The 56,836-nt window shown below is 71.3% G+C and carries 54 protein-coding genes, 1 pseudogene and 2 riboswitches (2 of these 57 only partly in view); of the genes and pseudogenes, 36 read left to right on the top strand and 19 right to left on the bottom strand.

Translation table 11 applies throughout. The features are described from left to right. Nucleotides 1–498, bottom strand: the beginning of a protein-coding gene (locus tag PZB75_RS06200) for a cysteine desulfurase/sulfurtransferase TusA family protein (protein ID WP_275534278.1). The gene continues 885 nt to the left of window position 1, outside the view; the window shows 498 of its 1,383 coding nt (coding positions 1–498); it begins with the start codon at nt 496–498; its stop codon lies beyond the left edge, outside the window. Between the two features lie 270 nt (nt 499–768). Here PZB75_RS06200 and coxB point away from each other — a divergent pair, with 270 nt between their 5' ends. From coxB to PZB75_RS06180, 4 genes are all read left to right on the top strand, one after another. Beyond that, the gene (gene coxB, locus PZB75_RS06195) at nt 769–1,731 is read left to right on the top strand and encodes a cytochrome c oxidase subunit II (RefSeq protein WP_275534277.1); all 963 of its coding nucleotides are present in this window, start codon (nt 769–771) and stop codon (nt 1,729–1,731) included. Next, nucleotides 1,728–3,461: a cytochrome c oxidase subunit I gene (gene ctaD / locus PZB75_RS06190; RefSeq protein ID WP_275534276.1), complete on the top strand. Its 1,734-nt coding sequence runs from the start codon at nt 1,728–1,730 to the stop codon at nt 3,459–3,461. The genes coxB and ctaD overlap by 4 nt, the downstream gene beginning before the upstream one ends. Next, nucleotides 3,458–3,856, top strand: coding sequence for a cytochrome c oxidase subunit 4 (locus PZB75_RS06185; protein WP_275534275.1), 399 nt, complete (start codon nt 3,458–3,460; stop codon nt 3,854–3,856). The genes ctaD and PZB75_RS06185 overlap by 4 nt, the downstream gene beginning before the upstream one ends. Nucleotides 3,857–4,002: 146 nt before the next feature. Continuing rightward, nucleotides 4,003–5,256 carry an Ig-like domain-containing protein gene (locus PZB75_RS06180; RefSeq protein WP_275534274.1) on the top strand — a complete coding sequence of 418 codons (1,254 nt, stop codon included), beginning with the start codon at nt 4,003–4,005 and terminating at the stop codon, nt 5,254–5,256. Between the two features lie 81 nt (nt 5,257–5,337). Here PZB75_RS06180 and PZB75_RS06175 read toward each other — a convergent pair whose 3' ends face one another. Next, the gene (locus PZB75_RS06175; protein ID WP_275534273.1) at nt 5,338–5,739 is read right to left on the bottom strand and encodes a hypothetical protein; all 402 of its coding nucleotides are present in this window, start codon (nt 5,737–5,739) and stop codon (nt 5,338–5,340) included. 187 nt (nt 5,740–5,926) lie between these two features. Between PZB75_RS06175 and PZB75_RS06170 the strand changes: the two genes are divergently transcribed. The 6 genes from PZB75_RS06170 (at nt 5,927) to PZB75_RS06145 (ending at nt 13,055) form a co-directional block, all read left to right on the top strand. After that, on the top strand, nt 5,927–6,547 hold the full coding sequence (locus PZB75_RS06170) for a heme-copper oxidase subunit III (protein WP_275534272.1): 621 nt from the start codon (nt 5,927–5,929) through the stop codon (nt 6,545–6,547). Between the two features lie 62 nt (nt 6,548–6,609). After that, entirely contained in the window at nt 6,610–7,419 is an 810-nt protein-coding gene (locus tag PZB75_RS06165) for a c-type cytochrome (protein WP_275534271.1), read from the top strand. Then, nucleotides 7,416–8,468 (top strand): Rieske 2Fe-2S domain-containing protein, encoded by a 1,053-nt coding sequence (locus PZB75_RS06160; protein ID WP_275534270.1) that lies wholly within the window; start codon nt 7,416–7,418, stop codon nt 8,466–8,468. Before PZB75_RS06165 ends, PZB75_RS06160 begins: the two co-directional genes overlap by 4 nt. Continuing rightward, entirely contained in the window at nt 8,465–10,114 is a 1,650-nt protein-coding gene (locus tag PZB75_RS06155) for a cytochrome bc complex cytochrome b subunit (protein ID WP_275534269.1), read from the top strand. Before PZB75_RS06160 ends, PZB75_RS06155 begins: the two co-directional genes overlap by 4 nt. 125 nt (nt 10,115–10,239) lie before the next feature. Then, entirely contained in the window at nt 10,240–11,304 is a 1,065-nt protein-coding gene (gene trpD / locus PZB75_RS06150; RefSeq protein WP_275534268.1) for an anthranilate phosphoribosyltransferase, read from the top strand. Nucleotides 11,305–11,391: 87 nt separating this feature from the next. Continuing rightward, nucleotides 11,392–11,509: riboswitch (SAM riboswitch) on the top strand. Between the two features lie 166 nt (nt 11,510–11,675). Then, nucleotides 11,676–13,055 carry an aminotransferase class V-fold PLP-dependent enzyme gene (locus tag PZB75_RS06145; RefSeq protein WP_275534267.1) on the top strand — a complete coding sequence of 460 codons (1,380 nt, stop codon included), beginning with the start codon at nt 11,676–11,678 and terminating at the stop codon, nt 13,053–13,055. Between the two features lie 134 nt (nt 13,056–13,189). On the opposite strand, the gene PZB75_RS06140 is transcribed toward PZB75_RS06145, so the two are convergent. Together PZB75_RS06140 and PZB75_RS06135 are read right to left on the bottom strand one after the other, a co-directional pair. Further along, nucleotides 13,190–13,471: an Lrp/AsnC ligand binding domain-containing protein gene (locus PZB75_RS06140; RefSeq protein ID WP_275534266.1), complete on the bottom strand. Its 282-nt coding sequence runs from the start codon at nt 13,469–13,471 to the stop codon at nt 13,190–13,192. Further along, the gene (locus PZB75_RS06135; RefSeq protein ID WP_275534265.1) at nt 13,468–14,205 is read right to left on the bottom strand and encodes a rhomboid family intramembrane serine protease; all 738 of its coding nucleotides are present in this window, start codon (nt 14,203–14,205) and stop codon (nt 13,468–13,470) included. Before PZB75_RS06135 ends, PZB75_RS06140 begins: the two co-directional genes overlap by 4 nt. Before the next feature lie 177 nt (nt 14,206–14,382). Between PZB75_RS06135 and PZB75_RS06130 the strand changes: the two genes are divergently transcribed. The 4 genes from PZB75_RS06130 to PZB75_RS06115 all read left to right on the top strand — a co-directional run bounded on the left by PZB75_RS06130 (nt 14,383) and on the right by PZB75_RS06115 (nt 18,836). Further along, nucleotides 14,383–14,625 (top strand): hypothetical protein, encoded by a 243-nt coding sequence (locus PZB75_RS06130; protein WP_275534264.1) that lies wholly within the window; start codon nt 14,383–14,385, stop codon nt 14,623–14,625. Nucleotides 14,626–14,667: 42 nt separating this feature from the next. Continuing rightward, nucleotides 14,668–16,029, top strand: a complete 1,362-nt coding sequence (locus tag PZB75_RS06125; RefSeq protein WP_275538611.1) for an NYN domain-containing protein — start codon at nt 14,668–14,670, stop codon at nt 16,027–16,029. A 280-nt stretch (nt 16,030–16,309) separates the two neighbouring features. After that, a complete protein-coding gene (locus PZB75_RS06120) occupies nt 16,310–17,335 on the top strand; it encodes an NlpC/P60 family protein (RefSeq protein ID WP_275534263.1) in 1,026 nt (341 codons plus the stop codon). A gap of 307 nt (nt 17,336–17,642) precedes the next feature. Then, entirely contained in the window at nt 17,643–18,836 is a 1,194-nt protein-coding gene (locus tag PZB75_RS06115; protein WP_275538610.1) for a hypothetical protein, read from the top strand. Here PZB75_RS06115 and PZB75_RS06110 read toward each other — a convergent pair. Beyond that, nucleotides 18,790–20,217 carry a glycosyltransferase family 87 protein gene (locus PZB75_RS06110; RefSeq protein WP_275534262.1) on the bottom strand — a complete coding sequence of 476 codons (1,428 nt, stop codon included), beginning with the start codon at nt 20,215–20,217 and terminating at the stop codon, nt 18,790–18,792. The genes PZB75_RS06115 and PZB75_RS06110 overlap by 47 nt on opposite strands. A 139-nt stretch (nt 20,218–20,356) precedes the next feature. Between PZB75_RS06110 and PZB75_RS06105 the strand changes: the two genes are divergently transcribed. Continuing rightward, the gene (locus PZB75_RS06105) at nt 20,357–21,499 is read left to right on the top strand and encodes a glycosyltransferase family 4 protein (RefSeq protein ID WP_275534261.1); all 1,143 of its coding nucleotides are present in this window, start codon (nt 20,357–20,359) and stop codon (nt 21,497–21,499) included. Nucleotides 21,500–21,639: 140 nt separating this feature from the next. Here the strand turns inward: PZB75_RS06105 and PZB75_RS06100 are convergent, their stop codons facing one another. Then, entirely contained in the window at nt 21,640–23,436 is a 1,797-nt protein-coding gene (locus PZB75_RS06100; RefSeq protein ID WP_275534260.1) for an AMP-dependent synthetase/ligase, read from the bottom strand. Nucleotides 23,437–23,837: 401 nt separating this feature from the next. Here PZB75_RS06100 and PZB75_RS06095 point away from each other — a divergent pair, with 401 nt between their 5' ends. The 6 genes and pseudogenes from PZB75_RS06095 to PZB75_RS06070 all read left to right on the top strand — a co-directional run bounded on the left by PZB75_RS06095 (nt 23,838) and on the right by PZB75_RS06070 (nt 29,272). Further along, nucleotides 23,838–24,644, top strand: a complete 807-nt coding sequence (locus PZB75_RS06095; RefSeq protein WP_275534259.1) for a metallophosphoesterase — start codon at nt 23,838–23,840, stop codon at nt 24,642–24,644. A 111-nt stretch (nt 24,645–24,755) separates the two neighbouring features. Further along, nucleotides 24,756–25,205, top strand: a complete 450-nt coding sequence (locus PZB75_RS06090) for an SRPBCC family protein (RefSeq protein ID WP_275534258.1) — start codon at nt 24,756–24,758, stop codon at nt 25,203–25,205. Between the two features lie 5 nt (nt 25,206–25,210). After that, nucleotides 25,211–26,524 carry an ArsA-related P-loop ATPase gene (locus PZB75_RS06085; protein ID WP_275534257.1) on the top strand — a complete coding sequence of 438 codons (1,314 nt, stop codon included), beginning with the start codon at nt 25,211–25,213 and terminating at the stop codon, nt 26,522–26,524. A gap of 87 nt (nt 26,525–26,611) precedes the next feature. Beyond that, a pseudogene (locus PZB75_RS06080) lies at nt 26,612–27,043 on the top strand (DUF5304 domain-containing protein); the annotation flags it as partial. 442 nt (nt 27,044–27,485) lie between these two features. Then, nucleotides 27,486–28,427: an ROK family glucokinase gene (locus PZB75_RS06075; RefSeq protein WP_275534256.1), complete on the top strand. Its 942-nt coding sequence runs from the start codon at nt 27,486–27,488 to the stop codon at nt 28,425–28,427. Between the two features lie 89 nt (nt 28,428–28,516). Next, nucleotides 28,517–29,272, top strand: a complete 756-nt coding sequence (locus PZB75_RS06070; protein ID WP_275534255.1) for an endonuclease/exonuclease/phosphatase family protein — start codon at nt 28,517–28,519, stop codon at nt 29,270–29,272. Nucleotides 29,273–29,404: 132 nt separating this feature from the next. Here PZB75_RS06070 and PZB75_RS06065 read toward each other — a convergent pair whose 3' ends face one another. Beyond that, nucleotides 29,405–30,064 carry a hypothetical protein gene (locus PZB75_RS06065; protein ID WP_275534254.1) on the bottom strand — a complete coding sequence of 220 codons (660 nt, stop codon included), beginning with the start codon at nt 30,062–30,064 and terminating at the stop codon, nt 29,405–29,407. Then, nucleotides 30,057–30,836: an alpha/beta fold hydrolase gene (locus PZB75_RS06060; protein WP_275534253.1), complete on the bottom strand. Its 780-nt coding sequence runs from the start codon at nt 30,834–30,836 to the stop codon at nt 30,057–30,059. The genes PZB75_RS06065 and PZB75_RS06060 overlap by 8 nt, the downstream gene beginning before the upstream one ends. Between PZB75_RS06060 and PZB75_RS06055 the strand changes: the two genes are divergently transcribed. From PZB75_RS06055 to PZB75_RS06030, 6 genes are all read left to right on the top strand, one after another. After that, a complete protein-coding gene (locus tag PZB75_RS06055) occupies nt 30,768–30,959 on the top strand; it encodes a hypothetical protein (RefSeq protein WP_275538926.1) in 192 nt (63 codons plus the stop codon). The genes PZB75_RS06060 and PZB75_RS06055 overlap by 69 nt on opposite strands. A gap of 166 nt (nt 30,960–31,125) precedes the next feature. Then, on the top strand, nt 31,126–31,968 hold the full coding sequence (locus PZB75_RS06050; RefSeq protein WP_275534252.1) for a 1-acyl-sn-glycerol-3-phosphate acyltransferase: 843 nt from the start codon (nt 31,126–31,128) through the stop codon (nt 31,966–31,968). A gap of 109 nt (nt 31,969–32,077) precedes the next feature. Further along, nucleotides 32,078–33,301 (top strand): DUF5931 domain-containing protein, encoded by a 1,224-nt coding sequence (locus tag PZB75_RS06045; RefSeq protein WP_275534251.1) that lies wholly within the window; start codon nt 32,078–32,080, stop codon nt 33,299–33,301. Between the two features lie 230 nt (nt 33,302–33,531). Beyond that, on the top strand, nt 33,532–34,176 hold the full coding sequence (locus tag PZB75_RS06040; protein ID WP_275538609.1) for a response regulator transcription factor: 645 nt from the start codon (nt 33,532–33,534) through the stop codon (nt 34,174–34,176). A gap of 144 nt (nt 34,177–34,320) precedes the next feature. Then, nucleotides 34,321–35,349, top strand: a complete 1,029-nt coding sequence (locus tag PZB75_RS06035; RefSeq protein WP_275534250.1) for a 6-phosphofructokinase — start codon at nt 34,321–34,323, stop codon at nt 35,347–35,349. 82 nt (nt 35,350–35,431) lie between these two features. Continuing rightward, a complete protein-coding gene (locus PZB75_RS06030; RefSeq protein ID WP_275534249.1) occupies nt 35,432–36,436 on the top strand; it encodes a 2-hydroxyacid dehydrogenase in 1,005 nt (334 codons plus the stop codon). A 66-nt stretch (nt 36,437–36,502) separates the two neighbouring features. On the opposite strand, the gene PZB75_RS06025 is transcribed toward PZB75_RS06030, so the two are convergent. Further along, the gene (locus tag PZB75_RS06025; RefSeq protein ID WP_275534248.1) at nt 36,503–38,404 is read right to left on the bottom strand and encodes an anthranilate synthase family protein; all 1,902 of its coding nucleotides are present in this window, start codon (nt 38,402–38,404) and stop codon (nt 36,503–36,505) included. A gap of 255 nt (nt 38,405–38,659) precedes the next feature. Between PZB75_RS06025 and PZB75_RS06020 the strand changes: the two genes are divergently transcribed. Continuing rightward, nucleotides 38,660–40,006: a 3-deoxy-7-phosphoheptulonate synthase class II gene (locus tag PZB75_RS06020; protein ID WP_275538608.1), complete on the top strand. Its 1,347-nt coding sequence runs from the start codon at nt 38,660–38,662 to the stop codon at nt 40,004–40,006. 148 nt (nt 40,007–40,154) lie between these two features. Beyond that, nucleotides 40,155–40,439, top strand: coding sequence for a (2Fe-2S)-binding protein (locus PZB75_RS06015; protein WP_275534247.1), 285 nt, complete (start codon nt 40,155–40,157; stop codon nt 40,437–40,439). Between the two features lie 125 nt (nt 40,440–40,564). Here the strand turns inward: PZB75_RS06015 and bfr are convergent, their stop codons facing one another. Further along, nucleotides 40,565–41,044 (bottom strand): bacterioferritin, encoded by a 480-nt coding sequence (bfr, locus tag PZB75_RS06010; protein ID WP_275534246.1) that lies wholly within the window; start codon nt 41,042–41,044, stop codon nt 40,565–40,567. Between the two features lie 154 nt (nt 41,045–41,198). Here bfr and PZB75_RS06005 point away from each other — a divergent pair, with 154 nt between their 5' ends. Continuing rightward, a complete protein-coding gene (locus tag PZB75_RS06005; protein WP_275534245.1) occupies nt 41,199–41,831 on the top strand; it encodes a sulfite oxidase-like oxidoreductase in 633 nt (210 codons plus the stop codon). Nucleotides 41,832–41,908: 77 nt separating this feature from the next. Here the strand turns inward: PZB75_RS06005 and PZB75_RS06000 are convergent, their stop codons facing one another. The 5 genes from PZB75_RS06000 to thiO form a co-directional block, all read right to left on the bottom strand. Further along, nucleotides 41,909–42,775: a deoxyribonuclease IV gene (locus PZB75_RS06000; RefSeq protein ID WP_275538607.1), complete on the bottom strand. Its 867-nt coding sequence runs from the start codon at nt 42,773–42,775 to the stop codon at nt 41,909–41,911. A gap of 5 nt (nt 42,776–42,780) precedes the next feature. Then, nucleotides 42,781–44,706: a Stk1 family PASTA domain-containing Ser/Thr kinase gene (gene pknB, locus PZB75_RS05995; RefSeq protein WP_275534244.1), complete on the bottom strand. Its 1,926-nt coding sequence runs from the start codon at nt 44,704–44,706 to the stop codon at nt 42,781–42,783. 206 nt (nt 44,707–44,912) lie between these two features. Continuing rightward, on the bottom strand, nt 44,913–45,722 hold the full coding sequence (locus PZB75_RS05990) for a thiazole synthase (RefSeq protein ID WP_275534243.1): 810 nt from the start codon (nt 45,720–45,722) through the stop codon (nt 44,913–44,915). Nucleotides 45,723–45,724: 2 nt separating this feature from the next. Next, complete coding sequence (gene thiS, locus PZB75_RS05985; RefSeq protein ID WP_275534242.1) at nt 45,725–45,931, bottom strand: sulfur carrier protein ThiS; 207 nt, start codon at nt 45,929–45,931, stop codon at nt 45,725–45,727. Beyond that, nucleotides 45,928–47,208 carry a glycine oxidase ThiO gene (thiO, locus tag PZB75_RS05980; RefSeq protein ID WP_275534241.1) on the bottom strand — a complete coding sequence of 427 codons (1,281 nt, stop codon included), beginning with the start codon at nt 47,206–47,208 and terminating at the stop codon, nt 45,928–45,930. Before thiO ends, thiS begins: the two co-directional genes overlap by 4 nt. Further along, nucleotides 47,206–47,318, bottom strand: a riboswitch (TPP riboswitch). Its footprint overlaps the gene before it by 3 nt. Nucleotides 47,319–47,369: 51 nt before the next feature. On the opposite strand from thiO, the gene PZB75_RS05975 reads away from it, so the two are divergent. The 6 genes from PZB75_RS05975 (at nt 47,370) to PZB75_RS05950 (ending at nt 52,669) form a co-directional block, all read left to right on the top strand. Continuing rightward, complete coding sequence (locus tag PZB75_RS05975) at nt 47,370–47,711, top strand: hypothetical protein (protein WP_275534240.1); 342 nt, start codon at nt 47,370–47,372, stop codon at nt 47,709–47,711. A gap of 28 nt (nt 47,712–47,739) precedes the next feature. Further along, the gene (locus tag PZB75_RS05970) at nt 47,740–49,005 is read left to right on the top strand and encodes an FAD-dependent oxidoreductase (protein WP_275534239.1); all 1,266 of its coding nucleotides are present in this window, start codon (nt 47,740–47,742) and stop codon (nt 49,003–49,005) included. Nucleotides 49,006–49,309: 304 nt separating this feature from the next. Continuing rightward, nucleotides 49,310–49,675, top strand: coding sequence for an Rv2175c family DNA-binding protein (locus tag PZB75_RS05965; protein ID WP_275534238.1), 366 nt, complete (start codon nt 49,310–49,312; stop codon nt 49,673–49,675). Nucleotides 49,676–49,750: 75 nt separating this feature from the next. After that, on the top strand, nt 49,751–50,407 hold the full coding sequence (gene thiE, locus PZB75_RS05960; RefSeq protein WP_275534237.1) for a thiamine phosphate synthase: 657 nt from the start codon (nt 49,751–49,753) through the stop codon (nt 50,405–50,407). A 311-nt stretch (nt 50,408–50,718) separates the two neighbouring features. Next, the gene (metF, locus tag PZB75_RS05955; RefSeq protein ID WP_275534236.1) at nt 50,719–51,636 is read left to right on the top strand and encodes a methylenetetrahydrofolate reductase [NAD(P)H]; all 918 of its coding nucleotides are present in this window, start codon (nt 50,719–50,721) and stop codon (nt 51,634–51,636) included. A 52-nt stretch (nt 51,637–51,688) separates the two neighbouring features. After that, nucleotides 51,689–52,669: a hypothetical protein gene (locus PZB75_RS05950; RefSeq protein WP_275534235.1), complete on the top strand. Its 981-nt coding sequence runs from the start codon at nt 51,689–51,691 to the stop codon at nt 52,667–52,669. Between the two features lie 39 nt (nt 52,670–52,708). Here PZB75_RS05950 and PZB75_RS05945 read toward each other — a convergent pair whose 3' ends face one another. From PZB75_RS05945 to PZB75_RS05930, 4 genes are all read right to left on the bottom strand, one after another. Continuing rightward, on the bottom strand, nt 52,709–54,229 hold the full coding sequence (locus PZB75_RS05945; RefSeq protein WP_275534234.1) for an NAD(P)/FAD-dependent oxidoreductase: 1,521 nt from the start codon (nt 54,227–54,229) through the stop codon (nt 52,709–52,711). Nucleotides 54,230–54,260: 31 nt separating this feature from the next. Further along, nucleotides 54,261–54,878 (bottom strand): DUF4126 domain-containing protein, encoded by a 618-nt coding sequence (locus PZB75_RS05940; RefSeq protein WP_275534233.1) that lies wholly within the window; start codon nt 54,876–54,878, stop codon nt 54,261–54,263. Nucleotides 54,879–55,311: 433 nt separating this feature from the next. Beyond that, nucleotides 55,312–55,929, bottom strand: coding sequence for a TetR/AcrR family transcriptional regulator (locus tag PZB75_RS05935; RefSeq protein ID WP_275534232.1), 618 nt, complete (start codon nt 55,927–55,929; stop codon nt 55,312–55,314). A 29-nt stretch (nt 55,930–55,958) separates the two neighbouring features. Next, nucleotides 55,959–56,836, bottom strand: the 3' portion of a protein-coding gene (locus PZB75_RS05930) for a YhgE/Pip domain-containing protein (protein ID WP_275534231.1). Its footprint extends 1,210 nt past the window's final position; only the last 878 of its 2,088 coding nucleotides appear in the window; the start codon falls outside the window, past its right edge; its stop codon occupies nt 55,959–55,961.

Genomic DNA, 56,836 nt, shown 5'->3' with positions numbered 1-56,836 from the left:
CGCGCGGCAGACCTCCGCTACCTCGGCCACCGGCTGTTCCGTGCCCACCTCGTGGTTGGCGGACTGGAGGCAGGCCAGCGCGGTGTCCTCGCGCAGCGCGTCTGTGTACCCCTCCGCCGTCACCGCGCCGGTCCGGCCGACCGCCACCTCGGAACGCGAGCCGCCGCGCGCCTCATGGGCCGCGACCGAGTGGAGTACGGACGAGTGTTCGACAGTCGAGGCCACCACATGGCCCCCGACACGCCGACGCGCCGCGAGGGCTCCGGAAATTCCGGAGTGCACCGCGGCGGTCCCCGACGAGGTGAACGCCAGCTCGTCGGGACGGCATCCGACCGCCTCGGCGGCCGCCTCCCGGGCCGCGTCGAGCAGCAGCCCGGCCCGCCGCCCCTCCCGGTAGAGCCGGGCCGGATCGGCCCAGCCCTCGTCCAACGAGGCAAGCAGCGCCTGACGGGCGACCGGATGCAGGGGAGCGGAGGAGGCGGCGTCGAAGTAGGGCACACGGTCACGCTAGCCCGCGGGCCTCCGCCGGTCCGCGCGGGCCGCCGGTCCGGCCGGAAGAGGAGGCGTCAGATGGCTCCAGCACACCCGGATTCCACCTCTTCGGTGGGTCGGGCGGCGCGTTGGGCACCCTCCCCGCGCGACCCCAAATAGCGTCCAGTAGGGTTTGGTCCGCATAAACATCCAAACCCCTGCCCGCGTCAGGGCCGGCGACCGACGTGTGAGACGGCCGCACCTACCGCGCGGGCGAGACTCTCGGGAAGGCGCTACGTGAGTCCCAACGGCTCCGACCGCTCGTCGCGGCGCCCGATGCGGCGGAAGCTGCCGCAGGTGCTGACTGCGGGCCTTATTCTTGCGACCGCCACCGGTTGCTCGTACAAGGACTTTCCCCGCCTTGGTATGCCCACACCGGTAACGGAAGAGGCTCCTCGCATCCTCTCCCTCTGGCAGGGCTCGTGGGCGGCAGCGCTCGCCACGGGCGTGCTGGTCTGGGGACTGATCATCTGGAGCGTCATCTTCCACCGGCGTAGCCGGACCAAGGTGGAGGTACCTCCGCAGACCCGGTACAACATGCCCATCGAGGCGTTGTACACCGTGGTCCCCCTCATCATCGTCTCGGTGCTCTTCTACTTCACCGCCCGCGACGAGTCGAAGCTCCTCGAACTCTCCCCGAAGACCACCCACACCATCAACGTGGTGGGCTTCCAGTGGAGCTGGGGCTTCAACTACATCGAGGACGTGGACGGGGACCCCGCCACCGGGTCCGAGAACTCCAAGGAGATCGGGGCCATCCCGGACAGGCTCCAGAAGGACTTCCCCAAGGGAGCCGAAGGTGTGTACGACATCGGTGTCCCCGGCACCCGTAACCCGCAGAACGGCAACCCGGGCCCGACCCTGTGGCTGCCGAAGGGCGAGAGGGTTCGTTTCGTCCTGACCTCGCGTGACGTCATCCACTCCTTCTGGGTGGTGCCGTTCCTCATGAAGCAGGACGTCATTCCGGGCCACACCAACTCCTTCGAGGTGACTCCGAGCATGGAGGGCACCTACATGGGCAAGTGCGCCGAGCTCTGCGGCGTCGACCACTCCCGGATGCTCTTCAACGTCAAGATCGTCTCCCCGGAGCGCTACCAGGCGCACCTCAAGGAGCTGGCGAAGAAGGGCCAGACGGGCTATGTGCCGGCCGGTATCGCGCAGACGGACCCGGCCAGGAATGCGGAGACGAACAAACTGTGAGCATCCTCAACGAACCTCAGGGTGCCGCGGCAGCAGACGACTCGTACGAGGACCAGCTGCCGGTCCGGCGCAAGCAGCCGGGAAGCGTCGTCATCAAGTGGTTGACCACCACTGACCACAAGACGATCGGCACGATGTACCTGGTCACGTCGTTCGCGTTCTTCTGCATCGGCGGTCTGATGGCGCTCTTCATGCGCGCCGAGCTCGCCAGGCCCGGCACGCAGATCATGTCGAACGAGCAGTTCAACCAGGCGTTCACGATGCACGGCACGATCATGCTGCTGATGTTCGCGACGCCGTTGTTCGCCGGGTTCGCGAACTGGATCATGCCGCTCCAGATCGGCGCGCCCGACGTGGCGTTCCCTCGGCTGAACATGTTCGCGTACTGGCTGTACCTCTTCGGCTCGCTGATCGCGGTGGCCGGGTTCATCACCCCGCAGGGCGCCGCCGACTTCGGCTGGTTCGCCTACTCCCCGCTGTCGGACGCGGTCCGTTCGCCGGGCGTCGGCGCGGACATGTGGATCATGGGTCTGGCCTTCTCCGGCTTCGGTACGATCCTCGGTTCGGTCAACTTCATCACCACGATCATCTGCATGCGCGCACCCGGAATGACGATGTTCCGCATGCCGATCTTCGTGTGGAACGTCCTGCTGACCGGTGTGCTGGTCCTGCTCGCCTTCCCGGTGCTCGCCGCTGCGCTCTTCGCGCTGGAGGCGGATCGGAAATTCGGGGCACATATCTTCGACGCCTCCAACGGCGGCGCACTGCTCTGGCAACACCTCTTCTGGTTCTTCGGCCATCCAGAGGTGTACATCATCGCCCTGCCCTTCTTCGGGATCATTTCCGAAGTGATCCCGGTGTTCAGCCGCAAGCCGATGTTCGGCTACATCGGCCTGGTGGCCGCGACCATCTCCATCGCCGGTCTCTCGGTGACGGTGTGGGCGCACCACATGTACGTCACCGGCGGGGTGCTGCTGCCGTTCTTCTCGTTCATGACGTTCCTCATCGCGGTGCCCACCGGGGTGAAGTTCTTCAACTGGATCGGCACGATGTGGAAGGGCTCGTTGTCCTTCGAGACACCGATGCTCTGGGCCGTCGGCTTCCTGATCACCTTCACCTTCGGTGGTCTGACCGGTGTCATCCTGGCCTCGCCGCCGATGGACTTCCACGTCTCGGACTCGTACTTCGTGGTCGCGCACTTCCACTACGTCGTCTTCGGCACCGTGGTCTTCGCGATGTTCTCCGGCTTCCACTTCTGGTGGCCGAAGTTCACCGGCAAGATGCTGGACGAACGCCTGGGCAAGATCACCTTCTGGACGCTGTTCATCGGTTTCCACGGCACGTTCCTGGTCCAGCACTGGCTCGGCGCCGAGGGAATGCCGCGTCGGTACGCGGACTACCTGGCCGCCGACGGATTCACCGCGCTGAACACGATCTCGACGATCTCCTCGTTCCTGCTCGGACTGTCGATCCTGCCGTTCTTCTACAACGTGTGGAAGACCGCCAAGTACGGCAAGAAGATCGAGGTCGACGACCCGTGGGGCTACGGCCGTTCGCTCGAATGGGCGACGTCCTGCCCGCCGCCCCGGCACAACTTCATCACCCTGCCGCGCATCCGCTCCGAATCCCCGGCGTTCGATCTGCACCACCCGGAGATCACCGCGCTCGAACAGTTGGGACACGCCGAGGACGAGAAGGCGCTCGTCGGCGGCAAGGAGGTCGGCAAGTGAAGCTCCAGGGAAAGATGTTCCTCTGGCTGAGCGTCTTCCTGCTCGCCGTCGCCGTCACCTACGGCGTCTGGTCGAAGGAGCCGGTCGGCACCACCGCCCTCACCCTCGCCTTCGGCCTGAGTGTCATGATCGGCTTCTACCTGGCCTTCACGGCCCGGCGGATCGACGTCATGGCCCAGGACAACAAGGAGGCCGACGTCGCGGACGAGGCCGGCGAGGTGGGGTTCTTCTCCCCGCACAGCTGGCAGCCGCTCTCACTGGCCCTCGGTGGCGCCTTCGCCTTCATGGGCGTGGCCTTCGGCTGGTGGCTGCTGTACTTCTCGGCCCCGCTCCTGCTGATCGGGCTGTTCGGCTGGGTCTTCGAGTACTACCGCGGTGAGAACCGCACCCAGTGACAGCACGGTCCATATGACCCGGCGGCACCTCGGCGAGGGGCCCGGACATCTCCGACACGAGATGTCCGGGCCCCTCACGCCGCTCCCGGCCCTCGTTTGCAGTCGTTGAACGCGCTGGATCGGATGAATCTTCTTAGCGTGGGTTCATGAACCACACGCCGCGCACCCGAAACGCAGTGAGCTGCACCCTGCTCGTCGTGACTCTGGTCGCGGCAGCCACCGCCTGCGGAGGCCCCGACGGCCATCCGCTCGCCGCCCAGCCGTACGACGCCGCCGACCAGATCACCTTCAACGGTTCGGTGGACAAGGGAAGGGCCGACGCCGACAAACCCCTCGAAGTCACCGCGGAGAGCGGCGAGGGGCGCATCACGGACGTGACGGCCATGGACACCGAGGGCCGACACCTGGCGGGCGAACTCACCGCGGACGGGATGCGCTGGCACTCCACGGCCCCGCTCGCGGCCGGCACCCGCTACACCGTCGCGGTCAGCACCGAGGACAGCGACGGCGCCCCGGGCCGGCGCACCGTCTCCTTCGAGACCGGCACGTCGAAGAAGCTGCTGAAGATCGCCTTCGGCCCGCAGGCCGGCACCTACGGCGTCGGGCAGCCCGTCACGGCCGAACTCAGTGTCCCGGTCACCGATCCGGCCGCCCGGGCCACCATCGAACGCGGACTGAAGGTGCGCTCGACGCCCGCCGCCACCGGTTCCTGGTACTGGGTCGACGACAAGACCCTGCACTACCGCCCCCAGGAGTACTGGCCCGCCAAGGCCACCATCGAGGTCCGCAGCAACCTGACGGGCATAAAACTGACCGACAGCCTCTACGGGGCCCCCGCGAAGCCGCTGAGACTGACCACCGGCGACCGCATAGAAGCCGTCACCGACGCGGCCGACCACACCATGACGGTCAAACGGAACGGGGAAGTGATCAACACCATGCCGGTGACCACCGGCAAGCCCGGGTTCTCCACCCGTAACGGCGTCAAGGTGGTCCTCGGCAAGGAGCGGTACGTACGGATGCGCGGCGAGAGCATCGGCATCGCCGCCGGTTCGGCCGACTCGTACGACCTGCCGGTCTACTTCGCCACCCGTGTCACCTGGAGCGGCGAGTACGTCCACGCCGCCCCCTGGTCCACCGGCTCGCAGGGCAGCGCCAACGTCAGCCACGGCTGCACGGGCATGAGCACCAGCGACGCCGAATGGTTCTTCGACACCGTGCGCGAGGGCGACATCGTCGAGGTCGTCGGGAGCGAGGGCGACACGATGACCCCCTTCGACAACGGCTACGGGGACTGGAACCTGTCGTGGGACAAGTGGCAGCAGGGCAGCGCCCTGCTGAACAACACCACCGACGGCGCCCGCACCGTCCAGGCGGCGCGACTGCGCCCCGGGGTCTGACCGGCCCCGGGAGCGCGCCGCCGCTCACCGGGACCACGAGCGGGAGGACCGGCCGAGCCGCACGGAGGGCTCAGGACGCCGTCACGCCTCCACGGAGAGCCTGGCACGCAGCAGGGCGGCCAGGGTGTCCGCGAACTCCACCGGCTCGACAGGGAGCGTCACAGCGGCGTCCGCACGGCTCCAGGTGGCGAGCCAGGCGTCCTGGGGGCGTCCCATGAGGAGCAACACGGGCGGGCAGCGAAAAACTTCGTCCTTGATCTGACGGCAGACACCCATACCGCCGATCGGGGCCGTCTCGCCGTCCAGCACGCAGACGTCGATCCCCCCGTTGTCGAGGGCCGTGAGGACGGCCGGCAGGGTGGCGCACTCCAGGAACCTCACAGGGGGCACGTCCGCCGCGGGCCTGCGCCCGGCAGCCAGCCTCACCTGCTCACGGGTGTTGGCGTCGTCGCTGTAGACCAGGACCGTGGCGGTCGGCTGCATTGTTCCTCCGTGACATCTGTGTCTTCGGGGCTTTCAGGGCATGAACCGATGGGCGGATCGTACTCCGCCCGACAGCCTGTCAGTACCGGTAAGGACACCGATTCGATGGGCCGTTCGGGGAGGACACACCCCGCTGACACACCGAACAGCACCCCCCGGAGTGAGGGCGGGATAAGCGACCGACATAATGTCGGTCGTGGCGACAGCAACGACAGTAGAAACCGGGCACGCGCACCCGTCGGTCAATCGACCGAACCTCACCAGCGTCGGAACCATCATCTGGTTGAGTTCCGAGCTGATGTTCTTCGCGGCCCTCTTCGCGATGTACTTCACCCTGCGATCGGTGACGGGACCCGAGCACTGGAAGGAAATGGCGTCCAGCCTGAACCTTCCGTTCTCGGCCACGAACACCACGATCCTGGTGCTCTCTTCCCTCACCTGCCAGCTCGGCGTCTTCGCCGCGGAGCGGGGCGACGTGAAGAAGCTCCGTACCTGGTTCGTGATCACCTTCGTGATGGGTGCGATCTTCATCGGAGGCCAGGTCTTCGAGTACACCGAGCTGGTGAAGAAGGACGGCCTCTCGCTGTCCTCCGACCCCTACGGCTCGGCGTTCTACCTGACCACAGGCTTCCACGGTCTGCATGTGACAGGCGGTCTCATCGCCTTCCTGCTCGTCCTGGGCAGGACATACGCGGCCAAGAGATTCACCCACGAACAGGCCACCGCAGCCATCGTCGTGTCCTACTACTGGCACTTCGTCGATGTCGTGTGGATCGGCCTCTTCGCCACGATCTACCTGATCAAGTAACCGGGCTCGCACCCGACACCCATCCAGCATCGACGCAGAAGATCCTGACACCGGGGTAATCCGTGAAAAAGCTCTCCGCACGACGACGCCATCCTCTGGCGGCCGTCGTCGTACTACTCCTCGCGCTGGCGGCCACTGGGGGGCTGTACGCCGCGTTTGCGCCTGCGGGTAAGGCGCAGGCCGACGACACCGCCCAGTCCCTCGCCATCGAGGAGGGCAAGAAGCTCTACTCCGTCGGTTGCGCCAGCTGCCACGGAACCGGCGGTCAGGGCACCACCGACGGGCCACTCCTGGTCGGCGTGGGCTCGGCCGCCGTCGACTTCCAGGTCGGTACGGGCCGCATGCCCGCGCAGCAGCCGGGCGCCCAGGTACCGAAGAAGAAGGTCATCTACACGCAGCCCGAGATCGACCAGCTCGCGGCGTACGTCGCGTCGCTCGGCGCCGGTCCGATCACGCCGACCGACAAGCAGGTCAGCCCCGAGGGCGCGGACATCGCCAAGGGCGGTGAGCTGTTCCGCACCAACTGCGCCCAGTGCCACAACTTCACCGGCAAGGGCGGCGCGCTGACGCACGGCAAGTACGCCCCGAGCCTGGAAGGCGTCTCCCCGAAGCACCTCTACGAGGCCATGCAGACCGGCCCGCAGAGCATGCCCTCCTTCCCCGACACGACGATGCCGGAGAAGGAGAAGAAGGACATCATCGCGTACGTCCAGACGGTGAACGGTTCGGACACCGCGAGCCCCGGGGGCCTGTCCCTGGGCGGCCTCGGTCCCGTCAGCGAGGGTCTTTTCGGCTGGATCTTCGGGCTGGGTGGACTGATCGCAGTTGCCGTCTGGGTCGCGGCCCACACCGCTAAGGCCAAGAAGTCATGAGTAGCCAAGAGAATCCAGAAGAGAACCTGCCCGCTGAGCAGGACCCCGCGCACGGCGCGGTAGAGGGCGCGGGCGATCCGTTCGCCGACCCGGGGCTGCCGGCCCACCAGCCGCGCATCCAGGACATCGACGAACGGGCCGCGAAGCGGTCCGAGCGCACGGTCGCGCTCCTGTTCACGCTGTCCATGCTGGCGACGGTCGGCTTCATCGCCTCCTACGTCATCTTCCCGGTCGACAAGATCGTGTTCATCTGGCCGTTCGGCCACGTGAGCGCGCTCAACTTCTCGCTCGGGCTGACCCTGGGCGTGGCGCTCTTCGCGATCGGCGCCGGAGCCGTCCACTGGGCGCGCACCCTGATGTCCGACGTGGAAGTGGCCGACGAGCGGCACCCGATCGCGGCCGAGCCCGAGGTCAGGTCCAAGGTCCTCGCCGACTTCAAGGCCGGCGCCGAGGAGTCCGCCTTCGGCCGCCGCAAGCTGATCCGGAACACCATGTTCGGCGCGCTGGCCCTGGTGCCGCTCTCCGGTGTGGTGCTGCTGCGCGACCTCGGTCCGCTGCCGGAGAAGAAGCTCCGCTCCACCCTGTGGGCGAAGGGCAAGCAGCTCGTCAACATGAACACGATGCAGCCGCTGCGCCCCGAGGACGTCGCCGTCGGTTCGCTGACCTTCGCCATGCCCGAGGGCCTGGAGGAGGACGCGCACGACTTCCAGACGCAGATCGCCAAGGCCGCACTGATGATCGTCCGCATCGAGCCGGAGAACATCAAGGACAAGCGTGAGCGCGAGTGGGCCCACGAGGGAATCGTGGCCTTCTCGAAGATCTGCACCCACGTCGGCTGCCCGATCAGCCTGTACGAGCAGCAGACGCACCACGTGCTCTGCCCGTGCCACCAGTCCACCTTCGACCTCTCCGACGGCGCCCGCGTCATCTTCGGTCCGGCCGGCCACGCCCTTCCGCAGCTGCGGATCGGTGTGAACAGCGAGGGCAACCTCGAGGCGCTCGGGGACTTCGAAGAGCCCGTCGGTCCTGCCTTCTGGGAGCGCGGATGAGTACTGCGACATCGAACACGCCCGCCGCGGACGCGGCGGACAACCGCAAGGCACCCGCCGGTGAGCGGGTTGCCGACTGGGCGGACGGGCGGCTCGGGATCTACTCCCTGGCCAAGTCCAACATGCGCAAGATCTTCCCGGACCACTGGTCCTTCATGCTGGGCGAGATCTGCCTCTACAGCTTCATCATCATCATCCTCACGGGTGTGTATCTGACGCTGTTCTTCCACCCCAGCATGAACGAGGTCGTGTACCACGGCCCGTACGAGCCCATGCAGGGCATCCGGATGTCCGAGGCGTACGCGTCGACGCTGAACATCAGCTTCGACGTCCGCGGTGGTCTGCTGGTCCGGCAGATCCACCACTGGGCCGCGGTCATCTTCCTCGCCGGCATGTTCGTGCACATGATGCGCGTCTTCTTCACCGGCGCGTTCCGCAAGCCGCGTGAGATCAACTGGCTGTTCGGCTTCCTGCTGTTCGTCCTCGGCATGTTCACCGGTTTCACCGGCTACTCGCTCCCGGACGACCTGCTCTCGGGCACCGGTGTCCGCTTCACCCAGGGCGCGATCCTGTCGGTGCCGATCGTCGGCACCTACATCTCGATGTTCCTGTTCGGCGGGGAGTTCCCGGGCGGCGACTTCATCGCCCGGTTCTACTCGATCCACATCCTGCTGCTGCCGGGCATCATGCTCGGGCTGCTGGTGGCGCACCTGATCCTGGTCTTCTACCACAAGCACACGCAGTTCGCGGGCCCCGGCCGTACGAACAAGAACGTCGTCGGCATGCCGCTGCTCCCGGTGTACATGGCCAAGGCCGGCGGCTTCTTCTTCCTGGTCTTCGGCTTCATCGCGATCATCGCGGCGATCGCCTCGATCAACCCGATCTGGGGGATCGGCCCCTACCGGCCGGACCAGGTGTCGACGGGCGCCCAGCCGGACTGGTACATGGGCTTCGCCGAGGGCTTCGTCCGTGTGATGCCGGGCTGGGAGATCAACCTCTGGGGCCACACGCTGGTCCTGGGCGTGTTCATCCCGCTGGTGATCTTCGGTGTGGTGCTGGGAGCGCTCGCGCTCTGGCCGTTCATCGAGTCCTGGATCACCGGGGACAAGCGCGAGCACCACATCCTGGACCGTCCGCGCAACGCTCCGACCCGCACCTCGCTCGGTGTGGCCTGGGTGACGATCTACTTCGTCATGCTGATCGGTGGCGGCAACGACATCTGGGCGACCCACTTCCATCTGTCGATCAACGCGATCACCTGGTTCGTCCGGGTCGCCTTCTTCGTCGGACCGGTGCTCGCCTTCGTCGCCACCCGGCGGATCTGCCTCGGTCTTCAGCGTCGCGACCGGGAGAAGGTGCTGCACGGACGTGAGTCCGGCATCATCAAGCGCCTGCCGCACGGTGAGTTCGTCGAGATCCACGAGCCGCTCAGCCCGGGGCAGCTGCACACGCTCACCGCGCACGAGCAGTACACGCCCGAGGAGATCGGCGCGATCGTCGACGAGAACGGTGTCGAGCGCAAGGCGTCGTCGGTCCGCAAGCTCCGGGTCAGGCTCAGCAAGAGCCTGTACGGCGAGGACGCGCAGATCCCCAAGCCCACCACCGAGGAGTACAAGGAGATCACCAGCGGCCACGGTCACCACTGATCGCTTGAACTGAACGCCACAGCCGGAGCCCCGTCCATTCGCTGGACGGGGCTCTTCGCTGTCCCGGACGCTGGATAGGGTGGGGGCCGATCCTTCTATCGGCTGTGGACCCCCAGGAGCGGACCATGAACGTTGTGACCCCGGTCGGCGGCGACAGCGTGGCGGCCCGGTCCTGGCCCGGCGTGCTGAACCCCCTGCTGCGCGGCGAGGACCTGAGCGCGGACGACACCGCGTGGGCGATGAACCGCATCATGAGCGGCGAGGCGACGGACGCGCAGATCGCCGGCTTCGCCGTCGCGCTGCGCGCCAAGGGAGAGACCGTCGGCGAGGTCTCGGGACTCGTCAGGGCGATGTACGAGCACGCCCACACCATCGAAGTGCCGGGCCGGACGGTCGACATCGTCGGTACCGGCGGCGACCTGGCCAAGACGGTCAACATCTCCACGATGTCCGCGATCGTCGTCGCGGGCACCGGCGCCAAGGTCGTCAAGCACGGCAACCGCGCCTCGTCGTCGGCGAGCGGTGCCTCCGACGTCCTGGAGAAGCTCGGCGTCAACCTCGAACTGACGCCGCGGCGCGTCGTCGAGGTCGCCGAGGAGGCCGGCATCACCTTCTGCTTCGCGGTGAAGTTCCACCCCGCCCTGAGACACGCGGCCAAGGCCCGCAGGGAGCTGGGCGCGCAGACCACCTTCAACATCCTGGGACCGCTCACCAACCCGGCCCGGGTGCGGTCCCAGGCCATCGGGGTGGCCGATCTGCGGATGGCGCCCATCGTCGCGGGCGTCCTCGCCGAGCGCGGCAACTCCGCGCTGGTCTTCCGGGGCGACGACGGTCTCGACGAGCTGACCACCACCGCCACCTCCCGGGTCTGGACCGTCCGGGACGGCGCGGTGCGCGAGGAGCCGTTCGACCCGCGTGACGTCGGTCTGGCACTGGTACCGGTGGAGTCGCTGCGCGGCGCCGACGCCTCGTACAACGCCGATGTGGCCCGTCGGGTGCTGGCGGGCGAGAAGGGCCCGGTGCGGGACGCGGTGCTGCTCAACACGGCGGCGGCGCTGGTGGCGCTGGACCCGGCCGGGGGCACCCTGAACGAACAGCTCGCCGCCGGGATCGCGCGGGCCGCCGACTCCATCGACACCGGGGCGGCCGAACGGACGCTGGAGCGGTGGGTGGCGGCCAGCAACGCCTGACCGGCACCGGCTTGATCTCGACGAGGCGCGGTTCGAATCCTGGACCGCGCCTTGCGCATGTCCCCATGTGTGGCAAGATGCTGCGCAGGTCATGAGTGACAGCGACTACGGCCCCGGCCCGCTGTCCGGCAACCCTCCGTCCGTGGCGGGGTGCCCCGGGTGAAGACCAGGCCGCAGGCAGCGAGGTCTGCGGCAAGCGCGGACCCCTCGAAGCCTTGGGGTCCTGGTCCTCAGGGAGCCTCTTGTGAGCACGCGAATGCGCTAGGGCCATCGGCCCTCCTCCGCGCACTTTTCTTCCTTTCTCTCTTCCTCCCGCGCTGCCGCGTATCCGCCGGCGCGAGGAATTCGCCTGCCTGTTACGGGAGTTCGCCATGTCTGTCCCCACCGTTGCCGCCGACCGGTCCATTTGCGCCCCGCTGCCCGTTCTGGGACGTGATGTCACCGTTCCGCTCGTCACCGGGGGCGAGGCCGGTTACGCCGCACTCGACTACGCGGCCAGCGCGCCGGCCCTCCAGCGGGTGTGGGACGACATCGCCGCGTACGCCCCGTACTACGGCAGTGTCCACCGGGGTGCCGGATACCTCTCCCAGCTGTCCACCGACCTCTTCGAGAACAGCCGCCGAACGGTCGCCGACTTCCTCGGCTGCCGGCCGGAGGGCGACCAGGTGGTCTTCACCCGGTCGACCACCGACTCGCTCAATCTGCTCGCCGCGGTACTGCCCGCCGGCTGCGAGGTCTTCGTCTTCGAGACCGAGCACCACGCGTCCCTGCTGCCCTGGCGCGATGCCCGCGTGACCTACCTCGACGCCCCCCGTACCCCGGCCCAGGCCGTCGAGACGCTGGAGCGGGCACTCGCCGGCCGCGACCCCTACGGGCCCGCGCTGGTCTGCGTCACCGGCGCCTCCAACGTCACCGGTGAGCTGTGGCCGGTGCGGGAACTGGCCGCCGCGGCCCACGCGCACGGCGCCCGGATCGTGCTGGACGCCGCGCAGCTCGCGCCGCACCACCCGGTGGACATCGCGGAACTGGACGTCGACTGGATCGCCTTCTCCGGACACAAGCTGTACGCGCCGTTCGGTTCCGGAGTGCTCGCGGGCCGCGCCGACTGGCTGAGGGACGCCGAGCCGTACCTCGCGGGCGGCGGAGCCTCGCGCCAGGTCGCCCGGCGCGCCGACGGCGGGGTGGACGTCGAGTGGCACACCACCGCCGCCCGCCACGAGGCCGGTTCGCCCAATGTCATCGGCGTCTACGCCATCGCCTCCGCCTGCCAGGCCCTCACCGAGGCCGGCTTCGAGGGGCTGGTCGCCCGTGAGCAGGCGCTCATCGCCGAGGTCCGCGCGGGCCTCGCGGAGGTCCCCGAGGTCAGGGTGCTCTCGCTGTTCGGCGACGACGCCCCCCGGGTCGGCGTCATCTCCTTCGTCGTCGAGGGATGGAACAGCTCGCACTTCGCCGCCGCGCTCTCCGCGGAGTACGGCATCGGGGTGCGCGACGGTCTGTTCTGCGCGCACCCGCTGGTCCGCACCCTGCTCGGCAGCGACGCCCAGGACCCGGGCGAGTGCGGAGCGCCGGAGGGGGAGCCGGGGGAGCGGTCGCTGAACGCGATCCGGGTGAGCTTCGGCGCCGGCACGCCCGAGGAGCACGTGCGGCGCTTCGTCCGCGCGGTGCGGGAGCTGGTGCGTGACGGTGCCCAGTGGAAGTACCGCACCGAGGGCGGCCGCTGCGTCCCCGACCGGGGAACCGCGCAGCTCTGACCCTGCGGCCGGGGATGACGAACCGGCCGGGGCGGGCGGCGACCCGCTCCCGGCCGGGCGTCACCGACAGCCGGTGCACGGCGGTCCGGTGTACGGACAGTCCGGTGTACGGCGGTCCGTTGTACCGACAGTCGTCAGGCGTCGAGCCCGATGGCGAACGCCGCTTCCAGGTCGTGCTGGGAGTACGTACGGAACGCGACATGCGTGTCCGTGGCCTCGACCCCCGGTACCTTGCTGATCCGGCCGGGGATGATGTCCGCCAGATCGTCGTGCGCGGACACGCGGACGATGGCGATCAGGTCGTACGTACCGGTGACCGAGAAGACTTCGCTGACACTGTCCAGCGCGGCGATCGATTCGGCGATCTCGGGAATCCGGTCCACGCTGGTCTTGATGAGCACGATCGCGGTGATCACGGCTGGCTTTCTCCCTCGGTGGCCGTGGCTGGAGTCCTCACTCTAGCCCCACGCCGGAAACGCCCCCACGCGTAGAGGAAGCCGAGGCCGAAGCCCACCACGTGCGCGAGATAGGCCACCCCGGGACCGCTGCCCGCGCCCCGCGCCGCCAGCCACTGGAGAGCGAACCAGAAGACGAGCACGATCCAGGCGGGAAAGCGCAGCGGCAGGAAGAAGAGGAACGGGAAGAGACTGGTCACCCGGGCCCTGGGGAACAGACAGAGGAACGCGCCGAGCACCGCGGAGATCGCACCGGACGCGCCCACCAGGGTCTGGTCGGAACCGGCGTGCGCCGCCGCGTAGGCGACCAGTGCGAGACAGCCGCTGCCGAGGTAGAAGAGGGCGAACTCGACGTGCCCCATGCGCTCCTCGGTCATCGCCCCGAAGACGTACAGAAAGAGCATGTTGCCGAGCAGGTGCAGCCAGCTCCCGTGCACGAAGAGGGCGGTCAGCGGGGTGAGCGCCGCATGGACCGATCCGTCCCACAGCTCGCCGGGGATCACGCCCCAGCGCTCGAAGTACGCGGTCTGCTCGGCGAGGAGGGCTTCGGTCCGTCCGGAGGAGTTGAAGCCGGAGAGCGGGCTGATCAGGAAGACCAGGCCGCACAGCCCGATCAGGCCGTCGGTGACGGGGGGCCCGCCGGTGGACACCGCGCGTCGCAGTCTGCTGGCCACGCCCCGTCGCCGCTCGGTCATGTCCCAGAGCATGACGCACGGTGGGAGACCCGGACAGAGCGCCTCGCCGTGTTCATGGGTATGCGCGAGGCCGTAGGGTTACGGGGAGGACATCCGCAGTTCGACGGCGCACCGCGGGATACCGATGAGGCGACACATTCGTATGCCGAACGACGGACGACGAAAGAGGACGCAACGATGACGACGGTCCCCCTGCCGACCGATGCTACTCGCTGGCGCTGCACGCTCTGTGGAAATCTCACCCGCTTCGACGTGACCCGGTCGTCCAAGGTCGTGGAATACGTCCATCTGGACCTGGCGGGGAAGTCGAACGTCGAGGAGCGCGAGGTGGTCAGTGAGACCATCGAGTCGGTCCGTTGCCGTTGGTGCAACGCGCTGGATCAGATCGAACTGGTCGACAGGCCGGGTGCCGGCTCCTGACGGAGTCGTGCGCGGACGTATCACGTGATGGGGTGACGGATGGTGGAGCAGCCCGCTAGCGGCGCCGAGTCGGCCGATTCGGCCGACGACGCCGTCGAGGCGCTCGACCGCCCGCTGCCCGAGGGCGTACGGCGGCGGGTCGTCGCGCTGGTCTCGGACGCGTTCGGCGCGCTCACCGTCGGTGAACTCCCGGCGCAGCTGAGACAGTACGCGCGATTCACGCCGAGCAGGCGTGCGAAGTTCGCCGGGAACGCGATGGCGGCGGCGCTGGAGGGCGACGCGGTGTTCCGCCGCCGGATCGGCGAACGGCTGGCGCTGGCCCAGCCCGAGCTGGCGGCGGCGCTGGAGGCCGGTGCGCCGCCGGCCGCCGCCGACCCCCTCGACGTGGCCGCCGCGGCCTATGTGCTGCGGCCGGTCGGCTGGGTGAAGCTGGTGGCCGCGGCGGGCGAGGAGGCCCAGCGGGCCGACGCGGAGCGGATCGACGAGGAGAACCGGCGCGAACTGGAGCGGCTGCGCGAGGAGCTGGGCCAGATCAGGTCGCAGGCGAGGTCCGACACCGAGCGGTTGCGCGCGGAACTCGACGCGGCCCGCAAGGAGACGGACTCGCTCCACCGCAAACTCCGCAGCGCCCTCAGCGACGTGAAGCGGGGCGAGGCCGCGCTGCGGCGCCACCGGGCCGAGACCGAGACCGCACGGGCCGAGGCCGCCGCCCAGCTCTCGGCGGCCGAGAGCGAGTCCCGGCGGCTCAAGGCACGGCTCGGCGAGGCGGAGGCGTCCGTGGAGGCGGGCCGAAGGGCCGCCAGGGAAGGGCGCTCGGTCGAGGACATGCGGCTGCGGCTGCTCCTCGACACGGTGCTCGACGCGGCGCGCGGGCTGCGCAGGGAACTGGCGCTGCCGCCGTCCTCGATCCGTCCCGCCGACAGTGTGGACGCGGTCGAGCCGAGCCGGATGTCGCCCAAGGACATCGCCGCCAGGGCACTTTCGGACACCGATCCGGCGCTGCTCGACCAGTTGTTGGCACTGCCTCAGGCGCATCTGATCGTGGACGGTTACAACGTCACCAAGACCGGCTATCCGCAGATGCCGCTGGAGAAGCAGCGGTTGCGGCTGCTGGGGGGTCTCTCGGTGCTCGCCGCGCAGACCGGCGCGGAGATGACCTGTGTGTTCGACGGGGCGGAGCTGGCCGTGCCGGTACTGCTGGCGCCGCCGCGCGGGGTACGGGTGCTGTTCAGCAAGGCGGGGGTGACCGCCGATGAGCTGATCAGACAGCTGGCGCGGGCCGAGCCGCCCGGCCGGCCGGTCGTCGTGGTCTCCACCGACCGTGAGGTGGCCGACGGGGTGGCGAAGGCGGGGGCCAGGCCCGTTGCGTCCGCCTTGCTCCTCAAGCGGCTTTCGCGCGTCTAGTCGCACTTGTGCGACATGCCGGAGTTATTCGTACGTACTGTCAAGTCGTGCCTACAGCCAGTGCGATGTAAGTAAAGAAGTGCCGTTCGGGTGTAGATTTTTGCTGCGAGGATTTGAACTGATCACAAGATGGTCACTAGGGTCAGGGCTCGAACCTTCGCACGGTTGATCACCCACCCGGGGTGACGGCGGAGGCACCGCCGAGTCCGTGACGTGTACGGAGCCGGGGATCTCTCTCCCCACCCCGGTAGGCGGCTCGAGGAAGAAGGAGCTCGCCTTCGTGGCGTCCCACCGTCGTCCCAAGCAGCCGAGCCGCATTCGTGTGACCGTGCTCACCGCAACCGCCGCCGCGGCCGTCGCCCTCACCTCCCAGGCTGCTCACGCCGATCCGAAGCCGACCAAGAGCGAGGCCAAGGCCGAGGTCGACAAGCTCTACCACGAGGCGGAAGCCGCCACCGAGCAGTACACCGGGGCCAAGGAGCAGCAGAAGAAGCTGGAGAAGCAGGTCGGCGCGCTCCAGGACAAGGTCGCCCGTGGTCAGGACGAGCTCAACGCACTGCGCGGCGGCCTCGGTTCACTGGCCAGCGCGCAGTACCGCTCCGGCGGCATCGACCCGTCCGTGCAGCTCTTCCTCGCCTCGGACCCGGACACCTTCCTCGACAAGGCTTCGGCCCTCGACCAGCTGACCGCCAAGCAGACCGAGGCGCTGGCCAAGATCCAGGCGAAGCAGCGCACCCTGGCGCAGCAGCGCAAGGAGGCCCAGGACAAGCTGGGCGACCTCGCGGACGTCCGCAAGACGCTCGGTGAGAAGAAGAAGAAGTTCCAGGGCAAGCTCGCCGAGGCGCAACGCCTCCTCAACACCTTCACGGTCGCCGAGCGTGAGCAGATGCGCAAGGACGACGTGCGCGCCAGCCGCGACGCGGGCGAACGCGTCGAACTGGGCAACGAGGCCCCGGCCTCGGCCCGTGGCGCCAACGCTCTCGCCGCCGCCGCCACCCAGGTGGGCAAGCCGTACTTCCGCGGCGGTACGGGACCCAGCTCGTTCGACTGCTCGGGGTTGACGCAGTGGGCCTACGCCCAGGCGGGCGTGAACATCTCCCGCGTCACGTACACCCAGATCAACGACGGCACGCGGATCGGGCGCAGCGCGCTCAAGCCGGGCGATCTCGTCTTCTTCAACAACACCTCCCACGTGGGCCTGTACGCGGGCAACAACACGGTCCTGCACGCCCCGAAGCCGGGTGCTTTCGTCCGCTACGAGTCGATGGGCTACCTCGGTAGCTTCCAGTTCGGCGTACGTATCTGATACCCCTCGAACGAGGGAATTCACACACGTTTTTGCTGACGTCTCGCCCCGCCGGAGACCAGAGGTCACCCGGCGGGGCGCCGCCGTCCTCCGCGTGGGTCGCCCGCCTCCGTGCCCGACGCCCGGCGTGGTCCCTGGCCGCGCCGTGGTCGCCCGCCGCTGTCCGCCTGCTCCGGCCGTGAGGGCTGTCGTTACCCTCGGCAGGGTGGCAGGTCAGCGATGCGGTGCGGACGAGGGGCGACGACGGTCGGGCGGCCCACGACGGGCGGCGGCCCGGCGCGCGGTGGGTGTGGCACTCGTCGTACTGCTGCCGCTCGTGGGCTGCTCGTCCGCGCCCTCCGTGCCGGACTCCTCCCGGGGCTCCGCGACCGCCCGGGACATCCGCACCGTCCTCGACCGCCGCGCCGCCGCCGTGCTGGACCACGACCCGGCGGGCTATCTCGCCGCCGTCGATCCCCGGGACGCGGCGCTGCGGGCCGCGCAGAGCAGGGAGCTGCGGAACCTGGCGGACGTGCCGCTGAGTTCGTGGACGTACCGGGTGCGGTCGGTGCGTGAGCGCGGTGCCGGACGGGCCACCGCGGACGTCGAACTGCGCTACCGGATCGACGGTTACGACAACGCCCCGGTCACCTCGGACCGCCGACTGGACCTGGAGCGGGACGAGCCGGCCGGGCGCTGGTACATCGCGGCCGACCGGCCGGGCGGGGACGGCGGCCGGGAGCTGTGGCAGCAGGGCGACGTCCAGGTCGTGCGGGGCAGCCGCAGTCTGGTGCTCGGCGTCGGCCGCGAGCCCGCGGAGCTGCGCCGGATCGCCGACACCACGGACCGGGCGGTACCGGCCGTCTCGGCGGCCTGGCCGCGCACATGGGCGCGCCGGGTGGTGGTGCTGGTGCCGGACTCGGTGGAGGACATGGCCGAGCTGCTGGGGTCGCCCGCCGCGAACTACCGGGGCATAGCGGCGGTCACCACCGGGGAGACGGGCGGTGACCGGGCGAAGGCCCCGGCGGACCGGGTGATCGTGAACCCGCAGGCGTACGCGCTGCTCGGTTCCGTCGGACAGCGGGTCGTCCTCACCCACGAGACCACCCATGTCGCCACCCGCGCCGACACCTCGGCGGCCACCCCCCTGTGGCTCTCGGAGGGCTTCGCCGACTGGGCGGCCTACCGCGACGAGCACGGCACGGATGCGGAGATCGCCCCCGAACTGGCCGACGCCGTCCGGCGCGGCGACCTCCCCGCCACGCTCCCCACCGACGAGGACTTCGGGTTCGCCGGTGACGCGGACCGGCTCGCGAGGGCCTACGAGGGCGGCCGGCTGGCCTGCGCGCTGATCGCGGACCGGTGGGGCGAGGAGAAGCTGATCGCCTTCTACAAGGCCGTGGGGGCGGGTCAGGAGCGGGACGGGGCGGTGGAGCGGGCGACGCACGAGGTGCTGGCCACGACCCCGCAGGACCTCACGGCGCGCTGGCGGGAGTATCTGCGCGACCGGCTGACCGCCTGAGGGGTCCGGCGTCGCGCTCGTCCGGCTCGGCGCGGCCGGCCGCTTCCGTACGCCCGCCGGTCCCGGTACGTCCGCCGGTCCCGGTACGTCCGCCGGTCCCGGTACGATCATCCGTCTTCGCGTGGCCGTCCGTCTTCGCGCGGTCGTGCGCCGGTTCCGTACCCTCATCGGCCGTCCCCGCGCGGCCGTCGGCGGCCCCGAGTGCCGGGAGGGTCTGCCGCCACAGCCGCCGGGCAGCGATCAGGCACGCCGCCACCAGCAGACCGTTGCGCACGAACAGCAGGGTCACGCCCGTCGCGTCGCTCGTCACCACATGGACGAAGCCGAGCGGGAACTCCAGCTGGGTGACGCCCGTGGCGATCAGCACCAGTCCGGCAGGCAGGCCCATTCGGCTGTGCCGGGAGACCAGCGCGACCGCCGCCAGCGCGACCAGCCACAGCATGTACTGGGGGCTGAGCACCCGGCTCGTGGTGGTGAACAGCAGCACCGCCGTGAACGCCGCGTCCGCCGGGGTGCCCGGTGTGAACGTACGGGCCAGCAACCGCCACATCAGCAGCCAGCCGAAGGCCAGCACCGAGAGCCCCAGGGCGATCCCGCTCACCAGCGGCACGTACGGACCGAGGAATTCGATCGAGCCGTAATTCAGCTCCACCCGCCCCTGCCAGCCGAACTGCCGCGCCACGTGGAAGACCAGCGCGCCCAGCGACTCGACCTCGGTGCCCCGGTCGCGCTGGAAGCCGAGGAACGCCAGCGCGCCCGGGGCCGACACCAGGCACGCCACGAGCAGCGCCACCGAGGTCACCACCGCCGCCGTCCACGACCGGCGCGTCACCCGCCCGCGCGGCGTCCCCACCAGCAGCAGGAGCGGCCACACCTTCAGCATCGCGCCGAAGGCGGCCAGCGCGCCCATCACCCGCGGCCTGCGTACCCCGGCGAGGAGCGCCGCGACCGCGACCGCCGCCACCATCAGGTCGTACCGGGCGTACGAGGTCGTGCCGAGCAGCGGCACCCCCGCCACCCACACCCAGACGCCCGCCGAGCGCCCCCGCCGGGCCGCGGGCCGCAGCAGACCGAGCACCAGCGCGTCGCAGAGCAGGACGAGCACGAAGAACGCCGAGGTGTAGTCGAGGAACGGCAGCAGCCCGGGGGAGAGCACGGCCAGCGCGGCGACCGGCGGGTACTGCCAGGTGATGTCGTGCAGCGGGTAGGTGCCGGACCGCAGCACCTCGGACCAGCCGTGGTAGATCGCCGAGACGTCGCTCGTGACGTCGGGGCCGGGCACCGTGACCACCTTGAACACGCAGAGCAACAGCGCGGTGCGGGTGAGGGCCCACACCGCGACCGGTGCGAGCGTCGACCTGGTGCCGCGTGCTGCCGCCATCACTGCGTTCCGTTCCTCGTGCCGGTGGTGACGACCTCGCCCAGGTCAGGGAGGGGAGCAAGGTCGTAAGAGGAGCCATCATGCCCGGCGGGACCGTGCGGGGGCGACGCGGCGTGGCTGTTCGGTACTGTCGGCGGCGATGGACAAGACCCTGATCGTGACCAACGACTTCCCGCCCCGCCCCGGTGGCATCCAGGCGTTCCTGCACAACATGGCGCTGCGACTGGACCCGGACCGGCTCGTCGTCCTCGCCTCCACCTGGAAGCGCGGCCGGGAAGGCGCCGAGGCCACAGCGGCCTTCGACGCCGAGCAGCCCTTCACCGTGGTCCGCGACCGTACGACGATGCTGCTGCCGACCCCCGCGGTGACCCGGCGGGCGGTGCGGCTGCTGCGTGAACACGAGTGCTCGTCCGTGTGGTTCGGGGCCGCCGCGCCGCTCGGGCTGATGGCCCCCGCGCTGCGCCGGGCCGGGGCCCGCCGCATCGTGGCCACCACGCACGGGCACGAGGCGGGCTGGGCCCAACTGCCCGGCTCCCGACAGCTGTTGCGCCGGATCGGCGAGGGCACGGACACGCTCACCTTCCTCGGTGAGTACACCCGCTCCCGGATCGCGGAAGCGCTCACCCCGGGCGCCGCCGCCCGGATGACGCAACTGCCGCCGGGTGTCGACGAGAAGACCTTCCACCCGGACTCCGGCGGGGACCTGGTCAGGGCCCGGCTCGGACTGTCCGACCGGCCCGTCGTGGTCTGTGTCTCCCGGCTGGTGCCGCGCAAGGGACAGGACACGCTGATCCGGGCCATGCCCGCGATCCTGGCACGGGTCCCGGACACGGTGCTGCTGATCGTCGGCGGCGGGCCGTACGCCAGGGATCTGGGGAAGCTCGCCGCCGACACCGGGGTCGCGGACTCGGTGCGCTTCACCGGCCCGGTGCCCTGGTCGGAACTGCCCGCCCACTACGGCGCCGGTGACGTCTTCGCGATGCCGTGCCGCACCCGCCGCGGCGGACTCGACGTGGAGGGCCTGGGGATCGTCTACCTGGAGGCGTCCGCCACCGGTCTGCCGGTGGTGGCGGGCGACTCCGGCGGAGCCCCCGACGCGGTGCTCGACGGCGAGACGGGATGGGTGGTGCGGGGAGGTTCCGCCGAGGAGTCCGCCGACCGGATCAGCACCCTGCTCACCGATCCGGAGCTGCGCCGGCGGATGGGGGAGCGGGGCCGGGCCTGGGTCGAGGAGAAATGGCGCTGGGACCTGCTCGCCGAACGGCTCAAGTCCCTGCTGTGACCCATGGGTCCGGAGTGGGCCCGGAGTGAGTACGAGTGGGTCCGGAGCGGGCCGGAGTGAGTACGAGTGGGCCACGGGGACGGGCGGGGCGCCCGCGCCGGCAGCGCGGGCGCCCCGCCCGTGGTGTGTATGGCGACGGCTCAGCCCCGGTAGATCGACTCCACCTCGTCCGCGAAGTCCTTCGCCACCACGTTCCGCTTCAGCTTCAGGGACGGCGTGATGTGCCCCGCCTCCTCGGTGAATTGCGCGGACAGCACACGGAACTTCCGTACCGACTCCGCCTTGGACACGGCCGCGTTCCCGTCGTCCACCGCCCGCTGCACCTCGGCCAGCAGCTCCGGATCGTCACGCAGCGCCGCCGCCGTCGAACCGGCCGGCTTGCCGTGCTCGTCGGCCCAGCGTGTCAGGAAGTCCTCGTCGAGGGTGATCAGCGCGCCCACGAACGGCCGCCCGTCGCCGACCACCATGCACTCCGCGACCAGGGCGTGCGCGCGGATACGGTCCTCGATGACGGCCGGGGCGACGTTCTTGCCGCCCGCCGTCACGATGATCTCCTTCTTGCGGCCGGTGATCGCGAGATAGCCGTCCTCGTCCAGGGTCCCGATGTCGCCCGTGTGGAACCAGCCGTCGGCCAGCGCGTCGGCCGTCGCCTGCTCGTTGTTCCAGTAACCCGTGAACAGGTGCTCGCCGTGCAGCAGCACCTCGCCGTCGTCCGCGATCCGGACCACCGAGCCGGGCAGCGGCTGGCCCACCGTGCCGATCTTCTGCCGGTCCCACGGGTTGAAGGCGCTGGCCGCGCAGCTCTCCGTCAGGCCGTACCCCTCCAGGACCGTGAAGCCGATGCCCCGGTAGAAGTGACCCAGCCGTTCGCCCAGCGGGGCGCCGCCCGAGATCGCGTGCTCGCCGCGTCCCCCGAGCACCGCCCGCAGCTTGCGGTACACCAGCTTGTCGAACACCAGGTGCCTCAACCGCAGACCGATCGACGGACCCTGCGGAGTGCTCAGCGCGCGGCTGTAGGCGATCGCGGTCTCCGCCGCCCGGTCGAAGATCTTCCCCTTGCCGTCCGCCTGCGCCTTGGCCCGCGCCGCGTTGTAGACCTTCTCGAAGACGCGCGGCACACCGAGGATCAACGTCGGCCGGAAGGAGGCGAGTTCGTCGGTGAGGTTCTTGATGTCCGGTACGCAGCCGAGCCTGATCGGGGCCATCACCGCCGCGACCTCGACCAGCCGCCCGAAGACATGGGCGGCGGGCAGGAAGAGCAGGATGGAACACTCGCCGGTACGGAAGAGGGGCTTCAGCCGCTCCACCACATTGCCGCACTCCGCGAAGAAGCTGCGGTGCGTCAGCACACAGCCCTTCGGGCGGCCGGTGGTGCCCGAGGTGTAGACGATGGTCGCCGGGTCGTCCGCCCGCGCCGCCGCGCTGCGCGCGTCGACCGTCTCCTCGGAGACGCCCGCGCCCGCCGAGGCCAGTTCGTCGACCGCGCCCCTGTCGATCTGCCACGTCCGCCGCAGCTCCGGCAGTTCGTCCCGGACGGAGGCGAGCGATCCGGCGTGCGCGTCGCTCTCCACGATCACCGCCACCGCGCCCGAGTCGCTGAGAATCCACTGCACCTGCTCGGCCGAACTGGTCTCGTACACCGGCACGGTGACCGCTCCCGCGCTCCAGATCGCGAAGTCCAGCAGCACCCACTCGTACCGGGTACGGGACATCAGGGCCACCCGGTCGCCGGGCCGCACCTCCGCGGCGATCAGCCCCTTCGCGACGGCTCTCACCTCGGCCAGGAACCGGGTGGCGGTGACGTCGACCCAGGAGTCACCCTCCTTGCGGCTCATCACCGCGACGTCGGGATGCTGAGCGGCGTTGCGGCGGATGAGATCCGTCAGGTTGCCGTCCGAAGGGACCTCGTACAGGGCCGGAAGGCTGAACTCGCGCAAGACTGCTGCTCCTCATCGGGCTCCGGTGCCACGGCTCTGTGTGATGCGCCGGTTGCGGTCCAGGAATGGCAGGTGCTCAGTGGGGGTGAGTACGACTGGACTGCCCGGACGTTACCCACCAGTACTCGGTTCCGGATAGGGGGTCCCGGCGAGATGTCTTATGCGTCACACATATTGGTGCTCTCTGGACGCAGAGTAGTCCACCCCCTATATCGCCCGGAAGTGTCCGCAGGTCGCCAGAGTCCTTCTCCGGGGCGTCGGCGCAAGACCACCGGGTCACGGGTGGGACGCTCGCGCGAGGCGCCACCGCTCCATGGCCGCCGGCGCCTCGCGCGACCATCCCCTCCGCCGGGGCGCCGACAGCCCGGTCCCGGTGTGAACGAGGTCGTAAGGTGATCGTCATGCCAGCAGGACCGGACAGCCGAGACACCACCGCCCCGCCTCGCACCCGCGTCCACGTCGTCAGCGACGTGCACGGCAACGCCGAGGCCCTGGCCCGCGCCGGGGACGGCGCCGACGCCCTGGTCTGCCTGGGCGACCTGGTGCTCTTCCTCGACTACGCCGATCACTCGCGCGGCATCTTCCCCGACCTCTTCGGGAAGGAGAACGCCGACCGGATCGTCGAACTGCGCACCGCGCGCCGCTTCGAGGAGGCCCGCGAGTTCGGCCGGGGCCTGTGGGCCGGGCTCGACCGGGAGGCCGCCACGCTCGCCGCCGTGCGCAAGCAGTACGCCGAGCTGTTCGCGGCCTTCCCGACCCCGACGTACGCCACCTACGGGAACGTCGACGTCCCCGGCCTCTGGCCCGAGTACGCCCGGTCGGGCACCACCGTCCTCGACGGCGAGCGCGCCGAGATCGGCGGCCGGGTCTTCGGGTTCGTCGGCGGCGGCCTGCGGACCCCGATGCGCACCCCGTACGAGATCGGCGACGAGGAGTACGCGGCCAAGATCGAGGCGGTCGGCGAGGTCGACGTGCTGTGCACCCACATCCCGCCCGACGTGCCCGAGCTGACGTACGACACCGTCGCCCGCCGCTTCGAACGCGGCAGCCGGGCCCTGCTCGACGCCATCCACCGGACACGGCCCCGGTACGCCCTTTTCGGCCATGTCCATCAGCCCCTCGCGCGCCGGATGCGGATCGGTGCCACCGAGTGCGTCAACGTCGGCCACTTCGCGTCCACCGGCCGCCCCTGGGCCCTGGAATGGTGAGCGCGGGAGCCTCCCGGCCCGTGGACCGGACGCCGTCCGCCACGCGATAGCCTTCAAGCGGCAGCCCACTGCCGAACGGGACCGGTACACCGCACTGGAGGAGCCACGGCGATGGCTGAACACACCAGCTCGACCATCACGATCGAGGCGGCACCGGCCGACGTCATGGGAGTGATCGCCGACTTCGCCCGCTACCCGGAGTGGACCGGCGAGGTCAAGGAGGCCGACGTCCTCGCGACCGACGACCGGGGCCGCGCGGAGAAGGTCCGGCTCGTCCTGGACGCCGGGGCGATCAAGGACGACCACACCCTCGCGTACACCTGGACCGGTGAGACCGAGGTCAGCTGGACCCTGGTGAAGTCGCAGATGCTGCGCGCCCTCGACGGTTCCTACGCGCTCGCCCCGCTCGGCGAGGGCGAGCGCACCGAGGTCACCTACCGGCTCACCGTCGACGTCAAGATCCCGATGCTCGGCATGATCAAACGCAAGGCGGAGAAGGTCATCATCGACCGCGCGCTGGCCGGTCTGAAGAAGCGCGTCGAGTCCGTCCCGAAGGACTGATCCGCGTGCGTACGGTCCTCGTCACCGGCCCCGGCGGCGCCGGCCGTACCACCGTCGCCGCGGCCACCGCCCTGGCCGCGGCCCGCCGCGGCCACCGCACCCTGCTCCTCACCGCGGACCCGGTACCCGGATTCCCCCGGACCACGACGCCCACCCCCGTCACGGACAACCTCCGGTACGCCCGCGTCGACTCCGGCGCCCACTTCCGCGCGGAACTCCTCGCGCTCCAGGACCAGGCGTCCGGCGTCCTCGACCTGCTCGGCGGCAAGCGGCTCGACGCCGAGGAGATCACCGAACTGCCCGGCGGCGCCCAGCTCGCCCTCCTGCACACCCTGCGCCGGGCCGCCGCCGGCGAGCTCACGGAGGACGGCCAGGACCTCCTCGTCGTCGAACTGCCACCGCTGACCGACGCGCTCGCCCTGCTCGCCCTCCCCGAACAGCTCCGCCGCTATCTGCGCCGGCTGCTGCCTCCCGAACGGCAGGCCGCCCGCGCGCTGCGCCCGATGCTCGCCCAGCTCGCCGGTGTCCCGATGCCCGCGCAGTGGCTGTACGAGACCGCCGCCCGCCGGGACGCCGAACTGGCCGCCGTCCAGACCCTGATCGAGGACCGCGCCACCACCGTCCGGCTGGTCGCCGAACCCGGTCCCGCCGCCGAGGACGCCCTGCGCACCGCCCGTACCGGGCTCGCCCTGCACGGACTGCGCGTCGACACCCTGGTGGCCAACCGGGTGCTGCCCGGCCACTGCGGCGATCCCTGGCTCGCCACCCTGGCCGCCCAGCAGCGCAAGTGCCTGAGCCGCTGGCACGAGGAGTGGCCACCCGCCACCGCCCTGTGCGAGGTGCCCCACATCGGCCGCGACCCCAGGGGCGTCGACGACCTCACGCTGCTGGACACCGCGGCGGACGGTGACACCTCCGGACCGCCCGGGGCCCGTGAGCGCACGTCCGCCGGCGGCGGACTCGCCGGGACCGGGCTCGACCCGGGGCGTACGCCGGGGCGCGCGGACGCCCCCTGGTGGATCGAGCACCCTCCCGCGCCGGACGACGCGCCCCGGGACGGCCGGATCACGACGGGCACGCGTCCGGACGAGCCCGAGGGCACCCTCGTCTGGAACCTGCCGCTGCCCGGAGCCGTCAAGGAGGACGTCCACCTGGTGCGCCGGGGCGACGAACTGTTCCTCACCGTCGGCCCGTTCCGTCGGATCATGCCCCTGGAGTCCGGGCTGCGCCGCTGCACGGTCGTCGGGGCCGCGCTGACCGAAGGGGTGCTCCGGGTCCGGTTCGCCCCGGACCCCGCACTGTGGCCGCGTACCCACTGAACGTCGTACCGGCGTTCGGGTAACGTCGATGGTGCGGGATGTTCCCCCGCCCGCCGCCGCCCCTCGTCCGTGCCGCAGGAGTCCGTCATGAGCGAAGCCACCGAACGCCCCGTCGACGACGACGCCTGGGCGAGCGCCTGCGCCGAGGACCTGGCGGCCGAGAAGGCCCGCCGCCGCGCCGAGTACGGTCCGCCGCCCGGCGCGGCCGCCGAGGAGCTGCGCAAGCTCGTCGACGCCGTCGCGGACAAGATCGCCGCGTTCGGGTCGCCGCTGTTCGGGATGGCCGCCCAGGGCGCCGTACGGCAGGTCGTCAAGCAGGCCAGGTCGGTGGTGGAACCCGTCGTAGAGCGTAATCCGGGCGTCTTCGACCACCTCGCGGCGGCGGGCGGCGAACTGCTCGCCGCGTACCGCTCCGCGGTCGAGACCCAGGAACGCCGCTGGACCCAGGGCGACCGCGACAGCCAGGGCGACCGCGACAGCCGGGGGGATCGCGACGGCCGGGGGGATCGCGACGGCCGGGGCACCGGGGCGGAAGCGGACGGCCGGGACGGGGCCGCGCGGTCCCAGGACTCCGGCACGAGGACCGATGGTGCCAAGGGAACCGACGGCCCGCGGGACGAGGGCGGCCCGCGCGACGGGGCGGGCCCGGGGGACGACGCGGGCCCGCGTGACGAGGGCCAGGAGCCCAGCGGGCACATCCCCCTTGACTGAGACCGACCCGACGGTCCTGGATCGACGTGACGGTCCTGGATCGACGTGACGGTCCTGGACCGACGTGACGGTCCTGGATCGACCTGACGGACCGGCCGTCGGCAACCGGCTCCGACACCCGGCTCGGGTGACCGGCCGGGCCCGGTCCGGCCCCCCGGCGACCGGCCGGGCCCGGCCGTGCGGGCGGCTGCGGGGCCCCGGCTCGGGTACGGTTGGCGGTCAGCGGGGCTCGACCGGAACTGAGGGATTCATGGGACTCACCATCGGCGTCGACATCGGCGGCACGAAGATCGCAGCGGGAGTGGTCGACGAAGAGGGCCATATCCTCTCGACGTTCAAAGTGCCGACTCCCGCGACGGCCGAAGGCATCGTCGACGCCATCTGCGCGGCGGTGGGCGGCGCGAGCGACGGACACGAGATCGAGGCGGTCGGCGTCGGAGCCGCCGGATACGTCGACGACAAGCGTGCCACCGTGCTCTTCGCGCCGAACATCGACTGGCGGCACGAACCACTGAAGGACAAGGTCGAGCAGCGCGTCGGCCTGCCCGTGGTCGTCGAGAACGACGCCAACGCCGCCGCCTGGGGCGAGTACCGCTTCGGCGCGGGCCAGGGGCACGAGGATGTCATCTGCATCACCCTCGGTACCGGCCTGGGCGGCGGCATCATCATCGGCAACAAGCTGCGCCGCGGACGCTTCGGGGTGGCCGCCGAGTTCGGCCACATCCGGGTCGTCCCGGACGGCCTGCTGTGCGGCTGCGGCAGCCAGGGCTGCTGGGAGCAGTACGCCTCCGGACGCGCCCTCGTCCGGTACGCCAAGCAGCGCGCCAACGCCACCCCGGAGAACGCCCCGATCCTGCTGGCGCTCGGCGACGGGACGCCCGAGGGCATCGAGGGCCCGCACATCAGTGAGGCCGCCCGGCAGGGCTGCCCGGTGGCCGTCGACTCGTTCCGCGAACTGGCCCGTTGGGCCGGCGCCGGACTCGCCGACCTCGCCTCGCTCTTCGACCCGTCGGCGTTCATCGTCGGCGGCGGTGTCTCGGACGAGGGCGAGCTGGTGCTCGACCCCATCCGCAAGTCGTTCCGGCGCTGGCTGATCGGCGGCCAGTGGCGACCGCACGCCCAGGTGCTCGCGGCCCAACTGGGCGGCAAGGCAGGGCTCGTGGGTGCGGCGGACCTGGCCCGGCAGGGCTGAGGGCCCCGCTCGCAGCCGTCGCACGGACATCACCGGACGCCCGTCGCGCCCCTCGGGGAGCGGCGGGCGTCCGCCGTATCGTGAACCGCATGATCACGACACCGCTGCCCGACTCCCGTACCGAGCCGGACGGTTCGGTCGTCGTCAGAGTGCTCTGCTACAACGTCCGCTCGCTGCGCGACGACCGCGAGGCGCTGGTCCGCGTGATCCGCGCCTGCGTACCCGATCTGGTCTTCGTCCAGGAGGCCCCGCGCTTCTTCCGCTGGCGCAAGAAGGCCGCCCGGCTCGCCGCCCGCGCCGGGCTGGTCGTCCTCGGCGGCGGGGCGACCGCGGCCGGACCGCTGCTCCTGAGTTCGCTGCGCGTCGCCGTGGAACGCGTCGAGGACGTACTGCTGCCGCGTACTCCCGGACTGCACCGGAGGGGTTTCGCCACGGCGGTGGTACGGATCGGCGGCACCCGGATCGGACTGCTCAGCTGTCATCTCGGTCTGGACGCCGCCGAGCGGACGGTCCAGGCGGGAACGCTGCTCGACCGGCTGGACGCGATGGAGGCGCCGCACGCGATCGTGGCGGGTGACCTCAACGACGTACCGGAGGGGCCCGCCTTCCGGAAGCTGACGGACCGGCTCCAGGACTGCTGGTCGGTCCGGCCGTGGGGCGGCGAGCACACCTTCTCGTCCGACGCGCCACGCAGGCGCATCGACGCCGTCCTCGCCACGGACGCCGTCGAAGTCCTCGGCTGCGGGGTGCCGAGGGGGCTGCCGGGGGTGACGGACGCGGATCTGCGCGCGGCGACGGACCATCTGCCGGTGCTGGCGGTGCTACGGGTCCCGGCGGGCGGCTGAGACGAAGGCGGGGAGCGGTCGTCCCGTCCCGGCCGCTTCCCACCGTCGTATCAGCCGGAAGCGGTCGCCTCAGCCGGGAGCGGCCGTCCCCGCCGGAAGAGGCCGTCCCCGGCCGCGCGGTCAGGACCGGCGTCAGACGACCGCGCCGCGGCCCGGGTCCTGGTCGTCCTCGTCGTCGCTCTGCATCCGGGCCACCAGGGTGGCGAAGCCGCCCAGGAAGCCGCCCACGCAGAGGGTGGTGAGCCACCACGTCAGCTCCCACTGGAGGACGATGGAGACCAGCATCAGCACCGGACCGCCGATGACCCCGAGCCAGGCGAACTTTGCCGCGGCGTCGGACTCCGGCAGCGCCGGCGGCTCCGGCGGGACGAAGTGCCCCTCGTCGGAGTCGTCCGAGTCGTCGGGGCTGCCGGACCCGGCCGCGGGCGCGTCCGGCAGCTCGTAGTCGCGGGGGCCGCCGACTCCCGGTGCGAAGACCACCGAGCTGCCCAGCGGCCTCTCCGGCGGCGGGGTGGGCGACTTCTTCCCTGTGCCCTTGTCCATGCCCTTGTCGGGGTCCAGGACCTCGGGGCCGTTGTCCGGCAGGGCCAGGTCCTCGATCGACCGGAAGGGCCTGGCGCCCGGCGGGTCCGGGGGCTCCTGCCCGTACCCCTTGACGATGGCCGCCCACATGGCGTCCTCGTCGAGCGGTGCCGTCTGGTCCGGACCCTCGTCGGGCACGGCCGTTCCCTCGACGGGGCGCGGTTCGCGCTCCTCGTCACTCCCCGCGCGCTCCGCGTCGTGCTCAGCCACCGGACGTGCTCCCCTTCTTCCCGACACTGGGTGCGAGGCGGCCGATGAACCGGTAGCTCTCATCGAAGATCCGCTCCGCATCGTGGTCCAACGTCGCGACGTGGTAGCTCTGTTCCAACAGGATCTCCTCGACGTCCGTGGACGAGATCCGGCTGAGGACGCGGGCCGAGTCGGCCGGGGGCACCACGTGGTCCTCCCGGCTGTGCACCAGCAGGAGCGGCTGGGTGACCTGCGGCAGTTCGCCGTCGACCAGACGGAAGAACGCCCGCAGCGAGTGAGCCGCGTGCAGCGGCACCCGGCCGTACCCCAGTTCGGTGGTGTGCGGCCGGGCGATGTCGTCCGTCAGGCCCTTCGTCGTGCGCACCAGGTGGCGCGCGACGGGCAGCGCGTACGCCGAGAGTCCGTGCACCTTGTTGGCGGGGTTGACCAGCACCAGGCCGGTGACCGAGTCGCCGTGCCTCGCGGCCAGCCGCAACGCGAGCGCGCCGCCCATGGAGAGCCCGAACACGAAGACCTGGGAGCACCTGTCCCGCAGCTCACGCAGTTCCCGGTCCACCGTCGCGTACCAGTCCTGCCAGCGGGTGATCTGCATGTCCTCCCACCTCGTGCCGTGCCCCGGCAGCAGCGGCAGTGAGACCGTCAGCCCGCGCTCCGCCAGATGATCCGCCCACGGGCGCATCGATCGCGGCGAACCGGTGAATCCGTGACAGAGAAGGACGCCGACCTCTCCGCCTTCATGGCGGAACGGCTCGGCTCCGGGAAGGACCGGCACCGGGGACTCCTGTTCTTGGGGCTCGGACGGAGTGAAAGGGGGGCGTGCGGCAAGGATTACTTCACCGTACGCGACCGGGCCGACACCGACCAGGGCCGTCACCGGACAGGCCCCGCGACGTGACGGCCACCGTGACCGGACGTTCTCCGGACGTTTCCCGGGCGCTCCCCGGGCGCGGCGGTCCGGCGGGACGGGCGGTTACGGCGGGACCGGCGCCGAAGCCCGTGGCGGGGGCGCGGGAGGTCGTACGGGTTAAGGTCTGTCGGACAGCACACAGGAGGCACCCGAGTTGATCTACGGCGCAATGAAGTTCTCCATCGGTGGCTCTCTGAAGCTCGCCTTCAGGCCGTGGGTGGAGGGCCTGGAGAACATTCCCGCGCACGGGCCCGCGATCCTCGCGAGCAACCATCTGTCGTTCTCCGACTCGTTCTTCCTGCCGGCCGTTCTGGACCGCAAGGTCACCTTCATCGCCAAGGCGGAGTACTTCACCGCGCCCGGTGTGAAGGGAAAGCTCACCGCGGCCTTCTTCAAGGGCGTCGGACAGCTCCCGGTGGACCGGTCGGGGGCCCGGGGAGCCGGTGAGGCGGCCATCAAGGCCGGTATCCAGGTCATCGAGGAGGGCGGACTCTTCGGCATCTACCCGGAGGGCACCCGCTCGCCCGACGGACGGCTCTACCGGGGCAAGCCCGGCGGTCTCGCCCGGGTGGCACTGGCCACGGGGGCGCCCGTCATCCCGGTCGCGATGATCGACACGGAGAAGATCCAGCCACCGGGGAAGGTCATGCCCAAGCTGATGCGGCCGGGCATCAAGATCGGCAAGCCGCTCGACTTCGCCCGCTACCACGGCATGGACGGCGACCGCTTCATCCTGCGCTCGGTGACCGACGAGGTCATGTACGAGATCATGAAGCTCTCCGGTCAGGAGTACGTCGACATCTACGCGACGGCCGCCAAACGCCAGATCGCGGAGGAGGCGAAGCGCCGGGCGGAGGAGGCGAAGCAGGCGGCCAGGGCCGCGAAGACCGCCGAAGCGGCTGAGACGGCCGAGGCCGCCGGTGGGTCGGACGCGGCTGCCGGGGACGACGCGGCGGACCGGGGCGGACGGCCGGGGCCGGACGGGACCGGCGCCTGACGCGTTCCACGGCAGGACCGGCGGCAGGAGCGGGAGCGCCGACGGCCGGCCGGACTGGGGGAACGGGAGCGCCGCAGGGCGGTGGGCAGTGGGACAGGGGAGCGGGGGAATGGTCAAGCGCGAGCGGGTCGTACGGATGTCGGTCGAGCAGCCCTTGTGGCGTGCGCTGACCGGGTACCGAATCCTGACCGTGATCTACGCCGTGCTGCTCGCCGTCTTCGGCCGGGAGAAGTACGAGCGTCCGTGGGTGGCCGTCGTCACGCTCACCTTCATCGGCGTGTGGACGGTCGTCACCCTCCCGAGGGTCGCCAACGCGGCGAGCTGCACCAAGCGCTTCCTCGGCGCCGACCTCACCGTGGCGCTCGCCGGCATACTCCTCACCCCGCTCGCCGACTTCGACGCCCAGCACATGGACGGACCGACCCTGCCGTCCATCTGGACCGCGGGGTCGGTGCTCGCGTTCGCGATCAAGGGCGGCTGGCGGTGGGCGGCCTTCGCCTCGACCTTCGTGGCCGCCGCCAACATCGTCGAACGCGGCGAACCCAGCCGGGACACCTTCCACAACGTCCTGCTGGTCTGGGTCGCCTCCATCGCCATCGGGTACGTCGTCGAGGTCGCCCGCGCCAGTGAACGCACCCTGGCCCGCGCCCTGGAGATCGAGGCGGCCACCCGCGAACGCGAACGGCTGGCCCGGGACATCCACGACAGCGTGCTCCAGGTCCTGGCGATGGTGCAGCGCCGGGGCACCGCCCTGGGCGGGGAGGCCGCCGAGCTGGGCCGGATGGCGGGCGAGCAGGAGATCGCCCTGCGCACCCTGGTCTCCAGCGGACTGGTGCCGCCCACCCGGGCCTCCGAGGACTCCGCCGACGGCGCGGTGGTCCGTACCGTCGAGACCGACGACGAGCCGGACGGACCGGCCGTCCGCGATGTACGGACACTGCTCGCCCCGCACGCCGGTGCCCGGATCAGCTTCGCGGAGCCGGGCACCCCGGTGCTGCTCGCGCCCGAGGCGGCGCGGGAGCTGGCCGCGGCCGTCGGCGCGGCCCTGGACAATGTCCGGGTGCACGCGGGCCCGGACGCCCGGACCTGGATCTTGGTCGAGGACGAACCGGACGAGGTGATCGTGACGGTCCGGGACGACGGTCCGGGCATCCCGGAGGGACGGCTCGCGCAGGCCGAGGGGGAGGGGCGGCTCGGGGTCGCCCAGTCGATCCGCGGCCGGCTCCGTGATCTGGGTGGCACGGCGGAGCTGATCTCGGTCCCGGGTCAGGGCACCGAGGTGGAGTTGAAGGTACCGAAGGTCTCACGGGGTAAGGCGGGTTCGACACGATGAGCGCGGAACAGGCACAGCGGTCGCAGACAGCGCAGACAGCGCAGACAGCGCAGACAGCGCAGACAGCGCAGACAGCGCAGACACAGCGGTCGCAGCAGGCGTCGCCGGCGCAAGGGGCGCGGCAGCAGGCCGAGCAGGCATCCCAGGCGCGGGCACAGGGGGCGCGGCAGACGGAGCAGGCACCGGGTTCGCGGCGGGTTCCGGGGGACGGGGAGCGGACGATCAGGGTGATGGTGGTCGACGACCACCCGATGTGGCGCGACGCGGTCGCCCGCGATCTCACCGAGTCCGGCTTCGAGGTCGTCGCGACCGCGGGCGACGGGCCGCAGGCCGTGCGCCGGGCCAGGGCCGTCTCCCCGGACGTCCTCGTCCTCGACCTCAATCTGCCGGGAATGCCCGGCGTCCAGGTCTGCAAGGAGCTGGTCGGCTCGCACCCCGGGCTGCGGGTCCTGGTCCTCTCCGCCAGCGGCGAGCACGCCGATGTGCTGGAGGCGGTCAAGTCCGGCGCCACCGGCTATCTGCTGAAGTCGGCCAGTACGCGGGAGCTGACCGAGGCGGTGCGCTCCACCGCCGCCGGCGATCCGGTCTTCACCCCCGGGCTCGCGGGACTGGTCCTCGGCGAGTACCGCAGGCTCGCGTCCGAACCCGTACCCGTGGCGTCCGACGAACCGAAGGCCCCGCAGCTCACCGATCGCGAGACCGAGGTGCTGCGCCTGGTCGCCAAGGGACTGTCGTACAAGCAGATCGCCGAGCGGCTGGTCATCTCGCACCGCACCGTCCAGAACCACGTCCAGAACACCCTGGGCAAGCTCCAGTTGCACAACAGGGTGGAGCTGGTGCGGTACGCCATCGAGCGCGGCCTCGACGACGCCTGAGCCCGGCCGGCCGCCCCCTACCGCCCCCGAGGCCCCTCAACCGCCCCCGTTCACCACGAAATTGACCGTCCGACCCATCACGGAGTGACCTGGGTCACCTTTAGCGTGGTCGCAGTGAGCTCACTTCGACGAAGGGATGCTTCCATGCGGGTCGGAGTTCTGACCGGCGGCGGCGACTGCCCGGGTCTCAACGCGGTCATCCGCGCCATCGTCCGCAAGGGCACGCAGGAGTACGGGTACGACTTCATCGGCTTCCGGGACGGCTGGCGCGGGGCGCTGGAGGGCATCACCGTCCCGCTCTCCGTCCCCGCCGTGCACGGCATCCTGCCGCGCGGCGGCACCATCCTCGGTTCCTCGCGCACCAATCCGCTGCGGGCCGAGGACGGGGTGCGCAGGATTCAGGACGGTCTCGCCGCGCACGGCGTCGACGCGCTCGTCGCGATCGGCGGCGAGGACACCCTCGGGGTGGCGGCGGTGCTGTCCGGCGAGCACGGCGTCAACTGCGTCGGTGTCCCCAAGACCATCGACAACGATCTCTCCGGCACCGACTACACCTTCGGCTTCGACACGGCCGTCTCCATCGCCACCGAGGCCATCGACCGCCTCCACACCACCGCCGAATCCCATATGCGGGTCCTCGTCGTCGAGGTCATGGGGCGGCACGCGGGCTGGATCGCGCTCCACTCCGGCCTGGCGGGCGGTGCGAACGTCATCCTCATCCCCGAGCAGCGCTTCGACGTCGAGCAGGTCTGCGCGTGGGTCGACTCCCGCTTCCGGGCGAGCTACGCGCCGATCGTGGTGGTCGCGGAAGGGGCCGTGCCCGCCGACGGCGAGCTGGTCCTCAAGGACGCCACACACGACGCGTTCGGCCATGTCCGGCTCTCCGGCGTCGGCGAGTGGCTGGCCAAGGAGATCGAGAGCCGCACGGGGAACGAGGCGAGAACCACCGTCCTCGGTCACGTCCAGCGCGGCGGCACCCCCAGCGCCTTCGACCGCTGGCTGGCCACCCGGTTCGGACTGCACGCCATCGAGGCCGTCCGGGACGGGGACTTCGGTGTCATGGTCGCCCTGCGCGGTACGGACATCGTACGGGTGCCGATCGCCGAGGCCACCGCCCGGCTCAAGACGGTCGATCCGGCGCTCTACGCGGAGGCGGGTGTCTTCTTCGGCTGAGCGCGGCCCCGGGGCGGGGCCCGTATATTCGCGATGTCCGGGCCCCCGCCCCGTCACCCCCCCCCTCACCTCTGGAGTTCGCGTGGAAATCCTGGCATTCGGCGTGCAGTCCGACGAGAAGCCGCTCATCGAGAAGGCGTTCGCCGGACATCACGACGTCCGCTGCCTCGATGTCTTCCTGACCAGGGACACCGCGCCCATCGCAGCGGGTTACGAGATCATCTCCACCAGCGTCAACGCCGACCTCGGCGGCCCGGTCCTCCAGACCCTCGCCGCGGGCGGCACGCAGCTGATCGCCCAGCGTTCCACCGGCTTCAACAACATCGACCTCGACGTCGCCGAACGCCTCGGCCTGCGGGTCGCACGGGTCTCCTCCTACTCCCCGTACTCCGTGGCCGAGTTCGCCTGGACCCTGGCGATGGCCGTCAACCGCCGGATCATCCGCGCCGCGAGCCGCACCCGCGACTTCGACTTCCGGCTCGACGGACTGCTCGGCCGGGACATGCACGGTCTGACGGTCGGTGTGGTCGGCACCGGGAAGATCGGCGAGGCATTCACCCGGATCGCCCACGGATTCGGGATGAACCTGCTGGGCTGGGACGTCACCGAGAATCCCGCCTGCACCGCCCTCGGCATGACCTACGTCGACAAGGAACAGCTCCTCGCCGATTCCGACCTGGTCAGCCTGCACGTCCCCCTGCTGCCGTCGACCCACCACCTCATCGGGGCCGCCCAGCTGGCCTCGATGAAGGACGACGCGATCCTGGTCAACTCCAGCCGCGGCGGGCTCGTCGACACCGAGGCCCTGGTCACCGAGTTGCGCCGGGGCCGGTTCACCGGCGTCGGACTCGACGTGTACGAGGCCGAGGCCGGGCTCTTCTTCCTCGACAAGTCCATCGAGGGCATCGACGACGACACCCTGGCGCGGCTCGTCACCTTCCCGAACGTCATCGTCACCTCGCACCAGGCGTACTACACCCGCGACGCCGTGGGCCAGATCATCGACGCGACCGTGCGGAACGTCGCCGACCACCTGGCCGGCCGCCGCACCGAGAACGTCCTGGTCCCCGCCCCGCCGGCCCGCTGACCGGGGGCGGGACCCGGCACTCCCGGGCCCCGCCCCGCTCCCGCCCCGCCTCCGCCCGCCCCGCCGTCAGCCCGTCAGCCTCGGGAGTCCCGCCGTCAGTCCCGCCAGCAGCTCCTCCACGATCGCCACCCCGCGCAGCGTGAGCACCGACTCCGGGTGGAACTGCACCGAGGCGAACCCGTCCCCGCGCAGCGCGTGCAGTTCTCCGGTCGTCCGGTCCCGGCTCGCCCCGATGCCGTGCGCGGCCAGCTCGCCCACCGCCTCCTCGTCGCAGCGCGCCGTGAAGCTGTTGTAGAAACCGACCGTCTCCGGACGCCCGAAGAGATCGATCCGGGTCTGCGCCCCCTGGTACGGCACGGTCTTCCGTACGATCTCCAGCCCCAGCTCCGCCGCGATCAGCTCATGGCCGAGGCAGATCCCCAGCAGTCCGTGCCGGTGCTCGCGGACCAGCTCGGCGGTCAGTCCGCGCAGCAGCCGCATCTTCGGATCGGCGTGGTCGCCGGGGTTCCCCGGTCCGGGACCGAGCACCACCGGCCCCTGGTGCGACAGGGCGGCCTCCCGCAGCCCCGGCTCGTCGAAACGCCGTACCGCCACCTCCAGGCCGGACGCGCGCAGCAGATGCGCCAGCATCGCGGTGAAGGTGTCCTCCCCGTCGATCACCAGGGCGGACCCGGCCCGGCCCGCGCGACCGGCGGGCAGATCCTGCATCCGCAGCCAGAACGGCGCGAGCCCGTCGCGCCTGGCGTCCAGCGCCGCCCGTACCCGGGGATCGCCGGTCAGCCGGGGCCGCGCCGCCTCGTCCCGGGGCCGCCCCGGCCGCACCCCCAGCGCCGCCAGCACCCCGGCCGCCTTGGCATGGGTCTCGGCGACCTCGCCGGCCGGGTCCGAGTGCCGCACCAGCGTCGCGCCGACCGGCACCCGCAGCCGGCCGTCGGCGGAGATGTCGGCGGTACGGATCAGGATGGGCGAGTCCAGGGACGCCGTCCCGTCCGGCTCCCGCCGCAGCAGGGCGAGGGCGCCGGCGTAGTAACCGCGCCCGCCCCGCTCGTACCGCTCGATCACCCGGCAGGCGTTCTGCACCGGGGAGCCGGTGACCGTCGCCGCGAACATCGTCTCCCGCAGCACCTCCCGCACGTCCCGGGTGGAACGCCCGCGCAACTCGTACTCGGTGTGCGCGAGATGGGCCATCTCCTTGAGCCGGGGCCCGATCACCACACCGCCCATGTCGCCGACCGCGCACATCATCTTCAGTTCCTCGTCGACCACCATGGAGAGTTCCTCGGTCTCCTTGCGGTCGCCGAGGAAGGCCAGCAGCCCCTCGGCGGTCGGCCCGTCGGCCGGGTAGCGGTACGTCCCGCTGATCGGATTCATCACCACCGTCCCGCCCGACATCCGCACATGGACCTCGGGACTGGCCCCGACCAGCACCCGGTCGCCCGTGTGCACGACGAACGTCCAGTACGCGCCCCGCTCACCGGCCAGCAGCCGACGGAACAGCGCCAGCGCGTCCGCCCGGCCGAACCCCGGGATCTCGCCCCGGAAGGTGCGCCGGATCACGAAGTTGGCCCCCTCGCCCCGCCCGATCTCGTCCTCGACGACCCGTCCGACGATGTCCGCGTACTCCTCGTCACCGACGTCGAAGGCGCCGCCCTCGACCCGCACCTCATGGGCGGGCAGCCGGTCCAGCACCTCGTCGAGGGGCAGTTCGTACGTCTCGTCGGCGACCAGCACGGCCAGCGGGGTGCCGTCGTCCCGTACGTCGAAGCCGCGCTCGGCGATCTGCCGGAACGGCACCAGGGCGAGCGAGGGACGCTCACCGACCGGGATGTCGGCGAGCCGGCCGGCCTCCCGCACCGGGCCGATCAGCACCTCGACGGTGTCCTGGTCATGGCCCGGGGTGCGGCGGCGCAGCAGCGCGAAGGGCGGGCAGTCGTCGCGGAGGAGTCTCTCGACGAGGTGGACGGGCATGGCGATGTTCCTTCCGGAGAGAGGAACGGCCCCCGGAACGCGGAGAAGGCCGCCCCTCGGGCGGCCTTCGCGTGGTCTGTCGCGCGCGATGAGTCAGTGGGCCGCCGGATGAGCGGTCCACCACCAGTTCTGAGTCGTCTGCGCGAACATGCACGGCACCCTAGCGGATTTCCGGCCGTCATTCGAGCGGTCGTCTCATCTGTTGAGCGTATGGATGGACGCGTTGCGAGACCCCGTAAGGTTGTCGAGGTGACCGTGAACGCCAACACCTCCGTCGCCGGTGAGAACACCTGGCGAGACCTTCCCGCGGCGCAGCAGCCCGAGTACCCCGACTCCGAGGCGCTGCGCGATGTAGTCGCGGACCTCGACTCGTATCCTCCGCTCGTCTTCGCCGGTGAGTGCGACCAGCTGCGCAACCGCCTGGGAGCCGTCGCCAAGGGCGAGGCGTTCCTGCTGCAGGGCGGTGACTGCGCCGAGGCATTCGACGCGGTGTCCGCCGAGCACATCCGGGCCAAGCTGAAGACGCTGCTCCAGATGAGCGCCGTACTGACGTACGCGGCCTCCGTGCCGGTCGTCAAGGTGGGCCGGATCGCGGGCCAGTACTCCAAGCCGCGCTCCAAGCCGACCGAGACCCGTGACGGGGTGACGCTGCCGACCTACCGCGGTGACTCCGTCAACGGTTTCGCCTTCACGGAGGCCGAGCGGATTCCGGACCCCGAGCGGCTGAAGCAGATGTACCACGCGTCCGCCTCGACGCTGAACCTGGTGCGCGCGTTCACCGTCGGCGGGTACGCCGACCTGCGCCAGGTCCACGCCTGGAACCAGGACTTCGTGAAGTCGTCCCCGTCCGGGCAGCGTTACGAGGCACTGGCCCGGGAGATCGACAACGCGCTGAACTTCATGAAGGCGTGCGGTACGGACCCGGCCGAGTTCAAGGCGGTCGAGTTCTACGCCTCGCACGAGGCGCTGCTGCTGGACTACGAGACCGCGCTGACCCGCACCGACTCGCGGACCGGGCAGCTGTACGACACCTCGGGCCACATGGTCTGGATCGGTGAGCGCACCCGTCAACTGGACGGCGCGCACATCGAGTTCGCCTCGAAGATCCGTAACCCGATCGGCATCAAGCTCGGCCCGACGACCTCCGTCGACGAGGCGCTCACCTACATCGACCGGCTGGACCCCGAGCGCGAGCCCGGCCGGCTGACGTTCATCGTGCGCATGGGCGCCGACAAGGTCCGCGACAAGCTCCCCGAGCTGGTCGAGAAGGTCACCGCGTCCGGTGCCACCGTGGCCTGGGTGACGGACCCGATGCACGGCAACACCTTCGAGGCGGCCTCCGGCCACAAGACCCGCCGCTTCGACGACGTCCTCGACGAGGTCAAGGGCTTCTTCGAGGTGCACAAGGGTCTGGGGACCCACCCGGGCGGCATCCACGTCGAGCTGACCGGTGACGACGTGACCGAGTGCGTCGGCGGCGGCCACGAGATCTTCGTGGACGATCTGCACCAGCGCTACGAGACGGCCTGCGACCCGCGGCTCAACCGCAGCCAGTCGCTCGACCTGGCCTTCCTGGTCGCGGAGATGTACCGCGACCAGTGACCCGCTGGACGGGGTGTGGGGCACGGATCTGTGTGATCCGTGCCCCACACGGCGTTCCGGGGCTTCTGCCCACTGGGCACGCCGGGTAAGGTTAGGTTAGCCTCACCGAACAGATCGGGGCGGCGCCACGACCGATCCCGTCCGGGAGGTGAACCGCGTGTACGTCTGCTCATGTTTCGGCGTCACGGAGCAGCAGGTGAGACAGCATGCGGACGCCGGGGCCTGTACGCCCCGCCAGATCGCCTCCGCCTGCAAGGCGGGCACGGACTGCGGCGGCTGTGTCCGCACGATCCAGGCCCTGCTCGGGCGCGGCGGGTGCCCGCGCCGCGAACTCCTCGACCAGCGGCAGCAGGGGGTCACGGCCGACCTCGCCGTACCGTCGGTGGTGGCCGACACACTGCCCGCGGAGATCAGGCTCTCCGACGCGGCCTGAACGCCCGGTCCGAATGTCCGCTCCGAATGTCCGGTCCGGTCAGTGGTCCGGACGTCCGCCCGAGCACCGGTCCGAGCGCCCGGGGGAGCGATCGGCCGTCGGCCCGGACGGGACGCCGATCCGGATCAGCTGTCCGGCTGCTCGATCAGCTGGGCGATGTAGAGCGCCTCACCGAGCTTCTCGACCAGCTCCAGCTGGGTGTCCAGATAGTCGATGTGGTGTTCCTCGTCCGCGAGGATGGACTCGAAGATGTTGGCGGACGTGATGTCGCCCTTGCCGCGCATCACCTCGATGCCCCGCCGCAGCCGGTCGATGGCCTCCGCCTCGACCTGGCGGTCGGCCTGGAACATCTCGGTGACCGTCTGACCGACCCGCACGTGAAAGAGCCGCTGGTAGTTCGGCAGGCCGTCCAGGAAGAGAATCCGGTCCGTCAGGATCTCCGCGTGCTTCATCTCGTCGAACGACTCGGCCCGGGTGTACTTCGCGAGCTTCGTCCAGCCGAAGTTCTCCTGCATCTTCGCGTGCAGGAAGTACTGATTGATGGCAGTCAATTCGGCGGTCAGCTGCTCGTTCAGGAACTCAATGACCTCGGGGTCGCCCTGCATCGCGGACGCTCCTTCCAAGCGGTGAACTGGGCATGTGGGCGCATCCTCGCACCGCCCCTCTTGATCGTCCAGTAAGTGCAGGCTTAGTGGGAGTTGCCCCCGATCGGATACGCCCCGGTCATCACCACCCCTGCCGGTCTGTCACCATGGAGGCATGGGTCAGCCGGAAAGCCGGGAATACCGCGAGTCGGAGCAGTCCGGGCTTCCGCCGGGACAGCGACTGCAGCGCGGCTGGCCGGTCACCCACTACGGGCCCGTTCCGAAGTTCAAGCCGGACCGCTGGGAATTCCGCGTCTTCGGGGCCACCGCGGACGGCGAGAAACACTGCTGGAATCACGAGGAGTTTTCCGGACTGCCGTTCTCCTCGGTAGTCGCCGATCTGCACTGCGTGACCAAATTCAGCATGCTCGGCGCCGAATGGGGCGGGGTTCTCGCACGTACGGTGACGGAACTCGCACCGCCCGCTCCGGACGTCACCCATGTGATGGTGTGGGCCGAATACGGATTCAGCTCCAATCTGCGTCTGGCGGACTTCACGTCGGAGCGGACGCTCTTCGCGACCCATAAGGGCGGTGAGCTGCTGACCGCCGAGCACGGTTTCCCGCTGCGGCTCGTCGTACCGCATCTGTACGCCTGGAAGGGCCCCAAATGGGTCCGTGGCGTCGAATACATGACCGCCGACCGCCGCGGCTTCTGGGAGGAGCGCGGCTATCACAACATCGGCGACCCGTGGAGCGAGCAGCGCTACTCCTACCAGGAACGGCCGGGGGACGGCCCCGAACTCTGACCCGGGCCGGGGAGAGGGCCCGGGGACGGGCCCGGACGCGCGGTCACGGACGGCGCGCGGACCCTCCCGGGCGTGCGTCAGCCGCGTCCGCGCAGTGCCTTCAGCCGTGCCACGTCCGCCGCGTGCCCGTCCTTGCCGCCCGGCGTCTCGATGATCAGCGGCACGCCCTCGGTCGCCGGGTGGGTGAACAGCTCCCGGAACGGCTCCTCGCCGATGTGACCCGAGCCGATGTTCTCGTGCCGGTCCTTGTGCGCTCCGACCACGTCCTTGGAGTCATTGGCGTGGATCAGCTGCAGCCGTCCCTCGCCGACCGTCTCCACCAGCAGATCGAGGGTCTGCCGCATGCCCGTGGGGCCGGTGAGGTCGTGGCCCGCCGCGTAAATGTGACAGGTGTCCAGGCAGACGCCCAGCCTCGGGTGCGCGTCCAGCGCCTCGAAGTACGGGCCGAAGTCCCAGGTCCGGGAGCAGAGCGAGGAGCCCTGCCCGGCGGTGGACTCCAGCAGCAGATACGGGTCGTCGTCCCGGGTCAGCTCGTCCAGCAGCGGCAGCATGTGGGCGCGTACCCGCGCCAGGGCCTCCGCGCGCGGCCGGCCGCCGGTCGCCGAGCCGGTGTGCACGACCACGCCCAGCGCGCCGATCGCGCGGGCCCGGCGCAGCGAGTGCCGCAGCGAGTCCACGGACCTCTCGACGGTGGCCTCGGTGTACGAGCCGAAGTTGATCAGGTACGGGGCGTGGACGTACGCCGGGACCGACCCGGCGGCGCACTCCGCCCGGAACAGCTCGTCCTGGGCCGGGTTCCCGGCGGGGGTCGCCCAGCCGCGCGGGTTGGCGACGAAGACCTGGACGGCCTCCGCGCCCATCCCGCGGGCGTATGCGAGGCCGGTCCTGGCGAGACCGCCGACGACCGGCACATGGCCGCCGACCGGGTTGCGCGTCCTGCTCAGCGTGCTCAGAGCCCCTTGATCCTGATGGTGATCCTGCTGCCCTGGGGGGCCCGGTCGCCGCCGTCGACGGACTGGCTGGCGACGGTGTCGCTGAAGGAGATCAACGGACGGTCGACCTTGACCTCGAAGCCCGCGTCCTCCAGCGCGCTCCGCGCCTTGTCGGCGTCCTTCCCGACGACGTCGGGCACCTCGATCATCCGGGGCCCCTTGGAGACGGTGAGGGTGACGGTGTCCCCCTCGGCCGCCCGGGAGCCCTTGGCCGGCGACTGGCGGGCGATGTCGCCGTTCTCCTCGGCGGAGTCGATCCGGTCCGGCGCGATCCGGACCTTGAGGCCCAGCTCGGTCAGCTCGGCGGTGGCGTCCTCGGCCGACCGGCCGGTGACGTCCGGGACGTCGATCGGACTGCCCTTGCTGACGACCAGCGCGACCGCCGAGTCGGGGTGCCGCTCGGCGCCCCCGGCGGGGTCGGTGCGGATCACCTCGCCCCGGGCGGCGCTCTCGCTGAACTCCGTGGTCACCATGCCGGGCGCCAGCCCTCGCTTCGTCAGCGCCCGCCGGGCGTCGGCGAGCGTGCTGCCCCGCACATCGGGCACCGCCACGATCTCGGGGCCGCGCGAGACGACGAGCGACACCGAGCCGTTGCCCCGGATTCGTTCGCCGGCCTTCGGGTCGCTGCTGATGACCGTGCCGCGCTCGACGGTGTCGCTGTAGGCGCGGTCGACCCGGCCGAGATCGAGACCGGTGTCGGAGAGGCGCTTCCCGGCGGCCTTCTCGCTCTGCCCGAGGAGGGCGGGCACCCGGGTGAACTGTCCGGAGTTGATGTACCAGATCCCGCCTCCGACGCCCAGGACCAGCAGCACCGCCACCACGGCGGCGAGCACACCCCGCCTCGGCGTGCCGCCGAACGGCGTCCACCGCTCGCTCCGGGCGGGCGGCGGGGACAGCGGTGGAGGGGTCTCCAGACGGCTGGTGCGGTCGGAGACGTCCGCCCCGGACGCGAGCGCCCGGGGAATCACACTCGTACGGTCGTCGGCCCCGTCACGCTCCTCGGCGAGCGCCTGCGGGGGCACGGCGTCCAGCTCCTCCTCGGTGAGCGCGGCGCGCGCCTCCAGCACGAGGGCGAGCAGCGCGACCGCGTCGTGCGGGCGGACCTCGGGATCACGGGCCGCGGCCACCGCCACCAGGTCGTCCAGCTCGGCCGCGAGCCCGGGGACTGCGGCGGACGGGGCGGGCACGTCCTCGTTGAGGTGCTGGTAGATCACCTGGGCCGGGGTGCCACCGGTGTGCGGCTTGGCGCCCGTCAGCATCTCGTGCAGGACCACACCGCAGGCGTACACATCGGCACGGGTGTCGGCCGTGCCGTGCTCGATCTGCTCGGGGGCGAGGTACGAGACGGTGCCCAGCACCGAGCCCGTGGTGGCGGTGACGGAACCCACCGCCCGTACGAGACCGAAGTCGGCGACCTTCACCCGGCCGTCGTCCCCTATCAGGACGTTCTCCGGCTTCATGTCGCGGTGCACGAACCCCGCCCGGTGGGCCGCCCCCAGCGCGGCGAGGACCGGTTCCAGGATGTCCAGCGCGGCCCGGGGCCGCAGCGCGCCCCGCTCCCGCAGGACGTCACGCAGGGTGCATCCCGAGACGTACTCCATCGCCAGATAGACGTACGCGCCCTGCGCCCCCTGGTCGAAGACGGCGACCACGTTGGGATGCGCCAGCCGGGCCACCGACTTGGCCTCGCGGATGAAGCGCTCGACGAACGAGACGTCGGCCGCGAGCGCCGGGTGCATCACCTTGAGGGCGAGCACCCGGTCGAGACGGGTGTCCAAGGCCCGGTAGACCGTGGCCATCCCGCCGACGGCGATGCGGGCGTCGACGCGGTAGCGGCCGTCGAGCACCTGCCCGACAAGAGGGTCCTGGAGGGTCGTATCCACGCAGGCGAGTCTACGAGCAGCGACGGCCCCGGCCCGCCGCCCGGGGCCGAGCCGGGTCCGTACCGCGGCCGGGCCGTGACAGACGCTCCGCCACCCAGGACCTCCGGCCGCCTCTCGACCGGACGCACCGGACGACGTCCCCCCGGGCGGACACCGCCGGTCACGGCATCACGGCATCAGGGTGCGACGGCCCGGAAGGTCCGGCACTACGGTGCGACGGCCCGGAAGGCCGGGCGCTCCGGGTCCAGGACCGCCACGCCCTCGTCCGGTGACGAGGCCAGCGCGAAGTGGCGGCGCGGGATGCGGCCCGCGCGGTGCGCCAGCCTGCCACCGTCCACCGCGTGCCGCATCGCCGCGGCCATCAGCTCGGGTTCGCGGGCCCGGGTCACCGCCGACGCGAGCATCACCGCCGCGCACCCCAGCTCCATCGCGAGCGCCGCGTCCGACGCCGTCCCGGCGCCCGCGTCGAGGATCACCGGCACCCCGGCCCGCTCGGTGATCAGCTGGAAGTTGTGCGGGTTGCGGATGCCGAGCCCGGAGCCGATGGGGGAGCCCAGCGGCATGATGGCCGCACATCCCACGTCCTCCAGCTTCCGGGCGAGCACCGGATCGTCGCTGGTGTACGGCAGCACCGTGAACCCGTCGTCGACCAGGGTCTCCGCCGCGTCCAGCAGCTCGATCGGATCGGGCAGCAGGGTCCGCTCGTCGGCCACCACCTCCAGCTTCACCCAGTCGGTGCCCAGCGCCTCCCGGGCCAGCCGGGCGGTCAGCACGGCCTCGCCCGCCGTGAAACAGCCCGCGGTGTTCGGCAGGACCCGGATGCCGAGCCGTTCCAGCACCGAGAGCACCGAGCCGGCCACCCCCGGGTCGAGCCGCCGCATCGCGACGGTGGTCAGCTCGGTGCCGGAGGCCACCAGCGAGCGTTCGAGCACATCGAGGCTGGGCACCCCGCCGGTCCCCATGATCAGCCGGGACGAGAAGGTGGCGTCCCCCAGCGCGAACAGATCGTCGGACACGGTCAGCCTCCCTGGACCGCGGTCAGTACCTCGACCCGGTCGCCGTCGGCGAGCGCCGTACGGGCCCACCGGCCGCGCGGGACGACGGACTCGTTGACGGCGGCGGCGATCCCCGAGGGCGCGGCGCTCAGCGTCGCGACCAGGACGTCCAGCGTGGTGCCGGGGGCGATGGCGCGGGGTTCTCCGTTCACGGAGACGGACATGGTCATACGGGCTGCTCCTGGGATACGGGGACGGCCGCGGACGGGAAGCGGCCGGGGGCGAAGGGGCGGGCCACCTCGGGCAGCTCACCGGTGGTCAGGGCCCGCGCCAGGGCGTCGCCCGTGACGGGGGTCAGCAGCACCCCGTTGCGATGGTGCCCGGTGGCGAGCAGCAGGCCCGGCAGGGCGGTGGGGCCCAGCAGCGGGGCGTTGTCGGGGGAGGCGGGGCGCAGACCGGCCCGGGTCTCGGTGAGCGGCAGCTCGGTGATGCCGGGCACCAGTTCGTGCGCGTCGCGCAGCAGCTCGTACACCCCGCCCGCCGTGACCGTGGTGTCCCAGCCCAGCTCCTCACTGGTGGCGCCCACCACGAGTTCGCCGTTCTCCCGGGGCACGAGATAGATGTGGCCGCCGCGCACCACGGCCCGGACGGTCCGGCTGAGGAACGGGGCGTACGCGGGCGGCACGGTCAGCCGCAGCACCTGCCCCTTCACCGGGCGGACCGGGGGCACCACCCCGCCGGGCAGTCCGGCGAGCCGTCCGCTGAGACTGCCCGCCGCGAGCACCACCTGGTCGGCGGTGAGCCGGGCGCCGCCCGCGAGCACGGCGCCGACCGCCCGGTCCCGTACCACCGAGAGCCGTGCCACCCGCTCCCGGTGGAAGCGGACCCCGGCCCGCTCGCACGCCGTCAGCAGCGCGGCGGCCAGCCGCCGGGGATCGACCTGGTGGTCGCCGTCGACGCGCAGGCCCCCGCGCACGCCCGGCGCGAGCATCGGCTCCAGCCGACGGCACTCACGCCCGGTGAGCCAGTCGGAATCCAGTCCGCAGCGGCGCTGGAGCTCGTGCAGCTCCCGCAACTGCGCCCGGTCGTCCGAGTCCAGCGCGACGGCCAGCGTGCCGCAGGCGCGGAAGCCGATGTCCTGGCCGCTCGCCTCCGTCAGCTCGGCCGCGAACGCGGGATAGCGCGCGGCCGAGGCGACGTTGAGGCCGAGCAGCAGTTCCTCCCCGTAGTGGAGTTCGGTGACGGCGGCGAGCATTCCGGCCGCGACCCGCGCGGCCCCGCCGCCCGGTCCTGGATCGGCGACGGCGGTACGCAGCCCGTGCTGCGCGGCCCGCCAGGCGGTGACCAGGCCGATGATCCCGCCCCCGATGACGAGGACGTCGGAACCGGCGGAGGACCACGGGCCCCGCGCGGGGCCCCGCCCGGACCGGTCCTGGCCCGGCCCCCCGGTCTCTTCACCGGGCCCGGGGCCATCCCCGCGAGCACCTGTGGTCTCGGAAGAACGCATGGGCGTCCAGCCCCTCCCTTCGCCGGCATGACCCGGATCAGGTTCGTACGGTCGGAGGCCGCCCAGCCCCCCTCTCAGCCCGGTGCGTCCGGGCTCCCGCGAGTGCCTTACGTTGGCCACCATAAACCTTGGCCCTGACGCGCAGTAAGGGAGCCGCAGCCATGGCCCGCTCGCTCGACGGACTCGTCCTCTCGCCGGTCGCCGACCAGGCCCCCGGCCAGGTCTCCACCCGCACCCGGTTCGCCTACCACGAGGAAGCGGGGCGGATCTGGGCCGAGTACGCGGGCGGTGACGTGGTCCGCGGCCATCTCGTCGGCACCCGTACCGCCGACACCCTGGACTTCCGCTACGTCCAGCTCACCCAGGACGGGGCCACCTCCTCCGGGCACTGCGTCTCCACCGTCGTCGAGCTCGCCGACGGACGGGTGCGGCTGGACGAGCGGTGGGAGTGGGAGTCGCGGGAGGGCGGCGGGACGAGCGTGGTGGAACAGCTCGGTCTCTGACGCCACGTCAGGTGTTTAGGGTGGACGGGTGAGCGAGCAGACCGAACAGCAGACAGAGAGCCGCCGCCGAGTGGTCGTCGTCGGGGCGGGCATGGCGGGCGTCCGGACCGCGGTCGCCCTGCGTGAGCAGGGCTTCACCGGCTCGGTCACCCTCATCGGCGCCGAACCCCACCCGCCGTACGACAGGCCCCCGCTCTCCAAGGCCGTGCTGCTCGGAACCGCCGAGCACTCCGCCTTCGACATCGACTTCGCGGCGCTGGACATCGAACTGCGGCTGGGGCTGGAGGTGACCGGTGTGCGTCCCTCGGCGCACGAGGTGGACACCGCCGCCGGGACCGTCCCGTACGACGTCCTGGTCGTCGCCACCGGGGCCGAACCCGTCACGCTCCCCGGCTCCGGGGACGCCCCCGGCGTCCATCTGCTGCGCACCCTCGACGACGCGACCCGGCTGCGGCCGGTGCTCGACGAGCGGCGCCCGGTCGTGGTCGTCGGCGCGGGCTGGATCGGCGCGGAGTTCACCACGGCGGCCCGCGCGGCGGGCTGCCGGGTCACCGTCGTCGAGGCCGCCGACCGGCCGCTCGCGGGCACCATGCCGGCCGAGGTCGCCGCCCCGATGGCCGCCTGGTACGCGGAGAGCGGCGCGGAACTGCTCACGCTCGCCCGGGTGGCGCGCGTCGAACCGGGCGCGGTCGTCCTCGCCGGGGACGCGTCCGGTGCGGACGGCCGGGTGATCGCGGCCGACGCCGTCGTCGTCGGGATCGGCGCCAGGCCCGCCACCGGCCCGCTCGCCGGGTCCGGCATCCGGCTCGGCCCGGACGGTTCGGTGACCGCCGACAGCGCCCTGCGCGCCTCGGTGGCCGATGTGTACGCCGTCGGGGACTGCGCCTCCTTCCCCTCCGCCCGCTACGGCGAACGCCTGCTGGTCCACCACTGGGACAACGCCCTCCAGGGCCCGAGGACCGTCGCCGCGAACATCATCGGCGCCGAGGCGGGCGAGCCGCCCGTGCCGTACGACCCGGTGCCGTACTTCTGGTCCGAGCAGTTCGGCTGCTTCGTCCAGTACGCGGGCCACCACGCGGCCGCCGACACCCTGCTGTGGCGCGGCGACCCGGCGGACCCCTCCTGGACGGTGTGCTGGCTGCGCGACGGGATGCTGGTCGCGGTCCTCGCGGTCGGCCGCCCGCGCGATCTGGCGCAGGGCCGCAAGCTGGTCGAGGCGGCGGCGCGGGTCGATCCGGTACGGGTCGCCGACCCCTCCGTGCCGCTGAAGTCCACCAGGACCGACGCGCCCTGACGGCTCCGGGAGGACGGGCGGTACGGGGCAGGAACGGGCCGGTTCCGGGAGGGCGAGCGGCAGGCGCGGGCCGGTTCCGGAAGGGCGAGCGGTACGGGGGCAGGAACGGGCCGGCTCCGGAAAGGCGAGCGGCAGGCGCGGGCCGGCTCGGAAGGCCGAGCGGTACGGACTCCGGAACCGGTCGCGGGAGGCCCGGCGGCGCGGGGAGCCGGGCCGCGGTCGAGGGGGCCGTACACCCCGGTGGGGACCTCCGTCCGGGCGGCCCGGCTACCCACTGTCGGTCCGGGATGGCACGCTTGTCCCCGTGACCGAGATTGACGCAAGGATCGATGCTCTCGTCCCCGCCTGGCTCCACCTGCCCGACATCGCGGAAATGCTCGATGTCGAGGTGACGCGTGTACGGCAGCTGGTCAAGGAGGGCCAGCTCATCGCCGTACGACGTGGGGAGAACCGGGCGCTCCAGGTGCCCGCCGCCTTCATCGACGGCACCAAGGTGGTGAAGGGCCTCGCGGGGACCCTGACCCTCCTGAGGGACGACGGCTACACCGACGTGGAGATGCTGGAATGGCTCTTCACCCCCGACCCCACCCTGCCCGGCAGCCCGGCCCAGGCGCTGAGCGAGAATCGCGGCACGGAGGTGAAGCGTCGCGCCCAGGCGCTCGCCGTCTGACCGAGACCACCACACGCGGGGTACGGGCCGCCGTGCGCGGCCCGGCCCCCGCCGTACCGACGGGGGGACCGCTCCATGTCCACGTCCACGCCTCGCGCGCTACTGTCCGACGCCCGGCTCTATCTGTGCACGGACGCCCGCAAGCGGCAGGGCGACCTCCCCGCGTTCCTCGACGCCGTGCTCTCGTCCGGGGTGGACATCGTCCAGCTGCGCGACAAGGGCATGGAGGCGGCCGAGGAGCTGGACCACCTGGCGGTGTTCGCCGACGCCTGCCGCCGCCACGGCAAGCTCCTCGCCGTGAACGACCGGGCCGATGTGGCGCACGCCATAGGTTCCGACGTGCTGCACCTGGGACAGGGCGACCTGCCGGTGCCCGCCGCCCGCGCCGTCCTCGGCGACGGCGTGCTCATCGGCCGCTCCACCCACGCCGAGTCGGAGGTCGACGCTGCCATGGCCCAGCCGGGCGTCGACTACTTCTGCACCGGGCCCTGCTGGCCCACCCCGACCAAACCCGGACGGCACGCCCCCGGCCTCGGCCTGGTGCGACACGCGGCCTCGCTCGGCCGGCCACGCCCGTGGTTCGCCATCGGCGGGATCGACGCGGGCAATCTGGACGAGGTGCTGGACGCGGGCGCGCGCCGGATCGTCGTGGTGCGGGCCGTCACCGAGGCCGACGACCCCGCCTCGGCCGCCGCGGGTCTGGCGGAGCGAATCAGGGCACGGGACGTATGAGCCTCCGCCCCTGACCGCCCGTCGACGCCCGTGCCCGCCCGTGCCGTCACGTGCCCGCCTGACCCGCGGCCGGCGCGTGGCCGGGGAACGGCGTCGTCCCGGACGCGGTGGGAGCCCCTTCCAGGGGCGGGTGACCGGCCGCTCCGAGGCCGGTCACGAGGACGGGGAGTGACCGTGGCAGCCCCCGGTTGTCCCTTCCCGGGTGCCTCAAGTGTCCACGGCTGTCCGAAGGGTGGACAACAACCTGTGTAATTCGGACAATTTACAAGGGCTTGCCGCAGGGGCCGTTCGACCCTGGTTAATCTGCCAGCATGGCCCTTGGCACACCTTCTACCTGGAACGATCGCGCCCGTACCGTGCGTGATCTGCTGGCGACCGGCAAAACCTCGTACTCGTTCGAGTTCTGGGCGCCCAAGACCGAGAAGGGCGAGCGCAACCTCTGGAACGCGCTGCGCCGTGTCGAGGCGGTGAGGCCGAGTTTCGTGTCCGTCACCTACGGAGCCGGTGGCTCCACCCGCGACGGCACGGTCAAGGCCACCCAGCAGATCGCTGCCGACTCCACCCTCACCCCGGTCGCCCACCTCACGGCGGTCGACCACTCCGTCGCCGAACTGCGCAACATGATCGGGCAGTACGCCGACGCGGGAATCCGCAACATCCTCGCGGTGCGGGGAGACCCGCCCGGCGACCCGATGGGCGAGTGGATCGAGCACCCCCAGGGTGTGCGGTACGCGGCAGACCTGGTCCGCCTCATCAAGGAGTCCGGCGATTTCTGCGTCGGTGTCGCCGCCTTCACCGAAATGCACCCGCGTTCGACGGACTGGGAGACCGACGCGCGGTATTTCGTCGACAAGTGCCGCGCCGGGGCCGATTATGCGATCACTCAGATGTTCTTCAACCCGGACGAGTATCTGCGTATGCGTGACCGAGTGGTCGCGGCCGGTTGCGAAACTCCGATCATTCCCGAGGTAATGCCGGTGACCAGCGCCAGACAGCTGGAACGATTCGGGCAACTGAGCAATGCTTCCTTCCCTTCTTCGCTGAGAGAGCGCATCCTCGCGTCCAAGGACGACCCGGCCGCTGTACGCTCCATCGGTATCGAGTTCGCAACGAAGTTCTGCGCGAGGTTGCTCTCCGAAGGCGTGCCCGGATTGCACTTCATCACGCTCAACAACTCGACGGCGACACTCGAGATCTACGAGAATCTCGGACTGCACAAGCAGTTGTGACCGGCTGTGCCCGCCATCATCCGCGGCGGCAGCCGTAGGAGTGGGGGCGGGCATGGGCTGGACGGTCCTCTACATCGCGTTCGGCATCGTCGCGCTGTGGCTGTTGGGTGAGGTGCTGCTTCAGTACAAGGCGCGGTTGCGCTGGCGACTGCTCGCCTTCTCGGGCTTCGTCGGCGTGGTCATCGGTGCCCTGATTCCGTCCGTGCTGGTGATCGCCGTCGGCGCGATCGCCTTCGCGACCGGTCAGACGTATGTGACGCTCTCCTTCAGACGTGGCTTCTCCACCGGTTGGGCGATCGGCGGGAAGCCGGGCGAGAGCCGTCGCCGCCGGGCGGGGGGCAACCGGGCCGCGACCCGGAAGCCCACACTGGAGGTGTCGGACCTGACGTACGAGCAGCCCGCCCCGCCGTCCGGTCCGCCCTCCGGCCCGGCGAATCCGGCGCCGTCCGTGACTGTGACGAACCCGGCGGATTCGACGAATCCGGCGCCCTCCGCGGCCTCCGCGATCCCGGACTTCTCGTTCTACGAGTCGCAGCCGCTGCCGGACGAGACCGGGCAGTACGGGGTCTACGCCGGCGGCACCGGACCGGCCGCCGGCCAGGACGACGGCGACCGGTACCCGCGGCACGGGGCGCCGCAGCCCCAGTACGCAGCCCACGACCCGTACACCGGCCGGCCCCCGGCGGACCAGGACCCGTACGCCGGGCAGTACGACTACGGCACGGACCAGCAGCGCTACCCCGCGTACTCCGATCCGTACATCGGAACCGGTACGACGGCCGCGAGCGGGCCGTACGGCCCGGAGTACGGCACAGGGGCGTACCAGAACCACGACGGTCACCCCGGTCAGCAGCCCTACGCGGCCGACCCCTACGCGCAGGAGTACGGCTCCGACACCCCGCCCGGCGGAGTCTGGGTGCCGCAGCAGCGGGAGAACGAGCAGCCCCCGCACGTTCCGCTGCCGCCGCACGCGCCGACGGCCGACCGGAACCCGTACCCGAACGACTACGACGGACAGAACTTCCGCTACTGAGAGCCGGGCCGGGCGCGACCGGGTGCCCAGGCTCCCGGCTCACCGTGAGCCGCGGAAGCCGTCCCCCTCCACGATCAGGCCGGCGACGAGCGCCCCCGACATCCCGGCGTGCGCGAGTCCGCCGCCCGGGTGCGACCAGCCGCCCGCCAGATACAGCCCCGGCAGCCCCGTGCGGTTGCCCGCGTGCAGATAGGCGCCCGCGGCCCCGGCCAGCGCGGGTGCGGGCACCGAACCGCCCACGGCTCCGGTGTCCGCCGCGGTCTCGACCGGGGTCCGCACCTCCCGGTGCAGTATTCGCTCCCGCAGTCCGGGCACGGCCGCGGACGCCACGTCGATCAGCACCTCCGCGTAGCGCGCGCGCAGCTCCGGGTCCGCCCAGTCGACCCGGCCGTCGTGCGGGGCGACCGTCGCGACGAGGGTGACGGCCTCGTGCGCCTCGTCGGGGCGGGTCGACGGATCGTCGGGGCGCAGCACCGTCACCGTGGGACGGTCGGCGACCCGGCCGCCGAACACCGCCTCGCGCTCGGCCGCGCCGTCCGCGCCGTGCACCACCGTCCGGTGCGCGGAGTCGGGGTGCCGCCCTCCGCGCAGCGACAGCAGGACCATGAACCTTCCCGGCACGGCGCCGCCGCCCGGACGCGGCTGCGGCGTCACCGCTCCGCCGGACCAGAGCTCCTGACCAAACGTCAGGTCCGCGCGCGGCTGTGCGCCCAGCACCACGTGATCGGCCTCGGCGACCGTCCCGGACGCCAGCTCGACGCCCGTGGCCCTGCCGTCCTTCTCGACGATCCGGACCACCTCCGCGTCGAACACGAACTCCACCCGGCGGGCCAGGCACCGCTCGTACACCGCCCGCGCCAGCGCCCGCATCCCGCCCATGACGTACCAGCTGCCGAACGTCTCCTCCAGGTACGGCAGCAGCGCGGCGCTCGCGGGCGCGCGCCGCGGGTCGAGCCCGTACGCGAGGGCGTATCCGTCGAGGAGCGCGGCCAGCCTCGGGTCCGCCAGCTCCCAGGCCCCGATCTCCGCCACCGTGCCCGCCCGCCGGGCGCCGCGCAGCAGCCGGCGCCGCCGGAGCGCCGGATACGGATCGTGGGCCAGCGTCCGAGGGTCGGGCGGCAACGGCTCCTCCAGCAGCGGCCGTCGCGAACGGTCCCAGGCGCCGCGGGCCCGGTCCAGGAACGCGCCCCAGCGTGCCCCCGCGCCTTCCCCGAGCGCGGTGTCCAGCGCGGCGGTCACCCCGGCCCGAGAGGCGTTCGGCAGGGTGACCGACGTGCCGTCCGTGAAGAGGTGACGGCTCGCCGGATCGACCTGGGTCAGCGTGACGCACCGCTCCAGCGGCTCCTTGCCCGTCTTCACGAAGAGATCGCGCCAGACCGCGGGCAGCCGCAGCAGTCCGGGCCCCGTGTCGAAGGTGAAGCCGTCGTGGGCGTACCGGCCGACCGAGCCGCCGTACGTCCCCGACCGCTCGTACACCGTCACCCGGTGCCCCGCCACGGCGAGCCGGGCGGCCGCCGCCATGGCGCCCGCCCCGGCGCCGATCACCGCAATTCGTGCCATGTCAGTGACCTTAACGGCCACCACCGACAGCTCAGCCGAGAGGCCGGGCGAGGCCTGCCCCCGCCGCACGTCTCTCCTCACGCCGCTGCGCCCGGCGCCGCAGGAACCGGCGGATGCGGCCGGCCAGGAACGCCACGGTCGCCACGCCGAGCAGCAGGAAGGCCCCCGCGACGGTCGCGGCCAGCACCGGATGGAACACCGCGAAGGTGATGACACCCGCCACCGCCAGATCCTCGACGAGGCTCACCAGGACATTGCTGAACGGCTCGGGTGACGTGTTCACCGCCATCCGGGTGCCCGCCTTCACCAGATGGCTGACCAGCGCGGTCGACCCGCCGATCGCACCCGCGGCCAGCTCCGGCAGCGAACCGCTCTGCCCGGCCAGCAGCGCCGCGACGACGCCCCCGGCGATCGGTCTGACGACGGTGTGGACCGCGTCCCAGAAGGTGTCCAGGTACGGGACCTTGTCCGCCACCGCCTCGCACAGGAAGAGCACACCGACGATCACCAGGACATCGGTGCGCTGGAGCGCGGCGGGCACCTCGTCGGTGAGACCGGTCGCGCCGAACACGCCGAGGAGCAGGACCACCGCGTAGGCGTTGATCCCGCTCGCCCAGCCGCTTGTGAAGACCAGGGGGAGTACGGACACGGGCGGAATCGTATCCAGCGGACGGCCGGTTCTCCCAGGGGTCACGGAAACGGCCCTGAGTACCCGTACTCAGGGCCGGAGATGAGTAGACGCACGGATGGGCCGTCACCCGCGCGCAGGGAAGAGTGAGGGGCACGCCGGGGACACCGCACCGGCACCGCCGGCACGGGGCGGCGGAACGGTGCTGAATCCCCGGGGCAGCGGGGGCGCGCGACGGAGGGCACGGGGCCACGGGGGACGAACGGGGCCACGGGGGAAGGTCCTCCGACAGCGCGGCGCACACGCCGGCCCGGCGAGGCTCGGGGGGATCGAGCCTCGTCGGACCGGCGTGTGCGCGCACGGACGTCCCCCGGCGAGGACACCTCGCCGGGGTGGTGCGGTCAGCGGTGAGGGCGGGGGTGGGGACGGTCCGGCGGTGGGACCGTCCGACATCTCAGCCCCGGCGTCCGCTGACCCGCCCGTACAGCAGCAGGGACAGCGCCGAGTGCACATCGTCCATCGACCGCTCGGGCTGGAACGCCTGCCAGTCCAGGGCGGCCACCAGCACCATGCCGACCAGCGCCGCCGCCGTCAGCTGGATGTCGATCTCCTCGCTCAGCTCGCCGTTCGCGACCCCCTCGCGCAGGACTTCCTCCACCACGGCGACGGCCTCCTGACGCACCACCAGGAGCGTGCCCTGCCAGGCCCGGTTGGTGCGCCAGAGCTCGGCGACGTACAGCTGGGTGAACGCCGGATAGCGGTCGATGAAGACCAGACCCGCCCGGATCATCGCGTCGAGCGCCGCCACCCGGGTGCCGCCGCGCGCCGCGCTCCCGTCGGCGGCGGACCGCAGCGACGCGGTGAGCAGTCCCACGCCGTGGCGCAGCAGTTCCTCGAACAGTTCCGTCTTGCTCTTGAAGTTGTAGTAGACCGTCCCCTTCGCGACCCCGGCGCGTTCGGCGATCTCGTCCACCGTGGTCGCCGAGAACCCCTTCTCGGCGATGAGAGTCACGGCCGCCTCGTAGAGCTTCTGCCGGGTGGCCTGGCGGCGCGTGGTGCTACTGCGTTCCATGGCGTCGATTCTCACAGGTCCGGCGGCGCTCACAGACTGAGCTCCGGGTGCAGCCGCTCCATGGTCCACATCTGCTTGCGCCGCGCGGAGACCGCGGTCAGCGCCAGGGCCCCGGCCGTGAAGGCCGTCAGCACGACGCACGCCAGCCACACCGGACCCAGACCGCCGCCCGTGATCAGTCTGCGCAGCCCGTCGACGACGTGGCTCATCGGCAGATACGGATGGAGCGCCCCGAAGAACCCGGGGCTGGTCTGGACGGGATACGTGCCCCCGGCCGAGGTGAGCTGGAGCATCAGCAGCGCCAGTACGAGGATGCGTCCCGCCGCGCCGAACCGGGCGTTGAGCCACTGGATGATCGCGGCGAAGCAGCAGGTCACCAGGGCCAGGAAGCCGATCGTCCCGGCGGCGCGCGTCATCCGGAGCCCGAGTCCCCAGTGCAGTACGGACATCAGCGCGGCGACCTGGAGCAGTCCGATCGCGGCGACCGGGAGCCAGCCCGCGAAGGCGATCCGCCAGGCGGAGGCCCCGGCGGCGAGCGCCCTCCGGTTGAGCGGCTGGATCAGCATGTACGCCACCATCGAGCCGACCCACAGGGAGAGCGGGATGAAGTACGGGGCGAACCCGGTGCCGTAGTTGGGCGCGTCGTGCAGCGACTGCGAGGCCAGCCGCACGGGGTCGGCCATCACACCGGTACGCCGGTCGCGGTCGTCCTCGTCGTAGTCGGGTATCCGGCCGACGCCGTCGTTCAGCCCCTTGGCGAGCGTGGCCGAACCGTCGCCGAGCCGGACGAGGCCGTCGTCCAGACCGGTGGCGCCCTTCTTCAGCTTGCCGACCCCGGTGTCCAGGTCGCCGGAGCCGGTCCTGGCGGTGCCCAGGTCGGTGTGGAGCGTGCCGGCGCCCTTGGCGA

The sequence above is a fragment of the Streptomyces sp. AM 4-1-1 genome, assembly GCF_029167625.1.
GTDB lineage: Bacteria > Actinomycetota > Actinomycetes > Streptomycetales > Streptomycetaceae > Streptomyces.
This window is presented reverse-complemented; position numbering and strand designations above follow the sequence as displayed.

Bases quoted from the DNA above. Each gene is read 5' to 3' on its own strand.
- PZB75_RS06180 (WP_275534274.1), top strand. From the start codon at position 4,003: ATGAACCACACGCCGCGCACCCGAAACGCAGTGAGCTGCACCCTGCTC.
- PZB75_RS06175 (WP_275534273.1), bottom strand. From the start codon at position 5,739: ATGCAGCCGACCGCCACGGTCCTGGTCTACAGCGACGACGCCAACACC.
- PZB75_RS06170 (WP_275534272.1), top strand. From the start codon at position 5,927: ATGTCGGTCGTGGCGACAGCAACGACAGTAGAAACCGGGCACGCGCAC.
- PZB75_RS06160 (WP_275534270.1), top strand. From the start codon at position 7,416: ATGAGTAGCCAAGAGAATCCAGAAGAGAACCTGCCCGCTGAGCAGGAC.
- PZB75_RS06155 (WP_275534269.1), top strand. From the start codon at position 8,465: ATGAGTACTGCGACATCGAACACGCCCGCCGCGGACGCGGCGGACAAC.
- trpD (WP_275534268.1), top strand. From the start codon at position 10,240: ATGAACGTTGTGACCCCGGTCGGCGGCGACAGCGTGGCGGCCCGGTCC.
- PZB75_RS06145 (WP_275534267.1), top strand. From the start codon at position 11,676: ATGTCTGTCCCCACCGTTGCCGCCGACCGGTCCATTTGCGCCCCGCTG.
- PZB75_RS06135 (WP_275534265.1), bottom strand. From the start codon at position 14,205: ATGACCGAGCGGCGACGGGGCGTGGCCAGCAGACTGCGACGCGCGGTG.
- PZB75_RS06130 (WP_275534264.1), top strand. From the start codon at position 14,383: ATGACGACGGTCCCCCTGCCGACCGATGCTACTCGCTGGCGCTGCACG.
- PZB75_RS06110 (WP_275534262.1), bottom strand. From the start codon at position 20,217: ATGGCGGCAGCACGCGGCACCAGGTCGACGCTCGCACCGGTCGCGGTG.
- PZB75_RS06105 (WP_275534261.1), top strand. From the start codon at position 20,357: ATGGACAAGACCCTGATCGTGACCAACGACTTCCCGCCCCGCCCCGGT.
- PZB75_RS06095 (WP_275534259.1), top strand. From the start codon at position 23,838: ATGCCAGCAGGACCGGACAGCCGAGACACCACCGCCCCGCCTCGCACC.
- PZB75_RS06090 (WP_275534258.1), top strand. From the start codon at position 24,756: ATGGCTGAACACACCAGCTCGACCATCACGATCGAGGCGGCACCGGCC.
- PZB75_RS06075 (WP_275534256.1), top strand. From the start codon at position 27,486: ATGGGACTCACCATCGGCGTCGACATCGGCGGCACGAAGATCGCAGCG.
- PZB75_RS06070 (WP_275534255.1), top strand. From the start codon at position 28,517: ATGATCACGACACCGCTGCCCGACTCCCGTACCGAGCCGGACGGTTCG.
- PZB75_RS06045 (WP_275534251.1), top strand. From the start codon at position 32,078: ATGGTCAAGCGCGAGCGGGTCGTACGGATGTCGGTCGAGCAGCCCTTG.
- PZB75_RS06040 (WP_275538609.1), top strand. From the start codon at position 33,532: ATGGTGGTCGACGACCACCCGATGTGGCGCGACGCGGTCGCCCGCGAT.
- PZB75_RS06035 (WP_275534250.1), top strand. From the start codon at position 34,321: ATGCGGGTCGGAGTTCTGACCGGCGGCGGCGACTGCCCGGGTCTCAAC.
- PZB75_RS06025 (WP_275534248.1), bottom strand. From the start codon at position 38,404: ATGCCCGTCCACCTCGTCGAGAGACTCCTCCGCGACGACTGCCCGCCC.
- bfr (WP_275534246.1), bottom strand. From the start codon at position 41,044: ATGCAGGGCGACCCCGAGGTCATTGAGTTCCTGAACGAGCAGCTGACC.
- PZB75_RS06005 (WP_275534245.1), top strand. From the start codon at position 41,199: ATGGGTCAGCCGGAAAGCCGGGAATACCGCGAGTCGGAGCAGTCCGGG.
- thiS (WP_275534242.1), bottom strand. From the start codon at position 45,931: ATGACCATGTCCGTCTCCGTGAACGGAGAACCCCGCGCCATCGCCCCC.
- thiO (WP_275534241.1), bottom strand. From the start codon at position 47,208: ATGCGTTCTTCCGAGACCACAGGTGCTCGCGGGGATGGCCCCGGGCCC.
- PZB75_RS05975 (WP_275534240.1), top strand. From the start codon at position 47,370: ATGGCCCGCTCGCTCGACGGACTCGTCCTCTCGCCGGTCGCCGACCAG.
- thiE (WP_275534237.1), top strand. From the start codon at position 49,751: ATGTCCACGTCCACGCCTCGCGCGCTACTGTCCGACGCCCGGCTCTAT.
- metF (WP_275534236.1), top strand. From the start codon at position 50,719: ATGGCCCTTGGCACACCTTCTACCTGGAACGATCGCGCCCGTACCGTG.
- PZB75_RS05950 (WP_275534235.1), top strand. From the start codon at position 51,689: ATGGGCTGGACGGTCCTCTACATCGCGTTCGGCATCGTCGCGCTGTGG.
- PZB75_RS05945 (WP_275534234.1), bottom strand. From the start codon at position 54,229: ATGGCACGAATTGCGGTGATCGGCGCCGGGGCGGGCGCCATGGCGGCG.
- PZB75_RS05935 (WP_275534232.1), bottom strand. From the start codon at position 55,929: ATGGAACGCAGTAGCACCACGCGCCGCCAGGCCACCCGGCAGAAGCTC.